Source organism: Sphingobacterium siyangense (genome assembly GCF_007830445.1).
GTDB lineage: Bacteria > Bacteroidota > Bacteroidia > Sphingobacteriales > Sphingobacteriaceae > Sphingobacterium > Sphingobacterium siyangense.
The window spans coordinates 57,672-115,342 of sequence record NZ_VLKR01000013.1; the positions used below are offsets into that span (position 1 = coordinate 57,672).

Below are 57,671 nucleotides of genomic sequence, written 5' to 3' on the forward strand. Positions count from 1 at the left end.
TATCCGATTGATAAGCTTTACGACGTTGCGGGGAATTTGGTTGATGTTTATCGATACAGTCAACAGATAGTCCGTGGAACTCAAATAACGGTGCATTCCACTCCGAGTCACGACGAGCAAGGTAATCATTCACCGTTACGATGTGTACTCCTTGACCAGAAAGAGCATTTAGATAGGTCGGTAATGTTCCTACCAACGTTTTACCCTCACCTGTTGCCATCTCGGCAATTTTACCGCTGTGCAATACAATACCACCGATTAACTGGACATCATAGTGTACCATGTTCCAAGTGACCTCAGTACCTGCAGCCATCCATTTGTTTTTCCAAATCGCCTTATCACCATTGATGATAACGTTTGATTTGTAAACAGCCAATTCTCTGTCAAAATCGTTGGCAGTAACTTCTAATTCTTCGTTTTCTGTCAAACGTCTTGAAGTCTCTTTTACCACGGCAAATGCCTCCGGTAAAATATCCTTCAATACCTCTTCCAACTTCTTGTCACGGTCTTTGGACAATTTGTCCACTTGCTCGTAAATAGAAGTTTTCTTTGCCATATCGTCCTCGTCTTGATCCGCTTCTTTTTTAAGCGTATCAATTTCTTGGTCAATATCTGCTAGGTAATTTTTAATTCTTTCTTTGAAATCAACGGTCTTGGCACGTAACTCGTCATTGGTTAGATTTGAAAGCTTCTCATATTCAGCTTTGATTTGGTCTACCACAGGCTGAATTCCCTTGATATCTCTCTCGGATTTACTTCCAAATAATTTACTTAAAAACTTTAACATAATTTTTTTTCTATCTCAACTTAAGATTTTGTACAATAATGACTCCAAAGTAAAATTGCAGACAATTTGACACTAATCGGGCAAATTTAGTTATTAGATATGATATCTAACAGCTTACATCCATTTTTTTTACGTTATTTTTATTGAAAATGTCAGTTCCTCTCAGCCAGCAAGAATCCTATATATATTTATCCCCTATTACGCTATCTTTACGTGAAGTTTTTCTGTTTAATATATGCTTCTAAACCGTCAGCTGATTATGATAAAAACAACTTTTGGTCTGATTGCGGAATGAATCCCAGTTCCTGAGCCTTTTCAAACATCTTCGTAATCGCATCACGTCCTTCAAGCCCCAGCTCTACTGAATATTTATTGACATAAAGTTCAATATGCTTGTACATCACCTCTTCACTCATTTCCTGTGCATGCGCACGAATAAATTCAAGTCCAGATTTCGGATTGGCAAATGCGAATTCTACACTTTCCTTTAAAATTGTATTCAACGTATCCTTCACCTCTTGTGGCAAACTACGTTTTACGACAATTCCGCCAAGAGGAATCGGAAATTTTGTCGTCTTCTCCCAGTACTCGCCCAGATCCACGACTTTATGCAGTCCTTTTTCAGCATAAGTGAACCTATTTTCATGAATAATCAATCCCAAATCAATGGGTCCATCAAGTAAGGCTCCCTCAATATCCGAAAAAACAAGTTCCACTTTATTTTTTAATTCGGGGAATGCCAAGCTTAATAAAAAGTTAGCGGTTGTATACTTTCCTGGATACCCCACTTTCAATTGATCGAATCCCTCCAGGCTCTCAGCTCTTTCTAATTTTTGCTGAAGTAATTTCGCTAATTTCGGATCCTTCGTAATCAGCATAGGCCCTACACCAAATCCTAAAGCACTACCTGCATCGAGCAGTTCATAATCTTCAACCGCGTAGGCAAAGGCATGATAGCTCAGCTTGGTGATGTCAAGATCGCCTTGAAAAGCTTTCAAGTTCAAGGTCTCCACATCTTGATATTCCACCTCAAAATCCAGTCCTTTGGTATCTATCTTATGATGAATCAATGCATCAAAAATAAATGTATCGTTTGGACATGGAGAAAATCCTAATGTTAATTTCATGTTGTACAAAATTTTTCCCATCCGTCAGATGGGATTTATGAATTTTAATCAAACCGTAATTCTATGCGTTATCAGGTAAAGTATCATTGCCAAGAAAGTACTGGCAATAATTCCTTTTCCGAGATGATCGTTCCCCGATCGATACGCAAAACGTAAAAGCACTAAATTAACCAATACGGCTATGGTATAGATAGCCATGGGTTTCTCGGGTAAAAAATGAAGTTCAAGATCCGTAAAACGTACTAAAATATGAGCCAATACTGGAGATACAGTACCGATACCCAATCCTATCCAGAGATTATTTTTCACGTTTATCGTCTCCCTTTGTATTTCCCAGATGATCAAAGCTCCATGAGTTCAATTCTGGGATAGCGTGATGTGCCGTCATATCGAACTGTGTCGGAACGACAGATACATAACCATTGGCCAATGCAAAACTATCGGTATCTTCCCCCCTGTCCTGCAAGACAAATTTACCCGTTGTCCAATAATAATCGCGATTGTGCGGATCAATGCGTTCATCAAATTCTTCTACCCAATGTCCGCCTGCCTGTCTACAAATTTTAATACCTTTAAAACCTGCTGTTTGCGGAAAATTAACATTCAGCAATGTATTTTTAGGAAGACCATTCGCCAGCACCTGCTCGGCAATAGAAATCACGTAAGGTCTGCAATAGCTAAAATCCGCATCATGGGAAAAGTTATCGAGCGAAAAACCAACAGAAGGAATCCCTTCAATAGCCCCTTCTACCGCAGCAGACATCGTACCGGAATACAAAACATTGATTGAATTGTTGAGCCCATGATTGATTCCCGAGACGCATATATCTGGTTTTTGTCCTTTAAAAACTTTATTCACCGCAAGTTTCACACAATCTACCGGTGTTCCTGAACACTGATACATTTCAACCCCTTCATATAAATTGATTTTATCCAAACGTAGCGGTCTACCAAGTGTAATGGCGTGCCCCATTCCAGATTGCGCCGAATCAGGAGCAACGACAACTACATTTCCGATTTTCTGCATCTCCTCCAATAGCACCTTAATCCCCGGCGCTGTGATACCGTCGTCATTAACAACTAAAATATTGGGTTTCATATGTAAATAATTTCTTTTTTAAAGGTCATCAGGAATCCCCAGTTCAATCCATCTGTGTTTATGCTTTTAGAATATGAGGATTTCCTCTTTACCATATACGAAGTTAGTAAATCTGAAACCGAGATGTAAATAATATTGACACAACAGGCAATTATTATCTGTAAAGGTCGCTCATTAGGACATGGCAAACAGCATAAGCGACTGTCGAAACAGGGGGCAAACGAACACAGGGAAGCTGCAAGAGAGCGATGAGTTTAGGTGCAGCAAACGAAGATGAGATGGTAACCAAGTTATATGTTTTAACAGTGCTTATTCAGTGCTCGTTCAGTGCTTGTTCAGTGCTTGCTCAGTAACGACTGACTAAATACTGATTAATCACTGTCTAAACATTGGTTAAATATTGTTATTCGGTACAATTTGGTAGGGGTGTGATTTACCACCGATTACTACGACATCGTTTGCGTAAGATTGTGTCGTTATTGACAAATATTAGCCCTAAATTTAGCATTCAAACAGACAAACAAAGATAATAATTCAGTTATGAGCATTAATTTTGAATCCCGTTACGCAATAGGGCCAAAGGAATACAAAACTTTAGATACACAAGGGTTAAGGGAAAATTTTCTAATTGAAACAGTTTTTGAAGCAGACAGAATTAATTTTGTCTATACCCACTATGATCGCTATATGGCTGGTGGAGCAATGCCTGTAAGCTCAAAAATCAAATTAGATACCATTCCCGCATTATTAAAAGAACCTTACTTCCTTTCTAGAAGAGAGTTGGGTATTATCAATGTCGGTGGGAACGGTCAAGTTGAAGTTGACGGCATTACCTATGATCTCAATACCAAAGAAGCCCTTTATATCGGCCAGGGTGCTCAAGAGGTTTATTTTTCAAGCAAGGACGCCGCACAGCCCGCAAAATTCTATTTAAACTCTACACCTGCACATTGCAGCTACCCAACTAAAAAGGTAACGAAAGAAGATGCAAATAAAATAGAATTGGGTTCATTGGAAACAGCTAACCACCGTACGATAAACCAGATGTTATTGAACAAAGTGGTACAAACCTGCCAATTACAGATGGGAATGACCGAGTTAAAACCGGGCTCAGTATGGAATACAATGCCATCCCATACCCACGATCGTCGTATGGAAGTCTATTTCTATTTTGAATTACCAGAGGGACAGGCGGTATCACATTTTATGGGACCCATCGATGAGACCCGCCATATTTGGATGCACAACGATCAGGCTGTAATTTCTCCACCATGGTCAATTCACTCCGGAGCTGGAACTTCCAATTATACCTTTATATGGGGAATGGCGGGTGAAAATTTAGATTATGACGATATGGACAAATGTGCCATCACAGAATTGAAGTAATATGAAAAAAACACTCGTATTGAGTTTAGCGCTAGGACTTTCAACACTTGCTTTTGCGCAGAACAACAAAACCATTACTGTAAACAACTCTTCCGCTAGCGCAAGAACAGAGTTGATCAGCATCCCTTATACAACATTCGAGAAACACTTCGACCTGAAAAACAGTGTATTTACGATTGTGGATAAGGACAAAAAGGAACTCGCCTATCAACTTGAAAAACTAGGAAAACCGACGGCACAAAATATTTTAATCCAAATAACCGTTGCTCCTAAAAGTTCAACAACCTTCGGGGTAAATGGGAATAAACCCACAACTATTGCTTCCAAGACCTATGCAAGATACGTCCCTGAACGCAAAGATGACTTTGCATGGGAAAACGATATTGCAGCGTTTAGAGCCTATGGAAAGGCTTTAGAAGGTAGCTCTGAGGACGCACAGGGTTTTGACTTCTGGGCAAAACGTAGCAATGACCTTGTTGTTGACGAATGGTATAAAACCGGGGATTATCATGCCGATCATGGCAAAGGATTAGATTATTATTCCGTCGGACAAACCTTAGGTGTTGGTGATGCAACCCCCTTTATTGACGAACAGGTTGTTTACCATAAGCATTATCGCCAATACGAGGTATTGGACAACGGTCCGCTGCGCTCCACATTCAAACTTATCTATGAACCGGAGAATGTAAAAGGTCAGCAGCTACAGGTTGAAAAGACCATTTCCTTAGATGCTGGGAGTCAATTGAACAAAATAAGCTATTCCATCAAAAACGCAACCTCTGCCGCTACACCAATTGTTGTGGGGATCGCTAAAAGAAAAGAGGAAAAACCTCAGATTCTAAATGATGTAGAGAATGGCATTTTAGCGTATTGGGAACCTGCAGAAGGAGATAAAATTACTGGAACTGCGGTTATCCTACCAAAAGTAAAATATGTATTCAAAGATAGTCCAAAACAATTTTTACTGGCAACCACCGTCAAAAATGATAAACCACTGGTTTATTTTGCGGGGGCTGCATTCAATAAAGCGGGTAAAATAGGTAGTTTTGAGCAATGGCAGTCTTATTTAAAAACATTTAAAAATAATTTAGATCAACCGTTAACAATAAAATATTCAAAATAATGTCCATACTGCAATCTTTTGACTTAAGTGGGAAAGTAGCCTTGGTAACAGGCTGCAAAAGAGGAATTGGCAAGGCAATTGCCGAAGCATTGGCTGAAGCCGGAGCAGATATTATCGGCGTTTCAGCGTCATTGGAAACTGAAGGCTCTGCAGTAGAAAAATCCGTAAAAGCATTAGGCAAAAATTTCTATGCCTATCAGTGTGATTTCTCTAAACGTACAGAACTTTACAAATTTATCGAAAAAGTAAAATCAGCGCATCCGACGATTGACATCCTGTTTAACAATGCTGGAAATATCCTTCGTAAACCTGCTGCCGAGCATCCAGATGAATATTGGGATGAAATTATCGAGATCAATCAAAATGCGCAATTTATATTAACACGTGAAATTGGAAAGGACATGATTTCACGTGGAACTGGAAAGATCGTATTTACAGCATCCTTGTTAACTTTCCAAGGTGGCATCAATGTTCCGGGATATGCCGCTTCAAAAGGTGCTGTAGGATCTTTAGTAAAGGCTTTTGCGAATGAGTGGGCTTCCAAAGGTGTCAACGTAAACGGATTTGCTCCAGGATATATTGCAACGGATAATACCGAGGCCCTTAGAGACGACCCTGAACGCTCTAAGTCCATTTTGGACCGTATACCTGCAGGTCGCTGGGGAACCCCAGAAGATTTTAAGGGGCCAGCTGTATTCCTCGCTTCAAAAGCGTCTGACTATGTACATGGAACCATCCTTACAGTGGATGGTGGCTGGATGGGAAGATAACAATCAACCTTTACGATGAATTTGTTTTAAGAGTCTTTATCCGAAGGGGTAAAGACTTTTTTTACAATTCTAAATCCCAGATTACTAAAAGATGCATTGGGACTAACTGAACCTATATAGACTGTATTAAAAGCAGCACAGCTATTTTTACTACACCACCAGGAGCCTCCTCGGGCATGGGCAATAGAGCGATCACCATCTCTTTCAAGCTTTCCGGTACAAAATTCAAAGACATTTCCAAAGATGTCATAAAGCCCCCATGGATTGGGTTTGAATTTTCCGACAGGAGAAGTATACAGATAGCCATCGGAATAATCCGCTTTCAAATGATCTCTTCCATGCCATACATTTGCATATTCACCCATATTCTCCTTACTGAAACCTTCAAAATAATAACCTTCGCTACCCGCTCTTGCCGCCACCTCCCATTCGTCAAAAGAGGGCAATCTACAGTTTGCCCATGTACAATATGCTAGCACATCCTTATAGGAAATGCAGGTAACAGGATGATCCATCTTAGCCTCAATGCCGCCACGACTTACGCCATTCGGAAAGCGCCAATAGGCTGTACTATCCTGTAGCCAACGAAACTCCGCCAAGCCAGGCTCAAAGACCATGGCGTTGTGATAGCGTTCTGCTAATGTTTTATAGCCTGTTGCTTGAACAAATTTCTCAAATTCAGCATTTGTCAGCTCAAACTTAGCGATCCAAAACGATTCAACTTTTACAACTCTTTTGGGATTGTCTAGGCTACCTGTATCACCCAAATGATAGTCTCCGGCCGGAATTTGGATATAGTTTCCAGCTTGGGCTTCACATTGGAGATGTAAAACAATCAATCCCATCAAATAGAGTAATTTCCTCATTCTCCTTGCCGTTTGTTATAATACAAATTTGAAGTTTCGAATACTAAAAATCCAACTGCACTACTTGCTTTTTTCTCATCGTAATATTTAAGTGCCCGACTAAAGATCAGCGCCTCATTTTCTTTATTGTAATTTAGATAGGAGTAATAATTGCTATTTTCTCCATATAACTTTTTAAAAGACGTAGACTTTATAAATTCACTATATTCACCTCGTTTCATCAGCAACATCAATAAGGTCAGGGCATCTTTGTCTTTCGGTGTTTTCTTGGCATAATCAATAATAAAAGGAATCATTTGCCAACCGTTTAGTTCCACTAGGGCATGCTTATAATTTACCCCCATCCGTTTGCTTCGGATAACAGATTCCTGGATAAGTTTGATTACTGAATCCCTATTCTCCTGCAAAAAATCGGTCTGTCTTTGCGACCAGGACGACTCATTAAAACCGTCCAATAAGGTACCGAAGATTTTTTTGTCGATCTGCGTTTGGTATTCAGGTATAGCGCAATTCTGTGCATATAGTTCTGCGTGAATCATGGTATAGGTAAACTTTTCGCGCAGGGATAGCTTTTTAAAATCAGTAGCCGAAATTGCATTTGTTCCAGCATCGGTCGTTTCTTTATCTTCTTCGGGGATTATTTTTGCGATTAACGCCTTTACTTTGTCCAAACCATAGGGCGGGATGGTCATTTTGTTCCGCACTTCGATAGCGGCAGTATCCATAAAAAGACTCTCGTCATCCTCCGGATTTGTTTGTGCAAAAACACCTGCCCAACACAGGAAAGAAATAAAAAATAAAAGTCCCCTTTTCATATCGTATGATTTAATATCTTTTAAAAATAAAGAAATTACTGCTACAAAAATTATTCCTCTTTATTATATAGAACTTCCTTTCGCCACGATCTGCCTTTTCCTAATTGCAATGATTTCTAAATACAATAATTCCTTTTTGTAATGAATACCCTCTGCTCCTAACAAAAATCCCCGGATTTAATAAAACCCAGGGATACTATATTTCTTTTACTTTTGTCTATATCAAGAATATAAACCTTTCTTATCGATAAACTCTATCACCTTTTGCGGTACAAAAAATTGAATATTTTTATTTTCCTTGATTGCCTTTCGCAAAAAGGTAGAAGACAATTCCATCAATGGTGTAGCTGTGATGGTGATTGAAGGATGATCCTTAAGCTTTCCACCATCATATCCAGGACGTGGATAGACATAAATCTGGTAGTCGCGTAAGATAATATCCGCATTTTTCCATTTTTCCAAAGATTCCAAACTATCTTCTCCCATAAGGAGCACAAATTCACGATTGGGATATTTTGCTTTTAAATGGGTGAGTGTATCTATCGTATATGACGGTATTGGTAAATGGAATTCAATATCTGTTACCCGCAGGTGTTCAGCACCCTCCAAAGCCAGATTTAACATCTCCAGACGATCATAGGGATCTGCCAATGTAGATTTCTTCTTAAATGGATTTTGAGGAGAGACCACAAACCAAACTTCATCCAATTCAGTGAAACTGGCCATATAATTGGCGATGATCAGGTGCCCTATGTGCACCGGATTAAAAGAACCAAAATACAGACCAATTTTTCGCATGGACTTATTTATTGATAAATCCCATAACAATTTCTTCAGCTTCGGCACATGCGGTAGCTAAATCAAAGTTATTCAATATGACATCAAATTTATTAGCATAGGTAAGTTCCAGTTCAGCTTTGGCAAAACGTTCCTTCAATTTTTCTTCTGAATCCGTTCCACGTCCTGTCAAACGCTCCTTAAGCACTTCCAATGAAGGTGGCTGTACGAAAATAGAAATTGCCTGTTCTGGAAATTTTGATTTCAAACGTAGTCCACCAACCACATCGATATCAAAAATAACATGTTTACCTTCTTTCCAAATACGTTCAATTTCTGAACGCAAAGTACCATAGAAAGTCCCTGAATATACTTCTTCAAACTCGATGAACTCCTGTTTAGCGACCTTATGTAGGAACTCCTCCTTTGACATAAAATAATAATCTTTTCCGTCTACTTCCTGTCCTCTGGGGTCACGGGTACTCGCAGAAATGGAAAACTCTATTTTATCGCCATGTTTACTTAAAAGATCTCTTACTATTGTTGTTTTACCCGCTCCTGATGGGGCCGAGAATATAATTAATTTACCGCTCATCCTTATAATACGTTGAGCAATTGCTCTTTTATTTTTTCTAATTCTTCTTTCATTCTAACCACAATCTGTTGGATTCCGGCATGATTGGCTTTAGAACCAAGGGTATTGATTTCTCTACCCATTTCTTGTGAAATAAAACCTAATTTTTTACCATTTGAATCGGCTGAATCAAACGCTTTTAAAAAGTAGTTGCAATGGGCGCGCAATCTCACTTTCTCCTCAGTCACATCCAATTTGTCGATGTAATAAACCAGTTCCTGCTCAAATCGATTTTGATCGACATTTTCTTTACCTACCGTATCATTCAAAAATTGCTCGATACGCTGTCTGATCAAAGGTATACGTTCTACTTCCAAAGCCTCTACCTCAGCAAGGTAAACTAAAATAAGCTCAGCCCGCTTTTTTAAGTCTCCAGCAAGTACATTTCCCTCATCTTCACGAAATGTATTAAAACGTTTGACGGCATCATAAAAAGCATCCATCAATACCTTAGACTCCTCGTCATCAACCGAATCATCATTGTTCGTGATTACCTCAGGCATATTTAATGCGAGTTCAAACAGGTTGACATTCGTATCGTTGAGCTCTACAGCAATCTGCTGCAATTGACTATAATATTTTTTGAGTAAATCAGCATTAATGGAAGACGCCTTCGCAGTTTGATCCGTGTATTCAACCGTTACATTCATGTTAACTTTACCACGTTCAATAAGTTTGCTACTTTCAGTACGCAGGGTTAATTCTTTGTCCGAAACAACTTTGGGCAAACGAAGATTTAATTCAAGGAATTTTGAATTTAAGGACTTTATTTCGACACTATATTTAACTTTACCGTTATCAGCGGAAGCTGTGCCATATCCTGTCATGGATTTTATCATATGCAAAGGTATGACTTTTCAGTAAAAATTAAATACACTGTATCGATTAATTGCTGATACTCGCCAAATTACCTTTCTTTTTATTTTACCAATCGTGTTTAGCGATGATAACTACTAAGTAACTTTCATAAGGTTTGGCACCTTTGCATTCAACATAACCAATCCCAATATCATATAGCGAAGCGTTCCACTGATCCATGCCCAATAAATGGGTACGATGATGATAACCCGGAGCTTCCTTTCCAATAATTAAGGCCTTAATGCCAGCGGTAGCACCGGATCGGTTGGCCGCAATGGACTCAAAATTGTTTGCATTTCGTTTTGACAGCCATGCCGGATTAAGCTGATATCCTGCCTCGTCAATGAAATAATTAGGTCCATAGCCCTCAGGTGAGACATGGTCAAAATAAGAACGTTTAGCCATATCTTTTGCACGATAAACCGCAACCTCGGCCAATTGTTTATTCCAATTGAGTTTGGTTCGTTTAATCTTCTGCAGATTAAAAAGCTTAAGTTCCTTCTTATACTTTTCGGGATTTGTACGAATTTTGTTCAAAAGCTCATAGGCCTCGATGGCTTGACCATGATCGACAACCACACGTTGGGCAAAAATAGACTGTGTAAAAAGCAGGGTAAATGCTAAAACCAAATAGTTCATACGTAAATAATCTCTTCTTCAATGACCTTACGAAATATCCAGATGATATTGCCAGCTTAACTTAATTTTATCGCGTCCAAAATACATTTGGGCACAGTACCTGTACTTTTTCAATAGGAATATTTCGTATCAATCCTTTAACCCTAAAAGACCATATTTAGTATGCAACGTTTAATCTTTTTTTGATTTATTTGTAGTCAGAAATTGTATAAGCATGGGTATTAGGCTAATAAAGATAACGACCAAAATAACAAGGGAGAAATTATGCTTAAAGAATGGCAGCTGTCCAAAAAAATAACCTGCAAGCATAAACAATGAAACCCATAATATACCGCCAACTAAATTATATGTTCCAAAGATCCTGTACGGCATTTTACCAATACCGGCTACAAATGGCGCAAAAGTCCTAACAATGGGCACAAATCGCGCGTAAATAATGGTCCTCGTTCCATGTTTCGCATAAAAATCCTGTGTTTTTTGCAGGTAAGTCGGCTTAAATATCCTTGATCCTGGCTTAAAAACACGTATTCCAACATATTTACCAATTTCATAATTCACGAAATCCCCAGAAATAGCGGCGAAAACTAAGATGACCATAAATAGTGGTAAAGAAAGCGGACAATCGGGGCGGGCAATTATCGCACCCAGGGCAAATAAAACTGAATCACCAGGAAGAAATGGGGTAAAAACAAGTCCTGTCTCCGCAAAGATGATTAAAAACAAAATCAGATAAGTCCAGTTTTCATAACTATTGATCAGTTGCAAAAGATGCTGGTCGATATGCACTATAAAATCAATAAACTGTGAAATGATTTCCATTTTTTTGATCTATAAAAAAAGGGAATCTTATTGGATTCCCTTTTTAGTTTTTATCTTTTCTTTAATAAGCTCGAAGATTATTGGCAATATCGATATAAAAATAATGATCAATACGACCTTCGAGAAATTATCTCTGATAATCGGAATATTTCCTAAAAAGTATCCTGCGAGGGTTATACCACCCACCCACAAGACAGCCCCTACGACATTATACGTAATGAAGGTGCCATAATTCATCTTTCCAATCCCCCCAACGAAAGGCGCCAAGGTACGTACGATAGGTACAAATCGAGCGATAACGATTGTTTTACTGCCATATTTCTCATAAAAAGAATGAGTCTTGGCAATTTGCTCATCTTTGACTACCTGCTTACCAAAGAGCTTAAATTTCGTTAGGCGCATACCAAAATTCTTACCAATAGCATAGTTTAAGGAATCCCCAGAAACCGCGGCTACCAATAAAATGAGAATCATCAACCATACGTTAAGATCATTTGGTTGTGCGGCTAGCATGCCCGCTGCGAACAATAAAGAATCTCCTGGTAAAAAAGGCATCACAACCACTCCGGTTTCTACAAAAATAATAAGAAACAGAATAAGGTATGTCCAAGTCTGATAATCATTGACTATTTCAACCAAATGTTTATCAATATGGAGAATAAAGTCTATAAGATGCGTAATTAGTTCCAAACCCTGACGAAGATTAAGCGTTGTTTAACATAACAGGCATCACCAACATCAAAATATCTTCATGATCTTCAGATACGGCCGGAATCAATAAACCGGCACGATTTGGCGTACTCATCTCCAAAACAACTTCTTCACTCTCTAAGTTATTTAACATCTCCACGAGGAATTTGGCGTTAAAACCGATTTCCATATCATCCCCTTCAAATTGACAGGACAAGCGTTCATGCGCTTCATTAGAGAAATCTAAATCTTCTGCAGAGATATGCAATTCACTTCCTGAGATCTTCAGACGAACCTGATGGGTTGTTTTATTAGCAAAAATCACCACACGTCTCAAGGTATTTAAAAACAATAATCGATCTACAGTTAACTTGTTAGGGTTGACTTGAGGGATTACAGCAGCATAATCTGGGTAACGTTCATCAATCAAACGACAGATCAAATTAATATTGCCAAAGCTAAAGAACGCATTGGTTTGATTATATTCTATCGATACTGTAATATCATCGGATGGTAGCGACGATTTGAGCAATGAAAGTGCCTTTTTCGGCAAAATAAGGGATGCTGGTTTTTCAGCACCAATATCAGTTCTCGAATAACGCACCAACTTGTGCGCATCGGTAGAGACAAAAGTCACATTCTTTTCAGCTAATTGCACCAAAACACCAGACATCGCCGGTCTCAATTCGTCGTTACTGACAGCAAAGATCGTTTTACTGATCGCTTCTGACAAAATAGGAGCTGGCATCTGAATAACTGACCCGTTATCGATTGAAGGAATTTTAGGGAAATCGTCGGCATTTTCTCCACTCAACTTATATTTTCCATCACCTGCACTGATCTCAATCGCCAAGGTATTCATATCTACTGAAAATGCTACTGGCTGATCTGGTAAGGTTTTTAACGTCTCGATCAAAATCTTCGAAGGCATGGCTACTCTTCCCTCTTCTTTTGCTTCGATCTGTAAAGAAGTAACCATACTTGTTTGCAGATCCGTAGCAGAAATAGTCAAGTTATTGTCTTTTATTTCAAAAAGAAAGTTTTCCAAGATAGGCAAAACAGTACTTGTACTGGATGCGCCATTGATAGCTTGTAACTGCTTTAATAAAATTGATGTTGATACAATGAATCTCATTTCCTGAATACTAATTATTATGTGCAATAATACACAAATTAATCAATATTTTTCAGTTTTACAGGCCGCTTTCTTTCCACATAAAGAGATTTCGATCGCTCAAATAAGCAATTGTATTTCAATTAATAAGCACAGCGCCAAAAGTATAGAAAGCAAATTCGGCCCGATAAATCACAATATTTATTACATTTGTATAATAGCAGTAGTGTATGCAGTTTAAAGAGATCATTGGGCACAAAGACATCAAAGAACATTTAGTTCGCACGGTTCATGAAAATCGTGTGAGTCATGCGCAATTATTTCTTGGTCCAGAGGGCTGTGGTAGCCTTGCATTAGCCTATGCTTATGCACAGTTTTTGAATTGTGAAAACCGACAGTCAACCGATAGTTGTGGCGAATGCCCATCCTGTCGAAAATATAATAAGCTGATCCATCCCGATCTCCACATGTCCTATCCTTTCATAGCCAAACATAAGGAAGATACGGCATCCGATTATGCGGACAGCTGGCGAAAATCTTTTTTATCCAATCCGTACATGGGATTGGAGTATTGGCGCAATCAATTGGATGCGGACAACAAACAGGTCAATATCAATATTGCCGAGGCGCATGGGATCATCAAAAAACTAAGCCTCAAATCCTTCGAAGCTGAATATAAGGTTTTAATTATGTGGCTGCCCGAATACCTGGACACACAAGGCAATGCGCTGTTAAAGTTAATCGAAGAACCACCCGAAAAAACGCTCTTTATTCTGGTTGCAGAAAATCAGGACAAAATATTAAATACGATCATATCGCGTACGCAATTGGTCAAAATAAAGAAACTGGATCATAGTGAGGTAACACAATACTTAAAAACGGTACATCAACTTTCGGATCAAGAGGCGTCAGAGATTGCTTTTATTGCAGATGGAAATCTCCAGGAAGCAACCAATCTATTGCACGCGCAAACAAATAATCATTTTGGCATTTTGGTAAACTGGCTGCGCTTCATCGTTTCGGACGCAGGGACCAATATGATTTCCCTGGTAGAAGAAGAGCTCTCAAAAATGGGGCGAGAAAACCAAAAAAGCTTTCTTTTTTATGCAATTAATATGATGCGTCAGATTATATTAATCAAAGAAGGGCTTTCCAGTCTCGTATTCTTACCGGCCAAAGAATTGGATTTTGTCCAAAAATTTGCCGTACACTATACCGTTGAACAAATTGAAGCAACAATAAATCTATTTGAGGAAACACATTATTTTGTAGAAAGAAATGCAAATCCCAAAATATTATTTTTAGATTTATCTTTGCAGTTAACATTAATATACAAGTACAAAACGTTTCCGAAAGGAACTCAATATATAATATAGAAAACTATGGGATGTGGCAGTTGCTCATCCGGCGGAGGTTGCGGTACTACCACGACAAATGGTACACCAGCAGGATGTCAGAACAATGGCTCTTGCATGACTAGCGGATGTAATAAATTAGATGTATATGACTGGCTTTCCGATATGGATATGCCTTCAAACTATAAACCATTTAATATCGTCGAAGTACGATTCAAGGGATCACGAAAAGATTTCTTTATTAATGTAGACAATACCTACCTTGAAATGGGGGAAATGGTCGTTGTAGAACCTTCTACTGGTGGCTATGATATCGGACATGTCTCCTTAACGGGTGAATTGGTTAGACTACAATTAAAAAAGAACAATGTTACTCCAGAAACGGTAACTAAGAAAATCTATCGGAAGCCCAATGAAATGGATGTAGAGAAGTATAATGCAGCAAAAGATCTCGAATGGGAAACTATGCACAAAGCACGTAAACTGGCTTTGGACCTGGGTTTGTCCATGAAGATTTCTGATGTTGACTACCAGGGCGATAAAACCAAAGCTACCTTCTACTACACTGCTGAGGGCCGCGTGGATTTCCGTGAGCTTATCAAAAAAATGGCTGAAGCTTTCAGAATACGCATTGAAATGCGCCAGATAGGTATGCGACAAGAAGCTAGCCGTCTCGGTGGAATCGGCTCCTGTGGTCGCGAACTCTGCTGTTCAACCTGGCTAACGGATTTCAAAACAGTATCCACGTCGGCAGCACGTTATCAAAATCTTTCTTTGAATACGTTAAAGCTAGCGGGACAATGCGGAAAATTAAAATGCTGTCTCAATTATGAATTAGATAGTTACATGGATGCTTTAAAAGACATCCCGAATAATATCGACCGCATCGAAACGCTAAAAGGAGTTGCTTATCTTCAAAAGACCGATATTTTCAAGAAAATGATGTGGTTCTCTTTTCCTGGAGCTGAAAATTGGATCGCCATTCCCGTTCAACAAGTCAAAGAGTTTGTCGAAATGAATAAGCAGGGGATCAAACCGGAAGCAATTTCGAGTGCAGTAGATAACGATGAAGTCAGAGAAGAGAAAAATATCAATTACGATTACGAAAATGTAGTCGGACAAGATAGCTTAACTCGACTTGATGACCGGAATAAAAGAAAGAAAAAAAGAAAATCCAAAAGCAATACTGTCAAACCTGAAAGTAAGGCTGGACAAAAAACTGAGAAGTCCGAACAAAGTACACCTAGACAAAGTGCTAAACCTCAGATTTCGACCGATGCTGGAGCTCCAAGCGCGAATAAAGAGAATAAAGAAGGATCTAACAACAGACCCAAAAAGCGTTTTAATCGCCATCGGAATAAAAACAAAGGTAATAACAACAATGCTGCACCGAAAGCAGAATAAAAAAATATGCCTAATTTTAACCCATTAGGCATATTCTTTTTATAAATAAACATGAAACTCAAAAGCTCTCCCTTCCTTATTGGTTTGTTATGTATTGGCATAGGGTGTTCTTGTGACCAAACTTTTGTCATAAATGAAAATAAACCCATTGATAATAAAGCTTGGCTGAATACATCACCGCCTAGTTTTCAATTTCATATCGGCGACAAAACCAAACGATATGATGTATTGATGGATGTCCGTCATACAACAGAATATGCTTTTTCCAATCTTTTTGTACTTATTTACCAACGAGGCCCAGATAAAAAACAATATACTTATCGTAAAGAAATAAAAATGGCCAGACCGGATGGAAAATGGCTTGGAAAATCCTCTGGCAGCTTGTATAACAATCAATCCATCATCCATAAAGATTACCTATTTCCGGATACAGGAATTTATACGATTTCCATCGAACAGAACATGAAAGAAAATCCGTTGAAAGAAATCACAGACGTAGGGTTAACCATTGTTCCAAAATGATACGCTTATTACGATATCTATTATTTCCTTTTACCATCATCTATGCCCTTGTGGTGTGGATAAGAAATCGATTATATGATCTTAAGCTGCTTCCATCGCGGTCTTTTGACATTCCAACCGTAGTTATAGGAAATCTTGCCGTTGGTGGGACAGGAAAAAGCCCAATGACTGAATTTGTGGTATCCAGCCTTAAAGGTCACTTTAAAACAGCAATACTCAGTCGGGGGTATGGACGCAGCACCAAGGGGTTTTATCTGGTACAAACGGATTCATCAGCTATGGATGTCGGTGATGAGCCCTTACAGTTCAAAAATAAATTTCCGGCTGTCACTGTTGCAGTTTGTGAGGATCGTTGTACTGGAGTTGAAAAACTTCAGTCAACTCATCAACTTATTATTCTGGACGACGCTTATCAACACCGAAAATTATCGCCTCTTTTCAATATATTATTATTTGATTTTTTATCATTTTCTCACCCTATGTTCGTATTTCCCACAGGAAACTTTAGGGATCTCCTTATGGAGGCTAAACGCGCACAGATCATAACGATTACGAAATGTCCTATTGATCTTTCTAATGAGCAAAAAAAACGGATAGAAAACAAAATCAGGTATTATAACAAAGAAGCTTTAATAGTATTTAGCTATATCGACTATCTTGAACCCATCAATAGTAAAGGAAATCTAATCGATGTCAAAGGCAAAGATATTATTTTGGTTACGGGTATTGCTAAACCTCAACCCTTAGTAGATTATCTCCAAAACAAAACCAATTCAATCCAACACATTTCCTTTAAAGATCATCATTCTTTTACTGAATCGGATATCAATCAAATTGCAAAATCTTACCACGATCTGGCGAGCAGCAACAAGATCGTATTGACAACTGAAAAGGACTTTCAGCGACTAAAAACTTTTAAACAGCAATTTACTGCAATTGATTTGGCTTATCTGCCGATCGGTCTTCAATTTCACGACCCTATCCAACAGGAAATATTCCATGAAAGGCTATATAATGCAGTGGCTCAAAGTGTTAATCAACCTTAAATTTTGTTAAGATCAGATGCTATACTAAACTTTTTCATCAAATTTATATTCTATATGTAAACAGAGAATCTCAAAAGTTTTCGCTCTGTCTATAATGAACAAATTGAGTGTATACCCGATATTCGGCACTCATGATATAAACTATACAAAGATGAAAAAGAAAATTTTAATGGCAGTAGCTTGTCTATTTTTAAGTGCTACAGGAGTTTTTGCCCAACAACGTCAGCAACGTAGTCCTGAAGAACAAGCTAAAATGCGCGTAGAGCATTTAGACAAATTATTAAGCCTAAATCAAACGCAAAAAGATTCGATCTATAACCTTACATTAAGTCAGGCTCAACAACGGGCTGCTCTTCGAAATGATGGTGGAGATCGAAAAGCGAGTATGGAAAAATTTAAGCAGCTTCAGGAAATACAAACAACCAAAATCAAATCATGGCTTACTCCAGACCAAGCTAAGCTATTTGACGAACAACAAGAAAAAATGAAAGAAAGAATGTCTAAACGTTCCGACAATTAATAAAGCTATCTTAGAAAAGGCCTTGTTTTTTGACAAGGCCTTTTTTATTTCACGTTCAGTTTTATTCTGACGTTATCATCACAATTAAGTTCGTCTAACTTTATCGATCCTGTTAACTGTGCAATAACAGCGATATCATCAATTTTTGCATTTCACACCATATATAAAAATCCATATTACAATGAATTACAATTAGTTAATGTTAAAACTTTGTTAAAGTAACATAGTTGATACAATATAAATACCCCTTTCCGAGTTTTTATAGCAAGATCGTTTAATTGTAACTTTTTAAATACAATAGATATGAAAAAGCTAATTTTAACAGGAATAGGATTCATTCTAGCGATGGGCCTAACGTTTGCACAACAGGGTAGTCCCGAAGATGCAGCTGCTAAAGCAACGACTGAACTTGTACAGAAACTGCATCTGAATGATGAGCAAAAAACTGCAGTATCAACTATTCTATTGGATCAGGTAAAAGCAGAACAGACAATAGTAAAAGATACTGGGTCTTCTGCTCAAGCGAAAAGCGAAGCGCTTAATAAGCTACAGACTGAAGTAGATACCAAAGTCAGTCAATTACTTACCGAAGATCAGAAATCGCTTTATCAAAAAGTCATAACTGAAAGACCAGCTAAAGCTGTGCCGACCGCAGCTGAGCCTACGAAAACTGAATCTGGTCAATAATCGAAAACAAAGTAAAATTAGGTAGCAGAAAAACATTGAATAATTTCATCTAAAATTGAACATCATGAAAAAGTTATTTTTAGCAGGCATAGGTTTCTTCCTAGCGATGGGCCTAACATTTGCACAACAAGCACAAACAACACCGGAAGAAAATGCAACAAAGGTAGTGACTGAATTAGTCACAAAGCTGACATTAAATGACGAGCAGAAAACTGCGGTATCAACAATCGTATTGGATCAAGAAAAAGCTATAGCGGCTGTCATTCAGGACTCCACGACTAAGGTTGACGTCAAAAAGGAGAATATTGCCAAAATACAGGGTGAATCAGATACTAAAATAGCACAGTTGCTAACAGATGAACAAAAAGTTGCTTATCAGAAATATGTAACTGAGCGACCTCCGGTAAACATTCCCGCAACGCAAGAAACAACAGAACAAAAAGAATCCGGTAACGGACAGAGCAATCAACAACAACAATAACCATTCGAGAACGAATGAAAATCCTCTGGGTATGTAATGCATATCCAGAGGATTTTTTATGCCTTACAAGGCCTTAAATACATTAAAAAAGGGCTGTCCAAGTAATATGGACAGCCCTTCTAGTGTTTTGCTTACGATAATTGACATTAAGATTTTAATTTTTTCATAATGTCACTTACATAAGTTTTAAATTTCTTGTCAGTTTCAATTAAATCCTCTACGGTTTGACAGGCATAAATGACTGTCGAGTGGTCTCTTCCTCCGAAGAATGCTCCAATCGATTTTAGTGAAGATTTGGTATGTGCTTTTGCTAAGTACATCGAAATTTGCCTGGCCTGCACGATTTCACGCTTTCTAACTTTCGACTTTACCATATCCACAGGAACTTCAAAATATTCACAGACTAATTTTTGAATAAAGTCCATTGAAATTTCCTTATGGGTATTCTTCACAAAATTCTTCAACATGGATTTTGCTAAGCCCAAATCGATCTCTTTTTTGTTCAAAGTAGACTGAGCCAATAATGAAACCATGGCTCCTTCCAATTCACGAACGCTGTTATCGATCTGTGTTGCGACGTACTCCACTACATTTTCAGGTAAGTCAATACCATCGGAATACATCTTCTTCTTCAAAATTGCCATTCTCGTCTCAAGATCAGGAATCTGAATATCTGCAGATAATCCCCATTTAAAACGACTAAGCAAACGTTCCTCCAAACCAGCTAAATCCTTAGGTGCTTTGTCTGAAGTCAAAATAATTTGCTTTCCAGATTGATGCAAATGATTAAAAATATGGAAGAAAATATCCTGTGTTTTTTCTTTACCGGCAAAGTTATGTACATCATCCATAATGATGACATCCATTGCTTGATAAAAGTTAACGAAATCATTGATTGTATTATTTTTCAATGAATCCACAAACTGCTGACAGAATTTCTCACAAGACACATAAATGACCAGTTTATCGGGAAGATTTCTCTTGATTTCATTTCCGATTGCTTGGGCAAGGTGTGTCTTTCCCAAACCAACATCACCATAAATCATCAAAGGGTTGAATGAAGTACCACCTGGCTTATTCGCTACAGCGTAACCTGCAGAGCGAGCAAGACGATTACATTCACCTTCGATAAAATTTTCGAATGTGTAGTTTTGATTCAATTGCGGATCAACCTGCAATTTTTTCAATCCAGGAATAACAAATGGATTTTTGATATCTCTATTTAAAGATACCGGTACAGGGATAGATTGTCTTTTCCCTTCTGCTCCATTGCCGTTCGATGGAAGATTAGTCGTATAGGGATGAGAAGCTGAAGACTTCTCCACTACAATATTGTATTCCAATCTACCTTGTTCTCCTAAAAATTTCTTTACGGTCTTACGAAGAATTCCTACATAGTGTTCTTCCAGCCACTCATAAAAAAATAAGCTAGGCACTTGAATAGTCAAAACGTCACCCTCCAAACGGACTGCTTTCACAGGTTCAAACCAGGTCTTGAAACTTTGCGCTGGTATATTATCTTTGATAATCGAAAGACAATTATTCCAGACACTTGAATACGTTTTTTCCATTCTAAAATTGTTAATAAGTTGATTTACAATACGCGACAAAAAATATGTTGATAACTTTCTCTGAGAACGAAGATGACAAAAAAATATCAGCTAAAAAACTAAAATATAAAATAATTAATAAACCTTTATATATCAGATATTTACTATGTAAAATTGTGGAAAACTAGCGCTAAAATTGATCTCTAAAAATAATTATTAACATTCCAAATTTATTTAAAAAAAAGAACAAAAAAAGTAGCAAACTAACTACGTCTCAGTCCTTAAGGTCTAAATCTAAATTAACCAAAATAATAGCTAATTACAATCTTTAGTTCATATATTTTTAATATTAAATTTATAAGAATTTAAAGCCAACTTAACATCATTGCTAATGGACGATTCAACTTATTTATGTCCAACTGTTAAACAAAAATCTATATAATCTATCCGGAAGAAAAAAACACATTGCAACATATGAGATTAATTGTGAGCTCCAAAAAGGCTATACTATAGAAACAAAAAAGGAGGTCCATATGGATCTCCTTCTTTGTTTCTATAGTGTATAACTTTTATCCGACCATTGAACTGGTCAATTTTCCATTACAAAGTTTTTTAGCTTCTGCTATGATCGCATTTGCATCGTAGTGCGCATTCTTCCACTGTGCATTTTGTTCAGCATGCTCAATGATCTTATCCGGAATACCTAAACGAACCACTTGACTATGATATCCATGATCTGCCATAAACTCCAATACAGCCGAACCTATGCCCCCTTGTAAACTTCCATCTTCAACCGTGATAATCTTATCAAACTTTTTAAAGACCTGATGGAGTAAGACTTCATCTAATGGTTTAGCAAATCGAAGATCATAATGTGCTGGGTGTATCCCTAATTCATTCAACTGCTGTACCGCTTTAACGGCTTCATTTCCTATAGCGCCAAAGCTCAATATAGCAAGCTCTTCCCCTTCTGTTATAAGACGTCCTTTTCCAATTTCTATTTCCGTAAATGGGCGACGCCAGTCTGGCATAACACCATTTCCTCTAGGATATCTAATAACAAATGGACCTTTATTGGGTAACTGAGCTGTATACATTAAATTTCGTAACTCTTCCTCATTCATCGGCGCAGAAACCGTCATATTTGGAACACAGCGCATAAATGCGATATCATAAGCTCCATGGTGTGTCGCACCATCCGCTCCTACCACGCCCGCACGGTCTAAACAGAAAACGACGTTCAGATTTTGCAATGCAACATCATGGATTACCTGATCATAGGCCCGTTGCATAAACGATGAATAAATATTACAAAATGGCAATAGTCCCTGAGTTGCAAGTCCAGCACTGAAAGTAACAGCATGCTGTTCGGCAATACCGACGTCAAATGCACGCTCAGGCATAGCTTTCATCATAATATTCATGGAAGAACCGGATGGCATTGCAGGTGTTATACCCACAATCTTATCATTCTCTTCTGCAAGCTCCACCAAGGTATGTCCAAAGACATCCTGAAATTTGGGAGCTACCGGTTTATCATTCGAAGACTTCTTGATCTCACCGGTAATTTTATCAAATAAACCTGGAGCGTGCCACTTCGTCTGGTCTTTCTCCGCCAACGCGAAGCCCTTTCCTTTGATAGTGACAGCATGTAATAATTTGGGACCTGGTATGTGTTTAAGATCTTCTAGCGTTTTAGCCAATTTTTTAACATCATGCCCGTCAACTGGCCCAAAGTATCTAAAATTTAAAGATTCAAATAAATTAGCATTTTTCAGCAAAGTTCCCTTTATGCTTTTTTCAAGCTTTTTGGCAATGCCAAGTGCATTGGGACCAACTTCTGAAATCTTTGTCAATACTGCTGCTATATCGTCTCTAAATCTATTGTATCGCTTAGAGGTGGTAATGCTTGTCAAATACTCCTTTAATGCACCAACATTCGGATCTATCGACATGCAGTTATCATTTAAGATCACCAAAAGATTTGATTTAGAAATTCCAGCATGATTCAATGCTTCAAATGCCATTCCTCCCGTCAAGGCACCATCACCGATTACAGCAATATGCTGACGGTCTTTCTCACCTTTTATCTGAGAGGCAACAGCCATACCCAGCGCAGCAGAAATAGATGTTGACGAGTGACCAACACCAAATGCATCGTATTTAGATTCAAAACGGTTCGGAAAGCCCGAAATTCCGTTCTCAATTCGATTTGTATGAAATATATCGCGACGCCCCGTTAGGATTTTATGTCCATAAGCCTGATGACCTACATCCCAGATCAATTGATCGTACGGGGTATTCATTACGTAATGTAACGCCACCGTTAACTCGACGACTCCCAAACTTGCTGCAAAGTGACCACCATTAACCGAAACCTGATCAATAATAAATTGACGTAATTCCTGACTTAACTGTTCTAATTGGTCTTCCTTTAGCTTTTTAAGATCAGAGGGATCGTTTATTTTACTTAATAGTTCTCCAGCCTCAAACTGCATAGTACTGCTATTTACATGATATGTTCGTACAAAGTAACGACAATTTTATTTAATCTTTAAAATTAAATCGCATTTACATATTGAGGTACAACAAATAAAATAATGAATAGTTTGTATCGAAGTTATTCCAAAAGATTTTATATGTAAATTTGTATAAGATATGCAAGTAGAAGAAGGCTACGAAATCAAGCTTCCTCAATTTGAGGGACCTTTTGATTTATTATTATTTTTTATCGAACGGGATGAATTAAATATCCACGATATACCGATTTCAAAGATTACAGATGATTTTTTATCGTATGTGAGCCAAATGCAAGCGCTCAATATGGAAATGGCAAGCGAGTTTATCTTTGTTGCTTCGACACTGATGCGTATTAAAGCTAAAATGCTCTTGCCTCGTCTAGACCTAGATGAAAATGAGAATGAAATCGATCTTAGAGAAGATCTTGTTCAAAAACTTATTCTCTATAAGCAATTTAAAGAGACCTGTGACGATTTGAGAGTCTTGGAGGAGGATCGTCTCAAACTATACAATCGAGGCAACATACGCTATGATATCCAACAAAGACTAAAATTAGATTCTACCGGAGAAAATTTGGATAGCTTCGACCTTTATAGTCTAATGATGATTTACGAGCAAATGATGTATCAATTCCGTAATCGTCCCCCAGAAGTAACACATACAGTTGTCAAATATCCATACACTATTGAACAACAGAAGAAAGCAATAGCCGAACTAATTGAAATCAATAAAAAATTGGATTTTCAAGAAATTCTTAAAAACTCAGAAAATAAAATACAGTTTGTCTATAACTTTTTAGCAATTCTTGAAATGCTGCAACAGAGATTATTACAGATCGAAGTGGGCTTAGGCTATAACAATTTCAATGTAGGTGAAAGAGATCCAAATGAGGTAGAGGAACTCCGGCTTGAGGAGCAAGAAGCATAAAAAAAGACCTGTTTTGAACAGGTCTTTTTCGTATTAGTCTTTTTTCTTAAAAGCATTCCACCCCTGGGCTGTTATCGGATAAAGATTCCCTGATTTGGAAATCATTTCACAGCCTTCAGTACTTGGCGTCATATAACCAATAATGCTAATATCCGGTAAGTTTTTGATTTTATCATGATCGGCCTGAGCTATTGTGAACAGTAGTTCATAATCTTCACCGCCATTAAGTGCGGCTACGGTTGGATCAATGCCAAATTCCCGCCCCGTATCATAAGTCATCTGATCCAATGGAATTTTTTCCTCATATAATCTGCAACCTTTGTCAGATTGTCTGCAAATATGTAGAATTTCTGATGCAAGCCCGTCTGAAATATCCATCATCGCTGTTGGCTTGATCCCTAGCTTGGCAAATAATTCAACAATGTCTTTCCGGGCTTCAGGTTTCAATTGACGTTCAACGATATAATCCTTTCCCTCTAAATCAGGCTGTACATTGGGATTTTCTAAATAGATATCCTTTTCACGCTCCAAGAGCTGTAAGCCCATATAAGCTGCCCCTAGATCACCAGACACACACAAGAGATCACCTTCCTGCGCACCACTACGATAAACGATCTGATCTGTATCAGCATAACCTATGCTTGTCACAGAAATAACCAAGCCTTGGGCTGAAGCGGAAGTGTCTCCGCCAATTAAGTCGACATTATATTTCTTACAGGCAATCAATGCTCCCTGATAAATCTCTTCTACAGCTTCCAATGGAAATTTTGAGGACAGACCTATTGAAAAGGTAATTTGTGAAGCTATTCCGTTCATCGCGTAAATATCGCTCAAATTGACCTGAACAGCTTTGTAACCTAGATGTTTTAACGGAACATATCTAAGATCAAAATGAATCCCTTCCAACAGTAGATCAGTAGATATCAAGGTTTTTTTACCTCCAAAATCTAGAACAGCAGCATCATCGCCAATCCCTTTAATTGTGGATTTTTCTGTTAATTCTACAGCTTTTTTTATATAATCAATCAAGCCGAACTCACCCATTTCTTCCAAATTGGTTCGCTCGGTGTTATCAAAATCAAACATGCTAAAAAGTTTAAAAGTTTAATATAGATAATGCCTGCTGATAATCATCTCCCAGAGAGATATCCGGATGGCATTACAAAATAAGTTTTACTATAAGACCAATGCCCCCCTGCTTATACATTGGACTCTTTTCGTTGAACTGCATATAAACAGCTCAACGAAATTATTATTGACCATTGAAAACCAATCAGTTATTATCTTGGTATGATCAAAAATTATGCAGATTTCTATAAGCCTAAACTTGCCGATATTTCCAACATACGTTCAATAGGACGCTGGGCTCGGAGAATAACATCCTCGGGAAGAAGGATTTCAGGCGATTCATACTTCAGACAGTTATATAGCTTCTCAAGCGTATTAAGCTTCATATGCGGGCAATCATTACATGCACAGGCATTATTAGGAGGTGCAGGGATAAAAGTCTTATGTGGACTTGCTTTTTGCATTTGGTAGAGAATACCTGATTCTGTAGCAACAATATAAGCCTGGGCCGTATCTGTCTGGGTAAATTTAAGCATGCCGGCAGTCGATCCCACATAATCGGCTATCGCCAGTATATGATCTTCACACTCCGGATGGGCAATAAACTTAGCATCAGGGTGCTCGCTTTTCAAACGATCAATTTTATCTTGAGAAAAAATTTCATGGACCATACATGCACCATTCCAAAGCACAAGATCTCGTCCAGTTTTCTTTTTAACGTATGCTCCGAGATTACGATCCGGGCCAAAAATGATTTTCTGATCCGCTGGCAGGCTCTCTACGATCTGAACAGCGTTACTAGAGGTACATACGATATCGGAAAGCGCTTTCAATTCCGCTGTACAGTTTACATAAGTGATGACCAAATGATCAGGATATTGTTCCTTAAATTTAGCGAAAAGATGCGGTGGGCAAGAATCTGATAGCGAACAACCTGCTTTGGCATCTGGCAGAAGAACCTTTTTCGTCGGTGAAAGTATTTTAGCCGTCTCAGCCATGAAATGTACTCCAGCAAAAACAATTACATCTGCATCAGTTTTCGCAGCTTCCTGGGATAAACCAAGGCTATCTCCTATATAATCCGCTATATCTTGAATTTCAGACTCTTGATAATAGTGAGCCAAGATGACAGCGTTCTTTTCTTTCTTTAACCGTTGGATCTCTTTAATCAAATCCAGTGAGGGATCAATCGGAGCATCGATATAACCTTTTGCTTGAAGCTCATAATTTACAATTTCCATGCGAGTAGTTTCAACTTTTATGAACAGCAAAAATAAGCATTGTTAGATATATAAAAGTCAATTAAAAGCAAATTAATCAGGTCGTGGTAATATACCGCTCGCTTGAATGTGATGCATTATTAGATAATAACAGATAAAACACTGATATAAAACCTCTTATTAATCAATAATAGATTACAACGGATCTACCGAGCCTAGCTTATTGGATAATGTCAGTTTTCAAATTTGATCGAACAACTACAACTGTTGCCCAATTACATGATCTTGCAGAACTGACAGTGAAATACCTATTAAAAAAATACAAATTAAACGTTTACAAAAATTAATAGTTAAATTAATTTATATAAAGTTTAATTAAACAATATTACGCCCATATAAACTCTTTTAGACTTGAATATTTAGGAAACTATTCGAACTCTTCATTTATACCAAAAGCTGAAAGGGTTTATTTCACATTATTTCGATCTTCGAAAATCAGTTTCATCCGCATCCAACCTTCATAGCCTAAGGAACGTTTTTAGGCATATTACAAAACAATGAAAAATATAGCAGAAAAGGAAGCTTTATTTATTAACATTTCAGATTAAAAAACGTTTTTGAGCTCGTATAGGCAAGATTAATGGATTCTGGATTGATCAATAATTTTATATCAAATTCTCAGCGGGTTTATTTTGTAAATTTGGAGTAAACTGTATATGCCTGCAGCATTGAAAGCGTACAAAATAGCTTCGAAAATAAAATAAACGCCCTCAGAATCGTCTATAGTATATTGTATCATCATCTTCCCTAAATATGCCATTCTAATCGCAAATATTTGAAGTTTATATATTTTCCATTTACCAACCACATACAGCAACGGAGGCCAGAATTGGGCGAAAATCAATTTTCATCAATAAAAATACGTCATAGACAATCAATACAAAACAATAATCTCTGGAATAAGTGCTTTTACATTTACATATAAAGATACTAACAGCTTATAGAAATGAATATAGGAATGTAGCGATGTAAATTTATGCCAATTCAGGGTCGATAGCGTTGAATGAAATAGTTCAAATAAACCCTATAAGAATTGGATATTTATAAGAAAATCTAAAAGAGTCAAGTAGAAGCGAATCTAGAAGAGAGTATTTCTCGGAAAATAAAATATATGACTAAATGATGCATACAGCATCCAAAATAAAGCGGATAAGAATTAAATATTGGCTACTATAATATAAGATAGTGAATTTATTTAATTCTAAGAGGCTTTAATGAAATTTTCACAATTCAATTTTACAAAATTCAAGAATAAATGATGGATCCCACCAAAATAGAATAAATTATACCGAGTATCAGATAAGAATCCAGTAAATAACTCCCTCAAAAGCTCAATATAACAGAATCCGAGCGTATATCCGGCTAGACCAAGCATCTAGCGATAATTATAGTATAAACCGCAAAAAATCCAACAAATATAACTTAAAAAATACTAATAAATATAATAACGAAATATAAACTTGTTAAAAAATATAAATTTTCATATTTATATTAAATTTAGTGAATTAAACCGCTTGATAGTCAAATATATAGATAATATTAAAAGATAACACTAAATATGCGACTGACAACGCATTTTCAAAGCAACTTAGTCGCTTAGAATTAAATATTCGAAACAAATAGCGAATCAAGTCAATATATTCAATCCATAAGGGCTTTATTTTAGAAAAATACGCTCTGAGAATGATATAAAAAGATACTCCATAACAATAATCCAGAATATTCGAATCTCACTGATCTAAATTTGGATAATTCCTCCATCTAAGGGATGTTGGGCTGCAAATATAGTAAGATTGTTTGTTCTACAATAAATTATTTGAAGAAATTATTTGCAATCCAAAATTATAAACAAGCTAATTTTAAAATTTCACTTAGATCGCAAAAAATTCACTATTTAAACGCATAGAATGCAATAAAAAGCACTGAAAACAAATTTTGTATAAATATCCAATTTTAACCGGGTTTATTTTTAAACAATAGGCTTGAGATTCTGTTTAAAATTCAATTCCGCCAAAACCAAACCGATATTATAGCCAATCCGAATACGATAAACCGATCCAGGAATAAAAAATTCCAATAACCATTAAGGTTCAATTTTCATTTTGAAAAATTTGCTGATAAAATTATAAAATTTCGTACTCCAATTTAAACTCGTTGAGAAGGCCATATTCTAATATTTTTAAAAAAAATAAGCAAATAAGCAATCCTAAAACGACTTAAAATCCAAATAGCAAAATCAAGTAAATTACCTTTTTAAAGAAATTTCAAAGCAAAGATTAGTAGCTATTAGAATTCAATAAAAGAATTTATCTGGTTGAAAACCAAAAATATTGAAATCTCATAGCACCAAAATGAGAATTAAACCATTCCTTCATCAATTTCTATCAGTTACAATCCAATAAAATTGAAATAAGATCCAATAAGGGAAAATATCCAAATATAAACCGGTTTAAAACTAAATTTTTCCTAAAAAAAATATAAATAACGCACTGAAACTACTTTAAATTCATATACAAAAAAAAATAAAATAAATATCCAATCCTAAAGCGCTTCAAAAGCCAATAGGAAATTAAAAAAATAATATAAACTCAATTAGAATTAAATATTTCAATAGGGGACTTTATAATTCCCAGATATCGAAATCTAACCGCCTCTAATCGAACTTGACAAAACTAAACAAAGATTTTCGAACGTATTCCACAATCTTTTTTTTCAATAAATACTAATTATTTAAAATAGAAAATCTCTTATTGTTTATTATGGTGTGGAAAAGTGGTATAAATTAGGTTATTTCAATTTTGATTTTAGGTTTTTAATGAGTTTTCAACAATTTTTCAACAGGATTTATCTATTAAAGAGCTGATTTTTAAAATTCTAATTTATCGTATTTTTTATTTTCCATATATTTTTGTTGAATAGTTTTTGTTTAGAAAATGTGGAAATCTATGGATTTTTGTGCGGAAAAATTTTAGAAATAAGGCTTCGAAATAGGGGATTTGTGAATTGTTAAATACTTTTCATTTTTATTTAACCTTTTATTTACACGTTTTCCACATTTTTCGTTAATTTGAATCGTCACTTTTGGGGATAGTTTGTGAATTTTAATTTATATGGCAGATAGAAAGGTAGATTTTTTGGTCATTGGATCAGGTATTGCTGGATTGAGCTTTGCTTTAAAGGCATCGAAATTCGGTAAAGTATTGATAGTCACTAAGTCCAATGAGGATGAGTCTAATACAAAATATGCGCAAGGGGGAGTGGCTGCCGTTGTGGATAAGTCAGATAGCTTTGAAAAGCATATCATTGATACTCAGATTGCTGGGGATGGTTTATGCGATGTTGAAATTGTGGAAAACGTAGTAAGAGAAGCACCGGAACGGATAGCAGAACTTATTTCATATGGGACATCATTTGACAAGGAGGAATCGGGCTTGTATGACCTGGCAAAAGAGGGGGGACATTCAGCTCATCGTATTTTACATTATAAAGATATAACTGGTTACGAAATAGAGCGTGCATTATTGGCTCAAGCACATAGTGATCCCAATATTGAAATTGTAACACATTACTTTGCCATTGATTTGATTACACAGCATCATCTGGGTGAGTACGTGGATAAAAATAGGGAAGACATTACCTGTTATGGAATTTACGCTTTTAATACCTCATCACATTTAGTAGATCAGATTTTGAGTAAGGTCACCGTGATGGCCTCTGGCGGAGCCGGTCATGTTTATTCAAGTACAACAAATCCAACTATCGCGACTGGAGATGGTATAGCGATGGTGTATCGGGCAAAAGGTAAGGTACGTAATATGGAGTTTATGCAATTTCACCCTACTTCTTTATATAATCCAAAGGATTCGCCTGCATTTTTGGTATCCGAAGCTGTACGTGGATTTGGGGGAATTTTAAGGAGGATCAATGGTGAATCTTTTATGGAGGAGTACGATGAACGTGCTTCCTTGGCACCAAGAGACATCGTTGCTAGAGCTATTGATGCCGAGATGAAGAAATCAGGTATAGATTATGTTTACCTCGATATTACGCATCGGGATAAACAGGATATTATCAAGCATTTTCCAAACATTTATGAAAAGTGCCTTTCGATCGGGCTGGATATGGCGAAGGATTTTATACCAGTTACACCGGCTGCGCATTACCTCTGCGGGGGTATCTATGTCGATGATTTTGGACGCAGTAGCCTTGTTAATTTATATGCTTGCGGTGAATGTTCTTCTACTGGACTACATGGTGCAAACAGATTGGCTTCTAATTCGCTTCTTGAAGCACTTGTTTATGCGCATCGTATTTTCTTAGACGCCACAAAGTCGATAGGATTGATTAACCATATTGTTGACGTTCCGGAATGGGATGATTCTAAAACTTCACTTTCAAATGAGGATATTTTAGTAAGTCATAATTTGCGCGAATGCCAAAAGATTATGAGTGACTATGTTGGTATTGTTCGTTCCGATTTTAGGCTGGAAAGAGCCCTTAAACGATTACATCTGTTATATGAGGAGACTGAAGAATTTTATCGAAATACCAGGCTTTCTGTTAAATTGTGTGAATTGCGTAATGTTATCCAAGTAGCTTATATTGTGACAAAATCAGCTATGTTGAGGAAAGAAAGTAGGGGATTGCATTATACAACTGACTACCCTAAACATTCGGAAGTACTACAGGACACAATTTTTTAAGGAATATGGCACTTATTTTACCTGTTTTGGATAAATCTCCATTGATAGCCGAAGAATGCTTCTTAGCACCTAATTCAACGATTGTAGGCGATGTAGAGATTGGGCATCACTGTTCGGTATGGTTTAACGCTGTAATACGTGGAGATGTCAATTATATTCGTATTGGTAATTATACGAATATTCAAGATGGTGCTGTTATACATTGTACCTATAAGAAATGCGGTACAACGATTGGAAATTATGTAAGTATAGGCCACCAGGCTATGGTACATGGATGTATTTTGGAAGACCATGTACTCATTGGTATGGGAGCTATCGTTATGGATAATGCTATTGTTGAATCGAATGTTATTGTAGCAGCTGGAGCAGTGGTGTTAGAAAACAGCCGCTGTGAATCGGGATTTCTATATGCTGGGGTACCTGCGAAAAAGATAAAGGCACTTACTGAAGAGCAGAAAGATCTATTGCAGCAGCTACCACATAATTATGTTCTATACAGTTCTTGGTTTTAGCTTAATCGAATTAGCAGTGTTTTAAATTATTATTTTAGAATGGCCTCAGTTATTCTTTTTTGAGGCCATTCAATGAAAAACTATCTTTTTGTTCCCAATTAGCACGTATCGTAAATACTTTATTTAGATATATAACAGGTTCCGGAAAGGTTTTCTTTTCGACATCTCCGGTATCCCAGATTCCATTATCATTGTCGTCGCGAATTACACGTATGCTATACTTTCCTCCTGGATACTGTTTGTATACGACGGTCGGATTGTTCATGTTTATTTTGTCGACGCGGTAGACTTTATCTTTTTTCTCATTGATTAACTCTACCAGATATGTTATATTGCTATCTAGATCTGTAAAATCAAATGTCAGATCCCCATAGTTTTCACTATCGTCATAAGTCAAATCCAGCTTTTTCTCTTTATTCTGCTCGCCAAAATAGCCTGTTATGGCGCCTTCTGTAAACTCAATTTGGTACTTTTTATCTTTTCTCCAATTATATCGAATATGGTAGATATTGCTATTCGCTGTATCAACGGCAAGTTGGTAATTGGTTCGGACCAATGAGTCTTCTTTGAATTTCAACTTGGTTTTATCTATATTCTTGATCGGTGTGAATGCAGATACCTGAAGGTGTGTAATCCGATCTACTCGCCCATTATTCGGGGTAAAAATAGGATCAATTGTCTGCTCTATTTTTACATTCCCTTTTCTAATTAGAATGGTGTCCAATGGCCTTTCATTTTCTGTCAGAACCAGCTTTAGGGAGTCTATTTTTAAATTTGGAATAAACAAAGTAGCGGAGTCTGATGTATTTGAAAAGCGTACTATTTTATCCTTGTTGTTTACTTCATCATTTAGGATATTGAGTTTGGGTTTGTCCACTCGCCTGTTAAAAATAAGAAGTATACTTCCATTTTTTTCAAATTTCTTCTCTTGCGTTCTAAACTTTTTTGGGGTTCCTTTGAATATCTCCAAATTGATATTGTTTAAGTCTCGCGCTAGCACGATAGAGTCTTTTAGGAAACCTATTTCTTCATCAGCGCCATTATAGATCCTATCATTGTTCTTTTCTTGAAGTGCGTAAATGCGATAGGTTCCTTCTCTCAAATTGTTTAGTTTGTAATTGCCTGCAGTGTCTGTTGTCGTAAATATATTCGCTTTCTTCTTCCCGAAAATGGAATCTTGGCTAGTGGGGATCAATAAGACTTTAACATCTTTTTGGACCTCTTTGGTCACTGCGCTTTTTACATTACCGGATATACTGAGCGAATCTATTTTGTCTCCTGTTGCGAATACATAAGCATAATTGACCAGTGCATTTCCTGCGTTATAATCGACTAGTCCTTTACCGAAATATATGCTGTAAGTAGTATTTTTTTCGAGAGAATCAGGTAAGGTAATTTCTAGATTTTTTTTCTTGACCTTGAATTCTGGGTTACTCCCCATGTCTGGCGTAATACTGAATTCTTTTTGCTGATTTGCCAGTTTGATATACTCGTCGAAAGTGATAACTATTTTTTTTGCTGTAAAATTCTTCGAAAAATTCGTAGGACTTTCCAGTAGTATTTTCGGGGGAATGGAATCTTTTGGCCCCCCCGTAGGCTGTTGTATGCTCGCACATTGTATGGACAAGCCAATAAGTATAACAAACATGCTTAAAATAAGTAATCTTGTTTTTAAGCTACTTTTTAGCCTTTTTGAACCACTTTTATTTTCTTTTAAAGAAGTTGTCATAAAAAATAGAATATTGTCTTAAATCGCTTATTTTAAGCTATGTAATATTTTATATATAAGTATTTGTATATCAGTTGTTTAACTCATATGTACCATCAATACAGTGATATCGGAAGGTGAAACACCCGAGATTCTTGAGGCTTGTCCCAGTGTACGTGGTTTTACCTTTGATAGCTTTTGTCTTGCCTCAATGGATAATGACGTTAGCAAGCTGTAGTCGAAATCAGGGTTTATTTCTCTATCTTCCATCTTCTTCATACGATTAACTATTTCCATTTCTTTATCGAAATAGCTTTCATATTTGAGATTGATCTCTGCTTGTTCGATGGTGTCGTTATCAAATTGGGATACATAATTTGCAAAGCCTTCATCTCCTTTCAGAATATCGTGGATACCAACTTGTGGTCTCGCAAGTACATTACTCAACCTTGTTTTCTGAGGAAGAGCGCTCGAGCCAACTTCTGCTAATACTGCATTCATCTTTTCGACATTGGTTGAATTTTGTTTTAGATACTCAATTATTTTAGTTGAGTTATCAATTTTGTCTTGCACTTTTTTGAGTCTTTCTTCTCCTACTAATTCCAATTTATAAGCTAATGGGGTTAGGCGAATATCAGCATTGTCCTGGCGCAAAAGTAGACGATGTTCTGCTCTTGATGTAAACATACGGTATGGCTCTTCAGTTCCTTTTGTTACGAGATCATCGACCAATACACCTATATAAGATTCGGATCGTTTTAGAATAAGTTCCTTATCATCGTTGATGCGTTGATGCGCATTTATCCCGGCTAGGAAACCTTGAGCGGCGGCCTCTTCATAACCAGTAGTCCCATTGATTTGTCCTGCAAAAAATAGATGTTTCACCAATTGGGTTTCTAGGGTTAGATCCAATTGCATTGGTGGAAAGTAGTCGTATTCTATGGCATAACCTGGTCGGTACATCTTTGCATTTTCAAAACCAGGGATTAATTGCAAAGCTTTTAATTGTACATCTTCCGGCAATGAAGTCGAGAATCCATTGACATAGATTTCTACTGTTTTAAAACCTTCGGGCTCCACGAATATCTGATGTCTTTCACGCTCGGCAAAGCGATTTATTTTATCTTCTATAGAAGGGCAATAACGCGGACCCAATCCTTTGATGCGTCCCGTAAACATGGGTGATTTTTCAAACCCAGTACGAAGCATTTCGTGAACTTTATCGTTTGTGTAGGTAATCCAACAACAGCGTTGCTCAGTAGGTATTTCTACATCTGTATAAGAAAACCGCCCTCTTTTTTCGTCGCCCCACTGTTCTTCCATTAATGCATAGTTGAGGCTTCTCCCATCTATGCGTGGTGGAGTTCCTGTCTTCATTCTTCCTGATTCGAAACCAAGGGAAACAAGTTGTTCGGTTAAACCTGTGGCTGCCTTCTCTCCTGTTCTACCGCCTCCAAATTTCTTATCGCCAATGTGAATTACACCATTTAGAAAAGTTCCATTGGTCAGTACCACAGCGTCCGATTCTATTTCTATTCCCATCGAAGTGATGACACCGCAAGCTTTTCCATTTTTGACGATAACTTCTTTTACGGTATCTTGCCACATATCTAAATTTGGAAGAGACTCCAATTGTAACCTCCATTCTTCAGCAAAACGCATTCGGTCATTTTGTGTACGTGGACTCCACATAGCTGGACCTTTCGAAAGATTGAGCATTCGGAATTGAATGGTTGATTTATCTGCTATGATACCAGTATATCCGCCCATAGCATCAATTTCTCTTACAATTTGTCCTTTTGCTACACCACCGATAGCGGGGTTACAACTCATTTGGGCTATTACTCCCATATTCATTGTGATGAGTAAAGTGGACGAACCTAAGTTAGCTGCTGCCGCCGCTGCCTCACATCCGGCATGCCCCGCACCAACGACAATTACATTATATTTTTTAAACATTTTTCTATTCTTGTTCCACGTGAAACGTGGTATTTTTATTTCTTTGTAAATTTACGTTTTCTTTGTGTTCCACGTGAAACCTCTGGTGAAATTTTACATAAAATCAGCAAGATATAACCATCTTTCGGATTTATCGTCTATCTGTTTTTGGATAGATTGAATTTCTTCCGCTAAGGAAGAAAGTTTTAGATGATCTGTTACCTGGTTTAGTTCCTCCGTTTTTAATGCTACTTGTGTTTCCAGTTTCTCGATTTCTTCTTCTAGTTTGTTATATTCCAATTGTTCCTTGTACGAGAGTTTTTTCTTTTCCTCTTTTACAATTGGCTTTACCTGTTCTTGGCTTATCCTTTTTTGTTTTTCCTTTTCTAATTTTTGAATTTCTTCCTGTTCAAGTTTAAAGTCGGCATAATTTCCATTGTATATCTGCACGATCCCCTTTCCTTCAAAAATGAAAAGTTGATCCGTCAATTTATCTAATAGATACCTGTCGTGTGATACTAATATGAGTACTCCTTTGTAGTTGTCAAGAAAATCTTCCAGCACGTTTAATGTATCAATGTCCAAATCATTGGATGGTTCATCCAGGATTAAGAAATTTGGATTCTTCATTAAAACACGCATTAATTGAAGTCTTTTTTTCTCCCCTCCACTTAATTTGTTAACGAAACCAAATTGTTTTTCAGGAGGAAATAAAAAGTGGGTTAGCAGCTGTGAAGCTGTGATTACTTCCCCATTTGCCATTTCAATATAGTCTGCTATATTTTTTACAACATCTAATACTCGATCGTTTTCATTTACTTCCAAACCTCCCTGTTTATAGTAGCCATATACTGTGGTTTCCCCTACTGCTATAGACCCTGTATCAGGTTTTTCTTCTCCCGTGATTAAATTAAGAAAGGTTGATTTTCCAGTACCATTTTTTCCAGCTAGACCAATACGATCACCTTTTTTAAAGGTGTATGAAAAATCATGTATGATTTCCTTTGCTCCATAACGTTTGGCAACATGTTCTAGTTCGAGTATTTTTGAACCCTGTCTGCTTACTTTTACACTGAGTTGTACCGAGTCGTTTCCTTTAATTGCTTTAGATTTTTCTTCCAAGTCATAGTATGCTTCAATACGTGATTTGGATTTGGTACCACGTGCCTGTGGTTGACGACGCATCCACTCCAATTCACGGCGAAGTAGATTTCTGCTTTTCTCAACCATAACCGCATCAATAGTTTCGCGTTCGGACTTCTTTTCTAGAAAATAAGAATAGTTACCTTTATAGGTAAAGAGATTGCCCCTATCCAGCTCTCGAATCTCAGTACAGATATTATCCAAGAAGTAGCGATCGTGCGTTACTAAAAGAACGGTTTTGCTACCTGTTGTTAGTAGTTTTTCTAGCCATTCAATAGTCTCTATATCCAAATGGTTGGTGGGTTCATCTAATATATAAATATCCGGATCGTCTATCAAAAGCTTGGCTAGCGCAAGGCGTTTTCGTTGGCCTCCTGATAAACTTTTGATATCTTGATGGAAATCCATAATGTTTAAACGATTAAGAATCGTCTTAATATTATGTTCATACTCCCAGGCATTCAATGAACTTATTTTTTCTGTAAGATCTTCTAATTTTTTCTGATCGATATCAGTTTCCAATAACAGCTCCTCGTACTCACGGATAAGACGTTGTTGATCGTTGTCTGTACTATAAATAAAATCGTTGATTGATTTTAATCCTGTGAAATCAGGATCCTGTTCTAAGAAACCAATTTTTATACCTTTTTCTTTTACAACTTTTCCTGAGGTTGGTAAGATTCGCTCTGCTAAAATAGCGAGTAAGGTTGATTTACCTGTGCCATTGATTCCGACCAAGGCCACACGTTCTCCCTTCTGGAGACCGAAATGTAAATCTTTAAAAAGCCATCGATCATGGAAGGAATGGCTTACTTGTTCTGTAGCTAAAATACTCACGTTATATCACCCTAAATTATATTCAGTCAATTTACACGCCAAAACACTACCAGGAGGTTTCTTCTCTAGGTAGTTTATATCGTGTTGATAATCAATACTTTATTTATATATCTATTGATTATCAGTTATTTATATATTGAATCAATAATCGTTTTGATTGTTGACTAATTTAATCTATCGGGTGGCATACGATCAAATGCTAGCATTTACCATCGGGTAAAATTAGTATATCCCGAGGTTGGCATGTTCATTTGGAATGCTCGCAAAAATAAAGAAATAGTTTCTTATTCGATGCGAAAAAAGCATCGTTATTTGATTAATTGGCAATAATGATACTGCCTTGATAAAATTAATTCAATGCGTAATCAGCTATCAGATTGAAACGTGGTATTTCAACTTGAAAGCTGCCGTTGTCCAGTGTTCGGATCATATTGTAATATCCTTCCATGAATCCGAATTCGCTATTGAGATTGCAACCTGAGGTATACTGATGAGTCTGGCCAGGTTCTATAATAGGTTGTTCGCCTACTACCCCTTCTCCAGATACCTCCCTATAGTCTCCTTTTGCGTCAAAGATTTTCCAATAGCGACTTATCAATTGAACCGTGTAATCGCTGAGATTTTCTATGCTGATATGATAAGCAAACATGAAATGTTCACGGTCCGGATTCGAATACTCTGATTGATAGATGGTTTCAACCGAGATTTTTACGCCTTCTGTAATTTGTGTGATCATTTGAATGATGTTTATTGTTGCAATGAATATTTACGCTAAAATACTAATAATGAGTTTAAAAATCGAAATTATAATCATTTTAAAAGGTTAAATAATGCTAAGTTTAAAATTAGTATAGCCAAATGGACCTTAATTAGTAGGTTTGTATTATGGCAAATGGTATCTTATATTTAATTCCTGTTCCATTGAGTGATGACGCAGCTTTCCAATCGTTTACTGCATATTTAGTGGAAACAATCAATTCATTGGACGAGTATATTGTAGAAAATGAAAAAACGGCTCGTAAGTTTTTAAAACTTGCAGGTTTAAAGATTCCGCAGAGCGAACTAAAAATTCATGATTATGGAAAACATGCGCGGGATAAGGGAAATATAAACGACTTTTTGGGAGGCTTGAAACAGGGCAAAAATGTTGGTTTAATGTCTGAGGCAGGATGTCCTGGTGTTGCTGACCCTGGAGCTTCTATTGTAGCACGGGCACATCAATTGGGTATTAAAGTAGTTCCTCTTGTTGGACCAAGCTCTATTTTACTAGCGCTTATGGCTTCTGGATTTAGCGGTCAGAAATTTGCTTTTCATGGGTATTTACCTATCGATAAAATTGATCGAGCTAAGGAAATTAAAGATCTCGAACAACAATCAGCACGCGAAAAGCAGACTCAGATTTTTATTGAAACTCCATTTAGAAATAATCAGCTTTTGGCTGATCTACTAAAAATATGTAAACCTTCCAGCTTACTCTGTGTTGCATCAAATGTAACTGCAGCCGATGAAAATATCCAAAGTTTGACGATTGGTGAGTGGAGAAAACGATCGTATGATTATCATAAAAAGCCTACTATTTTTTTACTTTATGCATGATGTTTTTATAGCTCCCCCCTACCCTATCTTCCTTGATGAAGTTTAGTTGAGAAGCTAAAAGCTGTTTTTATTCGATTGAATCATGTTTTATTAAAGTGAGTGAGTAGTCACATCTAATTTTTAAATAAAAATGTAAACTGGCTTATCTATACAGTTTCTGAACAGATTTTGTGAAGTGTCGAGGATGTTTTAATATATAACACAATGAATTACTGTAAATTACTGTTTATTATATTTTTCTTTTCATTAGTTGGATTCGGTAAAGATGTTTCTGCGCAGTCTTCTACGTATGTGATCGTCCATGGAGCTTGGGGTGGTGCTTGGCAGTTTAAAAATACTGCAGTTGAGTTAGCGAAGAAAGGAAATGCGGTTTACCGCCCTACACTAACAGGCTTGGGCGAGCGTTATCATTTAGCAGATACCTCTATTCGATTGCAAACTCACGTTAATGATGTTGTGAATACGATCCTGTTTGAGGATCTTCATGATATTATACTGGTGGGACATAGTTATGGTGGTATGGTAATTACGGCTGTGGCCGACAGTCTTCCGGATAGAATACGTAAATTGGTTTACTTGGATGCTATACTTCCGGAGGATCAACAATCTGTAATAAACTTAATGGGGAAATCTACTGCAGCAAATGGACTGCTAAGATTAGAAAAGGATGGTTATATTTTTCCTTTCTGGGTGAAGGACGTTAAGAGGTTTCCTAGAGATGTCCCCCACCCGCTAAAAACAATGACAGATAAGATTAATTTAAAAAATCCGAAACGACTTAAGATCCCAAGTACATACATTTTGACTTATATGGATGATACAGCAATTGAAGAAGATGATTTTTACCCGTTTTATAAGAAGGCTAAAACCATGGGTTTTAAAACAATTGAATTTGTTGGAGATCATAATCCACAAATAAAAAAGTTGAAAGAATTAGTAGATTTGTTGGAACAGGAATAATAAATAAGCAATAAATAGTTCAATGACGCAAGAGGAATTAATAAAAGAGTTAAGTAAGCCTGAAGTAATTTATACCGCTATGGGTATTGTGGCTATACGTATTATTGTATGGCTTTTATTTGCAAATACAATTCGAAAGACCTTAAAATTGGTAGCCAAAGAAAATAGATTAATGACGCCTAATCAATCTTGGTTAGTTGCCATTCCGCTGGTTAATATTTATTGGAATTTTCAGGTTGCGTCGCGTCTAAGGGATTCTTTGATCAATGAATTTTATGATCGAAAAATAGCTGTGGAAGAAAATCCTACGTTTAAGAAAGGATCGCTATATGCATGGATTTACTTGGCCACAAATATTCCACTCCCGCTTTCCATTTCCGGTGTACTGATCATTATGCATTTTGTGACATTGGCTAATTATTGGTTTGACATTAACGCGAATAGAAGAATTTTAGAAGAACATAATAAATTTAGAGAAAAGGAGGTAATTGTAGACCATGAAAATTAAAGAAGTCATTGATTATTTGGAGCAATTGGCTCCTTTAGATTTGCAGGAGTCTTATGATAATGCTGGGCTTATTGTGGGCGATGCCAATAGAGAGATTACAAAAGTGCTCATTTCTTTGGACTGCACTGAAGCTGTTGTAAAAGAGGCCATTGATAAAGGATGTAATTTAATTATTTCGCATCATCCTATTGTGTTCAAGGGCCTAAAAAAATTTAATGGAAAAAATTATGTGGAGCGTACGGTTATTAAAGCAATTGAACATAAAGTTGCATTATATGCCATTCATACAAATCTCGACAATGTTACCGGTGGAGTGAATACGAAAATTGCCGATAAATTGGGATTAGAAAATCAGGCTATACTGGAATCTAAAACAGATGTATTGCGAAAAATGGTCGCTTTTGTACCAAGGAGTCACGTTGAAGATGTCCGACAGGCATTGTTTGATGCGGGTGCAGGTAAAATCGGAAAGCACTATGATCAATGTAGTTTTAATACGGCAGGTTATGGTAGTTTTAGACCTTTAAAAGGGGCCGATCCTACCATTGGAGAGATTGATGTTCAAGAGCGTGTAGAGGAAACACGAATTGAGGTTATCTACCTGAAATCTAATGAAAGGAAGTTACTTTTAGCACTCTATGAAGCTCATCCCTATGAGGAAGTAGCTTATGATTTGTTTGATATTCAAAATACGGCCACTGAAATTGGTGCTGGAATGATTGGAAATTTGGCTGAACCAATGGCTGAATTGGAATTTTTAGCTTATCTTAAGGACAAACTGAGGTTGAATGTCATTCGTCATACAGCCTTATTAGATAAAAAAGTTAGTCGTGTAGCTGTCTGTGGTGGCTCGGGTGGATTTTTACTTGGTGCAGCCAAACGTTCTGGCGCTGATTTTTTTGTTACAGCAGACTATAAATATCATGAATTTTTTGATGCTGAAGGTGAAATAGTGATTGCAGATACGGGACATTTTGAGAGCGAACAATTTACGCAAGAATTATTGTACGACATTATTACGAAAAAATTTCCTAACTTTGCAACCTTAACAACAGAAATAGATACAAATCCTATAAAATACTACAGTTGATGGAACAAACCGTAGAACAAAAATTGAAAGCATTATGGCTTTTACAAGCCATACATACTAAAATAGACAAAATTCGCCAAGTTCGTGGTGAATTGCCTATGGAAGTTGCAGATCTTGAAGATGAGATTGCGGGTTTAGAAACTCGTATTGAGAAGATCAGAATAGACTTAGACGATTTAGAAGATTCGATCGTTAAGCGTAAAAACATGATTAAGGATGCCCAAGCTGCTATCAAAAAATATGAGTCGCAGTTAAATGAGGTAAAAAATAATCGTGAATACGACGCTATTTCGAAAGAAATCGAAATTCAAGGTCTTGAGATTCAGGTTTGTGAAAAAAGAATTAAAGAAGCAGAATTCGAAATTCGCAACAAGACAGAAAACTACGATACTACTGTAGGTAATCTTGAGTATAGCAAAAACGAGCTTGAGGGAAAAAAGAAAGAATTGGAAACAATTACTTCTGAAACTCAAAAGGAAGAAGATGCATTATTGGCTAAAGCTGCTGAGGCCGAGGCTAATATCGAAGAACGCTTAGTAAAGGTATATTACCGTTTACGTAACTCGTTCAAAAACGGACTTGCTGTTGTTTCGATTGATCGCGATAGCTGTTCAGGATGTCATAATAAGATTCCTGCTCAAATGCAATCAGAAATACGTCAACGTAAGAAAATCATCATTTGTGAGCACTGTGGTCGCGTTTTGGTCGATGAAGGAATTGTGTTAGAAATCGAACAAGAATACGGTTTCTAATCTTCAATAGCTAAAGAAAAGTCCTGCTGAAAGCGGGACTTTTTTTTTGTCATATTTTTTATGCAACTTTGTGGATATACTAACTAGGTCCACTTTACAAAAGTGTAGTTTTGTGTGTGGTAAATTTAACCTTTAAACGTTTATGAATAAAACTCATTTCAAGCTATTTGCTGCCTTTTTGCTCGGGACATCCTTTCTGCAAACAAAAGCGCAAGAAACCCTATTACTTCGAAACCCAAGTATCAGCGCCAACAATATCGCTTTTGTGTATGGTGGAGATATTTGGATTGCCGACAAAAACGGAGCTAATCCGAGACGCCTTACAACAAATCCAGGGGTGGAACAGAATCCAATGTTTTCTCCAGACGGCAAGAAAGTAGCATTCACAGGAAATTATGATGGAAATACAGACGTATATGTAATCCCTGTAACGGGTGGAGAGCCAAAACGTATCACTTATCATCCCTCTTCGGACGTATTGCGCGGATGGCTCAATAATGATGAAGTATATTATACTACATCTCGTGATTTCACCTATGCTTTAAGTCCACGATTATACAGTTCCAATATTCAAATGTCGGGAATGGACAAGGCGCTCATTATGCCTGAGGCTACTCAGGGAAGCCCTTCTGCCGATGGTCGTTATTGGGCTTACATCAAGAATACTGACCCTACTGAAAGAGATCGAGTAGCCTTTAAGCGTTACCGGGGTGGTGGTATGCCAACCATTTGGATCTTTGATACCAAAACAAAAGAAATCGAGACTATTCCGAATGTTAAAAGTAATGATGTTAAGCCATTATGGTTGGGAACGAAGGTTTATTTCCTATCTGACCGCGATAAAATTGTCAATATTTTTAGCTACGACACCAAAACTAAAAAGGTTGAAAAACTAACAGATTTCAAAGATTATGATGTACGTTCCTTGAATGGGAATGGTAACGACTTGATTTTTGAATATGCTGGAGTATTGAATACACTGAATCTAAACGGAAATAAAATTACTCCTTTGCACATCACTGTGAATACAGATGTCATGTACAAAAGACCTTATTATAAAGATATCAAGGACGATATACGTTATGCTACATTATCTCCTACGGGGCAGCGAGCGTTATTTGAAGCACGTGGGGAGATCTTTACGGTACCAAAGGAAAAAGGAGAAGCTCGAAATTTATCTAATTCACCAGGTTCGCATGAACGTTTTCCAGATTGGTCTCCTAATGGTAAATGGGTTTCATATATCTCAGATAAAAATGGATCCTATCAGTTGGTACTGATGGATCAGTTCGGAAAAGATCAGCCCTTATACTTTAATTTAGGGGAAACCAATTTCTATTTTGAACCTACTTGGTCACCAGATTCAAAGAAGCTTTTTTACAATGATGCGCATCTTAATCTGTATTATATTGATATTGCTTCCAAGACTGTTGTCAAAGTTGCCGACGACAAATTAAGTGGTCAAACCGGGCGTGTATCCAATCATTTCCAACCAAGTTGGTCTCCAGATTCAAAATGGATATCCTTTATACGTACACTGGAAAACGGTGCACCTGCTGTGTTCATGTATAACTTAGATACAAAGAAAACTCAGCAAATTACGGATGGTATGAGCTCTGCCCGCAGTACTGCATTTTCGCAAGATGGTAAATATTTATTTTTTACGGCGAGTACAAATACAGGTTTAACAAATTCTGGTTTACATATGTCCGCTGTACAGCGTAACGTAGATTATGCAGTCTATGCTTTTATCCTGTCGAGCAAAACACCATCATTCTTTAAAAACGATAGTGATGATGAGCAAATCCGTGAAGATAAAGCTGATAAAAAGGAAGAGGGAGAGAATAATAAAAAAGAACGTGTAAAAGAGAATGATAAAAAAGCTCCGAAAAAGGATAAGAAGGAAGAGTCAGTTGCAAGCAAGCCGGTTGACAAATCTATTCAGGTGGACTTTGATCGTATAGAGAATCGAATTGTTGCCCTCCCTTTGCCAGCCGGTCCTTACTGGAATTTAAATGGTTTGGTTCCGAATCAATTGACTTATCAACGTGGAGGAACAATCGGTGCATATGATTTTAAGGATCTTGAAAATAAAACTTTAGTGGAGAATGCACGTAGTTTTGTTATTAGTGCTGATGGTAAAAAAATGTTATATCAAACGGGAAATGGGTTCAATATTGTAACAGCTGGGCAAAAAGTAGCCTCTCCTACTGCAGGAGAAGTCAAGTTAGGTGGAATTCAGCAATTGGTGGATCCCGCAGCCGAATGGAAACAGGTATTCAATGAAGTTTGGTCAATGCAAAAAGACTATTTCTATGTAGAAAATATGCATGGTGCTGACTGGAAAGCGATGAAAACCAAATATGAAAAATTCTTACCTTTTGTAAACCATCGTTCTGATCTTGGTTATTTATTGAACGAAATGATGGGAGAAATGGTCGTGGGACACAATTATATCTATCCAGGAGATCAACCTTCCACGCCATCAGTTTCAGTTGGTGTGTTGGGAGCAGATTATACGCTAAAGAATGGTTATTATCAGATCGCCAAATTGTTTACGCGTCTTGAATGGAATCCATCGTTCAAAGCCCCATTGGCTGAACCGGGATTAAACATAAAAGAAGGAGATTATATTGTTGCAGTTAATGGTACTGAATTGACTGAAGATAAGGATATTTATAGTCTATTCGACAACACTGTTGGTAAACAAGTTACGTTGAAGGTCAATTCAAAACCTTCTTTGGTAGGCGCACGAGAAGTAATCGTTAAACCGATCTCGTTTAGTGATGAAATGAACTTGCGTAACATGGAATGGGTCGAAAGGAACCGTAAAAAAGTAAATGAATTGAGCAATGGGCAAATAGCTTATGTGTACATGCCGAATACCGGTCCTGAAGGGTATACCTATTTCAATCGGTATTACTTCGCTCAGATGGATAAAAAGGCTCTTCTAATGGACGAAAGGAACAACGGTGGTGGTTGGGTTGCCGATTACGTGATTGATCTCTTATCTCGCGAGTTAATCGCTGGCTGGGGAATTCGTGATGGAAAAGGATTTACGACTCCAGGAAATGGCATTTATGGACCAAAAGCCATGATTATTAATGAAAATGCAGGCTCAGGTGGGGATATGATGCCTTATATGTTCCGTTTTAAAGGACTTGGCAAATTGGTGGGTCGTACAACAATGGGGATTTTGGTTGGCATAAGCGGTTACCCTCCTTTGTTGGATGGAGGCCGTATTACTTCACCAAACTTCGGTGTTTATGACCTAAAAGGAAATTGGATTATCGAAAATGAAGGGGTCGCTCCTGATGTATTTATCGAACAATTACCAAAAGATCTTTTGGAAGGCCGAGATCCACAGCTTGAAAGAACGGTGAAAATATTGTTGGAAGAAATGAAAACATATCCGTATAAAAATCTGCAGAAACCTGCAGACCCAATTCGAGTGAATTAGGATAATCTATATTAAAAAAAGGCTTTGGATTTTTCCAAAGCCTTTTTTTTGATCATATATGCTGTGTCAAATGTATTCATATTCGGGATGATCGAATACCTCTGTTGGAGTTTTTACTGTATTTGGATGATATCGCCTTTTGCCATTCGGCTAGTACAAACGATACGGCAGAATTTAAATGAATGCGACAATTTTAATAAATCTTGCTTTTATTGCTATCTTTAACTGATATTTAATAGCTATGTTTCCTGAACAAACACCCCATCCGTTTCAATCTTTGTTACGATTGATCTTAATGGTTATCGGTTTTACCATTCTTTCGCAGATTATTGCTATTCTGATTATTGCAAGCTATTATACATACACCAGGCAGGTCTTCTCGTTGGAGTTATTAATGAATGGATCGGCCAATGAGATGCGCTTTATGTTGTTAATGAGCAGTTTGGGATCTTTTGTTGTGCCGGCGTATCTGATGAATACACGCGAAGGACATGGCGTTACTTATTTTAAACTGAAAAAATGGCCTAGTGGAATGCAGTTTGGTTATATATTTTTGGCAATGCTTTCTTTTATGCCTTTGATGAGTATTATCGGTCACTGGAATGAATCCTTACAATTGCCCGACAGTATGCAATCGTTGCAGCATTGGATGGAGCGCAGTGAAAAGGAATCGGGTGATTTAATTAAGGGCATCATTATGGAGTCGAGTATAGCCGGCTTTTTGTACAATATTGTTGTACTAGCTTTGATTCCGGCCATAGGTGAAGAATTGTTATTTCGTGGTATTTTGCAAAAAATAATAGGCAGATGGTTGAGCAATCAGCATGTGGTTATATGGCTCGTTGCTATTATCTTCAGTGCGATACACCTGCAATTTTTTGGTTTTGTTCCCCGCATGTTATTGGGGGCTTTTTTTGGCTATCTTTATGTATGGAGCAAGAACATCATATTGCCCATCTTTGGGCACTTTGTCAATAATGCCGGAGCCACAATTGGAGCATTTTATTACGTAAGACAGGGAAAGAGTTATGATGAACTCAATGCATTTGAGTTACAATCTTGGTGGATATATCTTGTAGCCTTCATTTTTACTCTTATTTTTGTATTCTTATTTTATCGATCAACGCAAAAAGAAAACAATGGAGAACGATTGGAAAAAAATTAAAACATATACAAATGCCATTCAAGCCGAGATAGTCAAACAAATGTTGGAAGAGAATGGAATTCCCGCTGTCGCGTTGAATAAACAAGATTCTTCTTATCTGTTTGGGAAAATTGAACTTTATGTCAGCGAAGGATCTATCGAAGCAGCCGAAAGGTTAATTGAGGAATCGGAAGGGGATTTTAGTTTATGAAAACAAGAGCAATAACCGGAGTAATCTTTGTGGCTGTTATGATAGCGGCTACTCTTTTGGGAGCTTATGTTTATTCCATCTTTTTTACCTTGCTAAGTACATGGTGTCTTTATGAATTCTATGGAATAGTTTCATCCGAAGAACGCGCTCCAAATAAAGTGATTGGTATCGCCCTGGCCTTGGTACTGTTTGTTTTGGGATCCTTAATTTCGATGGATCTGCTTGCGGTAAAATTTTTAGCACTGATTATTCCGTTTATAAGTGCGACTTATATTATTTCACTTTTTCAGAAGAGAGCTTTTCCTTTTAATGATATTGCCTATACTTTTTTGGGAATAGCTTATGTTACATTACCTTTTTTCCTATTTTCCAAATTAGGGTTTATGCAAGGTACTTTTAACCATGTGCTGCCCTTAGGTTTTTTGATCTTATTGTGGACAAACGATACAGGGGCATATCTCGCTGGACGAAGCTTCGGGAAACGTAAACTATTCGAACGAATCTCACCAAAGAAAACATGGGAAGGTTTTTTCGGTGGATTGATTTTGGCAATTGTTGCTGCAGTGAATCTAGAGAAGTATTTTGGTTATCTACCGCTCTGGCAATGGGTAAGTATAGCGGCTATTATCAGTATTGTTGGAACATTGGGAGACTTAGTTGAGTCGATGTTAAAGCGTAGCTTGCACGTAAAAGATTCCGGAAATATATTGCCCGGACATGGTGGTTTTTTAGATAGATTTGATGGGTTGTTATTAGCGGCACCTATGGTCTATGTTTTCTTAATTTTAATCAATTGATTGTATTATGAGTCACATTCAAAAATCTACATTTGATTTTTTAACGGAATTGAAAGCCAATAATTCTCGGGAATGGTTTGCCGATAACAGAGCTAAATATGAAGCGGCATTGGCTGATGTGAGAAGTTTTTTGACAGATTTAATTGCCGCTTTGAGCGAGTTTGACCCTAAGATCAATACTTCCATACAGGCAAGTAAATGTTTGTTTCGGATTTACCGTGATACACGCTTTTCAAATGATAAAACACCTTATAAAAGTTGGTTTGGGGCAGGAATTTCAGTTGATGGAAGAAAGTTGCAGGGACCAGAGTACTATATTCATATTGGAGCAGAAAATTCATTTATTGCCTGTGGGTATTGGCGTCCAGAAAAGCAACATTTAGAGGCAATAAGACAAGAAATTGATTACAGCGGTAATAAATTGGATGAAATTTTAAAAACAGTATTGACAGGCGGTAATATTGCACTTTTCAAAGAAGATTTACTGAAGCGTGCCCCTGCGGGCTATAGTGAGGATAATCCTTTTATTGACTTTATCAAATTGAAAAGTTTTGTGTTGGATAGATCTTTAACTATTAAGGATTTATCTGCAAAAAATGCGTTAGATAATATCGTGGCTTCCTATAAAAGTATGCTTCCTTTTAAAGAGTTTTTACAAGAAGCCATCGATACGGACTAATTATTCCGGTAAGCTGATTTTGCCCATGCAGACAGCGGGCGAATCTTTAATTTGCGCTACATTGGATTTGTTGCCTACCAAAGTTTCATTTGCTAACAAAGCAAATAGGACGGCCTCTTTTGCATCTGGATTGATACCTAATGTTGCAAAGCTTTCAACTTTACAGGTAGGTAAGCTCCTTTTGATGTAATCAAACAGCAATGGATTGTGCAGTCCACCACCACTTATATATACAGCCACATCAGATAGTCCTTCTGACTGCTTTCGGATGCCGTTGACCATCGCAAGAGCCGCAAAGCGATTGAGGGTTGCCATGACGTTTTCATGTGGAATATGAGTTGTTTTCGAACGCTCTTGCGCCTTTTCGAGATAAGCGAGATTAAATAGTTCTGGCCCGGTGGTTTTTGGAAAGGGCAGTGTTAGAAATTCTTCGGTTAATAATTGATTCAATAGCGCATCATTTACTTGTCCCTTTTTGGCCATATAGGCATCTCTATCCATCTCCTGATTAAAATTAGCCTTCATGTATTGGTTCATCATTGTATTGCCTGGACCGAGATCTGTTGCATAGGCTTTCAATTTTGTTTGATGGCTTGGGATAAATGTGAAATTAGAAATACCGCCAATATTCAGTAAGAATCGATTCTCTGTTGCATGCGAGAAAAGTAGATAGTCGCCATACGCCGCCAAAGGTGCCCCTTCCCCTCCCGCAGCAACATGTTTCTGTCTAAAGTCAGAGAGGGTTATGATGCCGGTATTTACGGCAATATGATCTCCATCGCCGATCTGTAAGGTACTATTGGGCCAATTACGGTCTTTGGTCAATGATTGGGGAGCATGGTATACGGTTTGCCCATGGCTGGCTATACAATCAATCTCGCTGCTTGGTATATTCCACTGTTGTAATGCTGTATTGATTAATTTGGCATGTGTGACTCCAATATAAGCATTGAGTCCCGAAAATAATTGTTGGTCGATATTTCGTTTTGCAAAGACTTCACGGACTCGTGCTCTAAAATCATCCTCATAATCCATTGTAGCAAAATTCTCTAGCTGTATTTTTGTTGTTTTACCTGCATTTTCTATGCGGCATACTGCGATATCAAGACCATCCAGGGACGTTCCGGACATCAGGCCAATAATACGACGTTCTTTCTTTTGTGAAATTTGGTAAAGTCTTTCGATTTGAGGATTCATAGCTTAAAAATAAACACAAAAATGTTATGATGAATATCATTTTTGACAATTAAAGATATTTTGTAACTTCACGGCATTAAAAATCAAAAAATTAAATACAATGAATTTTCCAGCAGAATTGAAATACACCAAAGATCACGAATGGATTCGTGTTGAAGGTGATGAAGCAGTTGTAGGGATTACCGATTTCGCTCAACGTGAATTGGGTGACATCGTTTTTGTTGACATAAACACTGTAGGTGAGGAAGTTGCCGCTAATGAAGTTTTCGGTACAATTGAAGCTGTAAAAACAGTTTCTGATCTATTTTTACCTGTATCAGCTACGATTTTATCGGTTAATGAAGCTATTGATGCATCTCCTGAATTGGTCAATTCTGATCCTTATGGTGAAGGTTGGATTGTTCGTATTAAATTGAACAATGTTGCTGATGTAGATGCTTTGTTATCTGCTGATCAATACAAAGAAGAGATCAACGCATAAATTTGATATATAACAAAAAAATAGGGGCCTATTGGCCCCTATTTTTTTTGCTATAGTCGTTTATTGACTTTTTAATGTGGTCTTTATTTTTGCTTCAGGCATATCCACGGCACTTGTCATTTCTGTTATCTTGGTAAGGCAGGTGTTTTTATCCAGGACATAGAACCCCTGTACGTTGCCTACCTGATTTGCATCCGGGCCGAACATTTTTCCTTCAACATTTACTTTATAGCCTAGCTCATTTGCTTCTATTAAAGTCATTGTGCTCTCCACCGAAATGCCTGAATCATCAGATTCCGTTTTGGATGTCCATGAGTCACCGATTTTAACAGGCTGTTCAGGTAATACTGTACTTATATTTTCGAACATACTTTTATCAAACGGCATGTTAATACCCTCAGGTAACTTGATGTCAGAAGATTTGCCAAGTTGATCAACATTAAAGCTAATGCTATTTTCTAGCAATTTGCCTAAGGTAGCATGCATCTGTTTGGAAAACTCATTGGCTTCGGGGTTTTTCGAGTCGTAGGACATGTCCATTCCCGCCATATTCATTTTCATGTTTATTCCGGTATATTTAAGGTCAAACGCGAAGATATTGTCTTTTTTCGTTGTATTGGTGATATCAAAGCCCATATTAAGGTCTGTAACCATTTTTTGGCCAGCAGCGTCAATATCCATTGTCATCACAAGGTTTTGCGATATTTTTTTCCCCGAATCGGGATTTACACGTAGTGTGTATTTCTTTTGTGCGGAAGCAGATATCACTAGAAATACAAATACGGCCATCAAAGAGGCAATTCTTAATTTTTTCATATATGGAATTTTAATTTTTTTAATAAGCAACAATCGGCCAGCTTAAATATAAAAAAAAATCCCTTTTACAGGGTAAAAGGGATTTTAATTTTTTAAGAATGTAATTCGTATTACTTCTTGATATAAGATACTTCTTTCACAGCTTTAACAACTTTCTCAACGCTAGGTAAAGCAGCTTCGATCAATGTTGGAGCATAAGGAAGAGGTACATCTGCACAATTTACGCGGATAACAGGGGCATCTAAATAATCAAATGCGTTACGTTGTACATTGAATGCTAAATCCGTCGAAATAGACGCCAATGGCCATGCTTCTTCCACGATTACCAAACGGTTTGTTTTCTTAACAGACGCGATGATTGTAGGGTAATCAATAGGACGTACCGAACGCAAGTCAATTAATTCAACGCTGATACCTTCTTTCTTCAATTCTTCAACTGCAGGAATGACAACGCGAGGAAGCATTTTACCAAAAGACACAACAGTTACATCTGTACCTTCTTGGATAATATTAGCTTTTCCGATTTCCAAGTAATATTCTTCTTCAGGAACTTGTCCTTTATCACCATACATTACCTCAGATTCCATGAAGATAACAGGATCTGGATCGATAATAGCTGATTTCAATAAACCTTTAGCTTCATATGGGTTCGAAGGAACCACAACTTTTAAACCTGGTGTATTTGCAAACCAGTTCTCAAAGTTTTGAGAGTGTTGTGCTGCAAGCTGACCCGCATTTCCTGTAGGACCACGGAAGACCATCGGAATAGAGAACTGTCCACCACTCATCGAGTGAATTTTAGCTGCCGCATTGATTACTTGGTCAATTGCAACAAGTGAGAAGTTGAATGTCATGAATTCAACAATTGGCTTCAAACCATTCATTGCAGCACCAACAGCAATACCAGCAAAACCAAGTTCCGCAATAGGTGTATCAATGATACGCTTTGCACCGAATTCATCAAGCATACCCTGACTTACTTTGTAAGCTCCGTTATACTCAGCAACTTCTTCTCCTAATAAAAATATTTTGTCGTCTTTACGCATTTCTTCGTTCATTGCTTCACGAAGTGCTTCTCTGAATTGTATTTCTCTCATCAGTTGTAAAATAGTGTCAATTTTTAGATTACAAATCTACTATTTAAAATTGATATTTTGAAGATTTGAACCCGCTAATTCTATAGTTTTATGTCATTTTTTAATAAGTAAATGACTTTTGTATTAAATTTTTGAATATAAGTTGTTCAGATATTCCAATGTTTTTATAAGTGCCTTATTACTATTCATTATCGCTAACGGAATGTTCCACGTGGCACGGTTCCTTCTTTCCACGTAATTTGAAATACCGCGAATCTCAATCACGGGAATTGTCATTTTATCGGCGGCATAGAAAACGGCAGCTCCTTCCATACTTTCAACAAGACTATTGGGATGCAGTTTTTTAATTTTTTCGATACTTTCTGTGCTACCATGGACTTTGTTTACGGTAATTCCTTCCCCCTGTTGTAGAAAAGGAAGCCTAAGCTCCTTGTCATTCAGTAAACACGAGGTAAATGTAGACCTCCCATAGCCCAATTGATCTATTGGAATAAAATTATGACCGTCTTCCGCACCTAGTTCAACAAATGACTCTGAAACGACCTGAATAACCGAGCCTATTTCAATCGTACGATCCAAACATCCTCCTATCCCGACATTAATAAGGAGATCATATTTTTTTTCGTGTAGCATTCTTCCCAGCTCAAATGCTGTGGCAACCATGCCTACACCAGTTACTAGGGTATCGCATTGATCGTAATTTGATACCACTTCCAGAAAAGGCTGTAATTCAAATGAAGTAGCCGCAATAATTAATATTTGCATGACAAGCTCGTTTTGGATTGAAAATTACAAATTATCTTGCAAGCAGAACTCTTTTTAGTATAAAAACATCGTTCTTGCAATGCGTCCTGCTTAGAAACGCGAGCTTGATGTTAATAAGGCCAACTCCTTTTTTGCTACGATCTCCACTTTTATAAAGCTGTACGAACTGTTTAGTTTTTGTCCTGATGTTATTGGAAACAATGCTAATCGATCGATATAATCGCTTGAATTAGTTTAGATTTTATATACTCTTAGTTTAGGGTTTAGTTAGGGGTACTTTAGGTAAAAGCTATATAAAACCTAAACTAACCCTAACTAAACCCTAAGTAAACCCTAACTAAAGGTAGAAGAAAATTGGCCTTAAAAATCAGCATTCGTTGTCGTTCTTTTTAAACAGGGAGTATTTACACTCTGCTACAAAATTTTATATCAAATCATTCTTGAAAGCGGGTTATGAATAAGGATAAAGTGCTTAGATTTTTGTCTGTTTGTTCAACAAAAGAGAAAGCACTTCATTATATTACTATATTCTGACGGCATTCCTTAAATTGAGATGTTTTAATTGCACTTAAAGCCTTATCTTTGTATTATTATGGTATTTATAACTCGTCGTGAACGTTTCTGTGCTGCGCACAAGCTCTATCGTGAAGACTGGAGTAAGGAGCAGAATGAGCAGGTATTTGGTCTTTGCTCCAATCCAAATTGGCATGGACATAATTATGATCTTTATGTAACAGTTAAAGGAAAAGTCAACCCGGAGACTGGTTTTTTGATCGATTTAAAGATCATGAAAGAAATAATCAACCGTAGTATCATAGACAAAGTCGATCACCGTAATTTCAATTTAGATGTTGATTTTATGAAAGGAGTCATGGCTTCTACGGAGAATATCGCAATCGAAATATTTAAGATCTTAAAACCGCTGTTTGATGAACAGGGTGTGATCTTGCATAGTGTCCGTTTGCATGAAACAGAAAATAATTACGTCGAATATTTTGGCGATTAATCTTTAATACATTTAAATAGTAGAAACTATGAGTCAACACTCATTTGACAACGAAGAGTTGGATGGATATATTAAGATCGACAAATACAATACTGAAAAGGTAGATCGCATCGCTGCTCATTATACAGATATATTGGAATGTCTGGGGGAAGATCCAAAACGCGAAGGTTTAGTGAAAACACCAGAACGTGTTGCAAAGGCACTGCAATTTCTGACACATGGCTATGATATCGATGCTGCGGAGGTATTACGTGGTGCTATGTTTGAGGAAGACTATAGTCAAATGGTCGTCGTTAAGGATATTGAAGTATATTCTCTTTGTGAGCACCATATGTTACCTTTCTTTGGTAAAGCCCATATTGCATATATTCCAAATGGCCATATTGTAGGTTTAAGCAAGATACCACGTGTCGTTGATATTTTTGCGCGTCGTCTGCAGGTTCAGGAACGTCTCACCAATGAGATCAGAGATTGTATTCAAGAAACTTTAGGCGCTCGTGGTGTAGCTGTGGTTATGGAATGCAAGCACATGTGTATGGCGATGCGTGGAGTTCAGAAACAGAATTCCGTAACGACTACCTCTGCATTTACTGGAGCATTCCAAAATGATGTGACAAGATCCGAATTTTTACGCTTGATCACTGCTGATCTTGCTTAGTATATTTGTTGTTTAATAATAAAAAAGCCCCCCTAAAAGATGATCTTTTAGGGGGGCTTTTTTTTGATGAAATTTGGAAACAAAATAGAAAATCAAAAAATGGCAATATGGCTTTTTTATGCATCTGACGCGATTTCCGAAAAATGCTCTTTACAAAAGGATAATTGTATTTTGCTGATATTCAGCTTTTTGTAAAAAAAAGTTTTTATCATAAAAATGTTTTTTGGTACCTTTGTGGTTATGGAAATTGTTGCCGACGATTTAGAGTCCTATTTGGAACATACTACAGACGAGGAAAATTCGTTACTGAAAAGGGTAAATCGGGAGACATATTTGAAGGAAACAATGCCCCATATGTTATCTGGACACTACCAGGGAAGAGTTCTTTCTTTATTGAGTAAATTGGTTGCTCCGAAACGTATCTTGGAGATAGGAACGTTTACGGGATACGCAACGTTGTGTCTCGCAGAAGGGCTGCAGGAAGATGGGATATTACATACTATCGATATCAATGCAGAGCAACAAGAACGCGTCCAAGGTTATTTTGATGAATCGGCATTTGCTGATAAAATCAACTATCATATTGGAGATGCAGCGGTAATACTACCTACATTAGATGAAACATTTGATCTGGTATTTATCGACGCGGACAAAAAGAGAAATTTATATTATTTCGAAACGATAATAAATCAAGTTCCGTCTGGGGGACTTATTTTGATTGACAATGTCTTATGGAAAGGTAAGGTGTTAGATTCAAAACCAGACAACCAAACAAAGCAGATCATTGATTTGAATGCACGTTTAGCTCAGGACAAGCGCGTAGAAAAGGTAATATTACCGATTCGAGACGGACTTTTTGCCTTACGCAAGAAGTAATTTGTGAACTAAAACATTCTTCATGAATTTAAAACAATTAAAAAGCTTTGTACTGTTACTAGCTTTGGGAACTTTTGGATTAACAAAAGTTTCAGCTCAAAGTAATGCGGCATATGTCGATAAGTACAGTCCAATAGCAAAAGAAATGATGGAGGAACACGGTGTTCCAGCATCGGTTATCTTAGCCATCGCTATGCATGAAAGCGGAAATGGTGGTAGCAGGGTAGCAAAAAATTTGAATAACCATTTTGGTGTCAAAGGAAAAAACAACAGTACCGTTATTCGGTCAGCTTACAAAGGTTATCGGTCTGTAATGGACTCGTATGATGATTTTGTAGGAATAGTAAAAAGAAAAAAGACTACTCAGAGTCTTTTTGAAAAACATCCTGGTGAAAAATACGAAGCTTGGGTAAAAGCGATTGCTCGTTCGGGTTACTCGACGAGTAAAGGTTGGACAGCAAAAGTACTCGCTACTATTAGACAATATCATTTGGATATGTTTGATAATGATGCTAAGCAAAATAGATTCTCGTCAACAAAAAAATAAGCGCGATAGTATTGCATGAAGAAGTTTTTTTATGGCATGTTTGTATTCATGATGTTGATTACATCATGTTCAAGCCGGAGAGGCACAATATCCTCCTCTAAATCTGGCTCCAATTCAAAAACTTCTTCATCCTCTTCTGTGGGACGACCGACCATGGCTGGCAACGACTATATTGCTCATTACAAAGATGTGGCCGTTGCAGAAATGAATAAATATGGTATTCCTGCGAGTATTAAACTTGCTCAGGCTTTACTGGAATCCGGTAATGGTAACAGTTATCTTGCGCGTGAGGCTAATAATCATTTCGGTATTAAATGTGGCGGAGTTTGGAAAGGAAAATCCGTGACTCGTCCCGATGATAATATCAATGACTGCTTTCGTGTTTATGAAAATCCCGAACAATCTTTTCGGGATCACTCAGAGTTTCTGTTACGACCGCGATATGCGGCACTCTTTAAGTTGAATAAGAACGACTATAAAGGCTGGGCCAAAGGCTTGAAAGCGGCTGGATACGCCACCAATCCGCGTTATCCTGAATTGCTGATCGAAATGATCGAAAGATATCATCTTGATCAATACGATCGCGGTGAATCGCCACGTGAAAAGGTTGTACGTGAAGAGACTGTTCAGGTCGAGATCGTGCAGAATGTACAAGAAACCCCTCCTACCGTCGTAAAGACAGAAGAAATCAAGAGCCCGGTAGCTATGCGTATTCATGAGGTTAAAGCGCAGGATACGTTATATTCGCTCAGTAAGCTGTACAATGTATCCGTTGATCAGATCAAATCCCTAAACGGTCTTACCGATGATGCGCTATCTTTAGGGCAGCTATTGGTTATATCTAAATAGTTACGCTTTAAAAGATGTTAAATATTTCGCTTTTGTACAGCGATATAGTAGTTTTACGAAAGTGATACTATTGCGATATATTTTTCTACTTATTGCCCTTGTGGGCTTTACCTCTCCACTTTTTTGCCAAGATAAAAAAGTCGAGGGTATCGTTTTTGATAAAAATACCAAACAACGTATTGGAAATGTAAGGCTGGCCAACTTACGTACTGGCGAGGTCAATTATAATACTATTAAAGGAGAATTTGTCTTTAATGCACAACTAGGAGATCATATTGTTGCGATATGTAAAGGCTATTTTTCAGATACTCTTCAGGTGGATAACCGCGGATTGTTGCTGTTTCATTTGGTACGTGAATCGTTTTATATTGATGAAGTTCAGGTTTTTGCACGCAAGACACCAGAGGAAATTCTGAAAAAAGCAAAAGAGGATTATGAGAAAGCGTATCGTCTTGCGGGTTATGGAGACGTATTTTC

55 protein-coding genes (2 of these 55 cut by a window edge) are annotated in these 57,671 nt (G+C 37.2%); 30 read left to right on the top strand and 25 right to left on the bottom strand.

From position 1 onward, the window contains the following. From secA to surE, 4 genes are all read right to left on the bottom strand, one after another. A protein-coding gene (gene secA / locus IQ31_RS12990) for a preprotein translocase subunit SecA (protein ID WP_088159758.1) crosses the window boundary here: on the bottom strand, window positions 1–787 show its 5' portion. It extends 2,501 nt beyond the left edge of the window; 787 of the gene's 3,288 nt are visible here — the first part of the coding sequence; it begins with the start codon at window positions 785–787; the stop codon falls past the left edge of the window. A gap of 257 nt (window positions 788–1,044) precedes the next feature. Further along, window positions 1,045–1,914, bottom strand: coding sequence for a menaquinone biosynthesis family protein (locus IQ31_RS12995; RefSeq protein WP_145328245.1), 870 nt, complete (start codon window positions 1,912–1,914; stop codon window positions 1,045–1,047). A 48-nt stretch (window positions 1,915–1,962) separates the two neighbouring features. After that, window positions 1,963–2,223: a hypothetical protein gene (locus tag IQ31_RS13000; protein WP_075990446.1), complete on the bottom strand. Its 261-nt coding sequence runs from the start codon at window positions 2,221–2,223 to the stop codon at window positions 1,963–1,965. After that, on the bottom strand, window positions 2,213–3,013 hold the full coding sequence (gene surE, locus IQ31_RS13005) for a 5'/3'-nucleotidase SurE (RefSeq protein WP_088159756.1): 801 nt from the start codon (window positions 3,011–3,013) through the stop codon (window positions 2,213–2,215). The genes IQ31_RS13000 and surE overlap by 11 nt, the downstream gene beginning before the upstream one ends. Window positions 3,014–3,553: 540 nt before the next feature. On the opposite strand from surE, the gene kduI reads away from it, so the two are divergent. Genes kduI through IQ31_RS13020 form a run of 3 tightly spaced genes read left to right on the top strand, consistent with a single transcriptional unit; the run spans window position 3,554 to window position 6,292 of the window. Continuing rightward, a complete protein-coding gene (kduI, locus tag IQ31_RS13010; protein WP_088159755.1) occupies window positions 3,554–4,399 on the top strand; it encodes a 5-dehydro-4-deoxy-D-glucuronate isomerase in 846 nt (281 codons plus the stop codon). 1 nt (window position 4,400) lies between these two features. After that, window positions 4,401–5,522 carry a DUF4861 family protein gene (locus IQ31_RS13015; RefSeq protein WP_088159754.1) on the top strand — a complete coding sequence of 374 codons (1,122 nt, stop codon included), beginning with the start codon at window positions 4,401–4,403 and terminating at the stop codon, window positions 5,520–5,522. A gap of 5 nt (window positions 5,523–5,527) precedes the next feature. After that, window positions 5,528–6,292, top strand: coding sequence for an SDR family oxidoreductase (locus IQ31_RS13020; protein WP_172840746.1), 765 nt, complete (start codon window positions 5,528–5,530; stop codon window positions 6,290–6,292). A gap of 26 nt (window positions 6,293–6,318) precedes the next feature. On the opposite strand, the gene IQ31_RS13025 is transcribed toward IQ31_RS13020, so the two are convergent. From IQ31_RS13025 to dnaN, 9 genes are all read right to left on the bottom strand, one after another. Beyond that, window positions 6,319–7,158 carry a formylglycine-generating enzyme family protein gene (locus IQ31_RS13025; protein ID WP_088159753.1) on the bottom strand — a complete coding sequence of 280 codons (840 nt, stop codon included), beginning with the start codon at window positions 7,156–7,158 and terminating at the stop codon, window positions 6,319–6,321. Beyond that, the gene (locus IQ31_RS13030) at window positions 7,155–7,973 is read right to left on the bottom strand and encodes a hypothetical protein (RefSeq protein WP_088159752.1); all 819 of its coding nucleotides are present in this window, start codon (window positions 7,971–7,973) and stop codon (window positions 7,155–7,157) included. Before IQ31_RS13030 ends, IQ31_RS13025 begins: the two co-directional genes overlap by 4 nt. Before the next feature lie 222 nt (window positions 7,974–8,195). Beyond that, the gene (gene nadD, locus IQ31_RS13035; RefSeq protein WP_075990440.1) at window positions 8,196–8,771 is read right to left on the bottom strand and encodes a nicotinate (nicotinamide) nucleotide adenylyltransferase; all 576 of its coding nucleotides are present in this window, start codon (window positions 8,769–8,771) and stop codon (window positions 8,196–8,198) included. 4 nt (window positions 8,772–8,775) lie between these two features. Next, window positions 8,776–9,345 carry a guanylate kinase gene (gene gmk, locus IQ31_RS13040; RefSeq protein WP_075990439.1) on the bottom strand — a complete coding sequence of 190 codons (570 nt, stop codon included), beginning with the start codon at window positions 9,343–9,345 and terminating at the stop codon, window positions 8,776–8,778. Window positions 9,346–9,347: 2 nt separating this feature from the next. Then, on the bottom strand, window positions 9,348–10,223 hold the full coding sequence (locus IQ31_RS13045) for a YicC/YloC family endoribonuclease (protein ID WP_083663423.1): 876 nt from the start codon (window positions 10,221–10,223) through the stop codon (window positions 9,348–9,350). A gap of 85 nt (window positions 10,224–10,308) precedes the next feature. Then, window positions 10,309–10,881, bottom strand: coding sequence for a CAP domain-containing protein (locus tag IQ31_RS13050; RefSeq protein ID WP_088159751.1), 573 nt, complete (start codon window positions 10,879–10,881; stop codon window positions 10,309–10,311). A gap of 171 nt (window positions 10,882–11,052) precedes the next feature. Further along, the gene (locus IQ31_RS13055) at window positions 11,053–11,700 is read right to left on the bottom strand and encodes a DedA family protein (RefSeq protein WP_088159750.1); all 648 of its coding nucleotides are present in this window, start codon (window positions 11,698–11,700) and stop codon (window positions 11,053–11,055) included. Between the two features lie 27 nt (window positions 11,701–11,727). Then, complete coding sequence (locus tag IQ31_RS13060) at window positions 11,728–12,390, bottom strand: DedA family protein (protein WP_075990435.1); 663 nt, start codon at window positions 12,388–12,390, stop codon at window positions 11,728–11,730. A gap of 13 nt (window positions 12,391–12,403) precedes the next feature. Continuing rightward, on the bottom strand, window positions 12,404–13,525 hold the full coding sequence (dnaN, locus tag IQ31_RS13065; protein WP_046672565.1) for a DNA polymerase III subunit beta: 1,122 nt from the start codon (window positions 13,523–13,525) through the stop codon (window positions 12,404–12,406). Between the two features lie 209 nt (window positions 13,526–13,734). Between dnaN and IQ31_RS13070 the strand changes: the two genes are divergently transcribed. The 7 genes from IQ31_RS13070 (at window position 13,735) to IQ31_RS13100 (ending at window position 19,519) form a co-directional block, all read left to right on the top strand. Continuing rightward, entirely contained in the window at window positions 13,735–14,880 is a 1,146-nt protein-coding gene (locus IQ31_RS13070; protein ID WP_145328246.1) for a DNA polymerase III subunit, read from the top strand. Between the two features lie 6 nt (window positions 14,881–14,886). Beyond that, entirely contained in the window at window positions 14,887–16,263 is a 1,377-nt protein-coding gene (locus IQ31_RS13075; RefSeq protein WP_208734247.1) for a PSP1 domain-containing protein, read from the top strand. 51 nt (window positions 16,264–16,314) lie between these two features. Further along, window positions 16,315–16,785: a gliding motility lipoprotein GldH gene (locus IQ31_RS13080; RefSeq protein ID WP_145328248.1), complete on the top strand. Its 471-nt coding sequence runs from the start codon at window positions 16,315–16,317 to the stop codon at window positions 16,783–16,785. Then, on the top strand, window positions 16,782–17,831 hold the full coding sequence (gene lpxK, locus IQ31_RS13085; RefSeq protein ID WP_145328249.1) for a tetraacyldisaccharide 4'-kinase: 1,050 nt from the start codon (window positions 16,782–16,784) through the stop codon (window positions 17,829–17,831). Before IQ31_RS13080 ends, lpxK begins: the two co-directional genes overlap by 4 nt. Before the next feature lie 151 nt (window positions 17,832–17,982). Continuing rightward, window positions 17,983–18,351 carry a hypothetical protein gene (locus IQ31_RS13090; RefSeq protein WP_145328250.1) on the top strand — a complete coding sequence of 123 codons (369 nt, stop codon included), beginning with the start codon at window positions 17,983–17,985 and terminating at the stop codon, window positions 18,349–18,351. 303 nt (window positions 18,352–18,654) lie between these two features. Then, window positions 18,655–19,038 (top strand): hypothetical protein, encoded by a 384-nt coding sequence (locus IQ31_RS13095; RefSeq protein WP_088159744.1) that lies wholly within the window; start codon window positions 18,655–18,657, stop codon window positions 19,036–19,038. 64 nt (window positions 19,039–19,102) lie between these two features. Next, the gene (locus IQ31_RS13100) at window positions 19,103–19,519 is read left to right on the top strand and encodes a hypothetical protein (RefSeq protein ID WP_088159743.1); all 417 of its coding nucleotides are present in this window, start codon (window positions 19,103–19,105) and stop codon (window positions 19,517–19,519) included. Window positions 19,520–19,665: 146 nt separating this feature from the next. On the opposite strand, the gene dnaA is transcribed toward IQ31_RS13100, so the two are convergent. Both dnaA and dxs read right to left on the bottom strand, forming a co-directional pair. Continuing rightward, on the bottom strand, window positions 19,666–21,090 hold the full coding sequence (gene dnaA, locus IQ31_RS13105; RefSeq protein ID WP_046672557.1) for a chromosomal replication initiator protein DnaA: 1,425 nt from the start codon (window positions 21,088–21,090) through the stop codon (window positions 19,666–19,668). Window positions 21,091–21,638: 548 nt separating this feature from the next. Further along, complete coding sequence (gene dxs / locus IQ31_RS13110; RefSeq protein WP_088163404.1) at window positions 21,639–23,567, bottom strand: 1-deoxy-D-xylulose-5-phosphate synthase; 1,929 nt, start codon at window positions 23,565–23,567, stop codon at window positions 21,639–21,641. Between the two features lie 160 nt (window positions 23,568–23,727). Between dxs and IQ31_RS13115 the strand changes: the two genes are divergently transcribed. Beyond that, the gene (locus IQ31_RS13115) at window positions 23,728–24,516 is read left to right on the top strand and encodes a segregation and condensation protein A (protein WP_120335635.1); all 789 of its coding nucleotides are present in this window, start codon (window positions 23,728–23,730) and stop codon (window positions 24,514–24,516) included. A 33-nt stretch (window positions 24,517–24,549) separates the two neighbouring features. Here the strand turns inward: IQ31_RS13115 and thiL are convergent, their stop codons facing one another. After that, the gene (thiL, locus tag IQ31_RS13120; protein ID WP_145328251.1) at window positions 24,550–25,602 is read right to left on the bottom strand and encodes a thiamine-phosphate kinase; all 1,053 of its coding nucleotides are present in this window, start codon (window positions 25,600–25,602) and stop codon (window positions 24,550–24,552) included. Between the two features lie 227 nt (window positions 25,603–25,829). Continuing rightward, window positions 25,830–26,825 (bottom strand): quinolinate synthase NadA, encoded by a 996-nt coding sequence (gene nadA, locus IQ31_RS13125; protein ID WP_088163401.1) that lies wholly within the window; start codon window positions 26,823–26,825, stop codon window positions 25,830–25,832. Between the two features lie 3,149 nt (window positions 26,826–29,974). Here nadA and nadB point away from each other — a divergent pair. Continuing rightward, a complete protein-coding gene (gene nadB / locus IQ31_RS13130) occupies window positions 29,975–31,567 on the top strand; it encodes an L-aspartate oxidase (protein WP_088163399.1) in 1,593 nt (530 codons plus the stop codon). Between the two features lie 5 nt (window positions 31,568–31,572). Then, on the top strand, window positions 31,573–32,079 hold the full coding sequence (locus IQ31_RS13135; protein WP_088163398.1) for a gamma carbonic anhydrase family protein: 507 nt from the start codon (window positions 31,573–31,575) through the stop codon (window positions 32,077–32,079). Window positions 32,080–32,128: 49 nt separating this feature from the next. On the opposite strand, the gene IQ31_RS13140 is transcribed toward IQ31_RS13135, so the two are convergent. The 4 genes from IQ31_RS13140 to apaG all read right to left on the bottom strand — a co-directional run bounded on the left by IQ31_RS13140 (window position 32,129) and on the right by apaG (window position 38,441). Then, window positions 32,129–33,727, bottom strand: coding sequence for an Ig-like domain-containing protein (locus tag IQ31_RS13140; RefSeq protein WP_244294478.1), 1,599 nt, complete (start codon window positions 33,725–33,727; stop codon window positions 32,129–32,131). Window positions 33,728–33,886: 159 nt separating this feature from the next. Further along, a complete protein-coding gene (gene mnmG, locus IQ31_RS13145) occupies window positions 33,887–35,746 on the bottom strand; it encodes a tRNA uridine-5-carboxymethylaminomethyl(34) synthesis enzyme MnmG (RefSeq protein WP_145328253.1) in 1,860 nt (619 codons plus the stop codon). A gap of 93 nt (window positions 35,747–35,839) precedes the next feature. Beyond that, window positions 35,840–37,705 carry an ABC-F family ATP-binding cassette domain-containing protein gene (locus IQ31_RS13150; RefSeq protein WP_145328254.1) on the bottom strand — a complete coding sequence of 622 codons (1,866 nt, stop codon included), beginning with the start codon at window positions 37,703–37,705 and terminating at the stop codon, window positions 35,840–35,842. A gap of 349 nt (window positions 37,706–38,054) precedes the next feature. Beyond that, window positions 38,055–38,441: a Co2+/Mg2+ efflux protein ApaG gene (apaG, locus tag IQ31_RS13155; protein ID WP_046673176.1), complete on the bottom strand. Its 387-nt coding sequence runs from the start codon at window positions 38,439–38,441 to the stop codon at window positions 38,055–38,057. Between the two features lie 149 nt (window positions 38,442–38,590). Between apaG and IQ31_RS13160 the strand changes: the two genes are divergently transcribed. The 10 genes from IQ31_RS13160 (at window position 38,591) to IQ31_RS13205 (ending at window position 48,902) form a co-directional block, all read left to right on the top strand. After that, window positions 38,591–39,301, top strand: a complete 711-nt coding sequence (locus IQ31_RS13160) for an SAM-dependent methyltransferase (protein ID WP_145328255.1) — start codon at window positions 38,591–38,593, stop codon at window positions 39,299–39,301. A gap of 204 nt (window positions 39,302–39,505) precedes the next feature. Beyond that, the gene (locus tag IQ31_RS13165; RefSeq protein ID WP_145328256.1) at window positions 39,506–40,261 is read left to right on the top strand and encodes an alpha/beta hydrolase; all 756 of its coding nucleotides are present in this window, start codon (window positions 39,506–39,508) and stop codon (window positions 40,259–40,261) included. 22 nt (window positions 40,262–40,283) lie between these two features. Beyond that, window positions 40,284–40,769, top strand: coding sequence for a hypothetical protein (locus IQ31_RS13170; RefSeq protein ID WP_145328257.1), 486 nt, complete (start codon window positions 40,284–40,286; stop codon window positions 40,767–40,769). Further along, window positions 40,759–41,859: a Nif3-like dinuclear metal center hexameric protein gene (locus IQ31_RS13175; protein WP_145328258.1), complete on the top strand. Its 1,101-nt coding sequence runs from the start codon at window positions 40,759–40,761 to the stop codon at window positions 41,857–41,859. The genes IQ31_RS13170 and IQ31_RS13175 overlap by 11 nt, the downstream gene beginning before the upstream one ends. After that, complete coding sequence (locus IQ31_RS13180) at window positions 41,859–42,611, top strand: zinc ribbon domain-containing protein (RefSeq protein WP_046673181.1); 753 nt, start codon at window positions 41,859–41,861, stop codon at window positions 42,609–42,611. Before IQ31_RS13175 ends, IQ31_RS13180 begins: the two co-directional genes overlap by 1 nt. A gap of 142 nt (window positions 42,612–42,753) precedes the next feature. After that, window positions 42,754–46,071, top strand: coding sequence for a S41 family peptidase (locus IQ31_RS13185; RefSeq protein WP_088163390.1), 3,318 nt, complete (start codon window positions 42,754–42,756; stop codon window positions 46,069–46,071). 241 nt (window positions 46,072–46,312) lie between these two features. After that, window positions 46,313–47,236, top strand: coding sequence for a CPBP family intramembrane glutamic endopeptidase (locus IQ31_RS13190; RefSeq protein ID WP_145328259.1), 924 nt, complete (start codon window positions 46,313–46,315; stop codon window positions 47,234–47,236). Further along, window positions 47,211–47,426, top strand: coding sequence for a putative signal transducing protein (locus IQ31_RS13195; protein ID WP_083663420.1), 216 nt, complete (start codon window positions 47,211–47,213; stop codon window positions 47,424–47,426). The genes IQ31_RS13190 and IQ31_RS13195 overlap by 26 nt, the downstream gene beginning before the upstream one ends. Next, the gene (locus IQ31_RS13200; RefSeq protein ID WP_145328260.1) at window positions 47,423–48,223 is read left to right on the top strand and encodes a phosphatidate cytidylyltransferase; all 801 of its coding nucleotides are present in this window, start codon (window positions 47,423–47,425) and stop codon (window positions 48,221–48,223) included. The genes IQ31_RS13195 and IQ31_RS13200 overlap by 4 nt, the downstream gene beginning before the upstream one ends. A gap of 7 nt (window positions 48,224–48,230) precedes the next feature. Continuing rightward, the gene (locus IQ31_RS13205) at window positions 48,231–48,902 is read left to right on the top strand and encodes a DUF2461 domain-containing protein (protein WP_145328261.1); all 672 of its coding nucleotides are present in this window, start codon (window positions 48,231–48,233) and stop codon (window positions 48,900–48,902) included. Here the strand turns inward: IQ31_RS13205 and IQ31_RS13210 are convergent, their stop codons facing one another. Continuing rightward, a complete protein-coding gene (locus IQ31_RS13210) occupies window positions 48,903–50,099 on the bottom strand; it encodes an anhydro-N-acetylmuramic acid kinase (protein ID WP_145328262.1) in 1,197 nt (398 codons plus the stop codon). It abuts the gene before it with no gap. A gap of 100 nt (window positions 50,100–50,199) precedes the next feature. Between IQ31_RS13210 and gcvH the strand changes: the two genes are divergently transcribed. Beyond that, on the top strand, window positions 50,200–50,580 hold the full coding sequence (gcvH, locus tag IQ31_RS13215) for a glycine cleavage system protein GcvH (protein WP_075990412.1): 381 nt from the start codon (window positions 50,200–50,202) through the stop codon (window positions 50,578–50,580). A 60-nt stretch (window positions 50,581–50,640) separates the two neighbouring features. On the opposite strand, the gene IQ31_RS13220 is transcribed toward gcvH, so the two are convergent. The 3 genes from IQ31_RS13220 to mqnB form a co-directional block, all read right to left on the bottom strand. After that, on the bottom strand, window positions 50,641–51,396 hold the full coding sequence (locus tag IQ31_RS13220; RefSeq protein ID WP_088163385.1) for a DUF6263 family protein: 756 nt from the start codon (window positions 51,394–51,396) through the stop codon (window positions 50,641–50,643). Window positions 51,397–51,506: 110 nt separating this feature from the next. After that, complete coding sequence (locus tag IQ31_RS13225) at window positions 51,507–52,493, bottom strand: pyruvate dehydrogenase complex E1 component subunit beta (RefSeq protein WP_046673190.1); 987 nt, start codon at window positions 52,491–52,493, stop codon at window positions 51,507–51,509. Between the two features lie 123 nt (window positions 52,494–52,616). Beyond that, the gene (gene mqnB / locus IQ31_RS13230) at window positions 52,617–53,258 is read right to left on the bottom strand and encodes a futalosine hydrolase (RefSeq protein ID WP_145328263.1); all 642 of its coding nucleotides are present in this window, start codon (window positions 53,256–53,258) and stop codon (window positions 52,617–52,619) included. Between the two features lie 592 nt (window positions 53,259–53,850). Between mqnB and IQ31_RS13235 the strand changes: the two genes are divergently transcribed. From IQ31_RS13235 to IQ31_RS13260, 6 genes are all read left to right on the top strand, one after another. Next, the gene (locus tag IQ31_RS13235; protein ID WP_070562714.1) at window positions 53,851–54,264 is read left to right on the top strand and encodes a 6-pyruvoyl trahydropterin synthase family protein; all 414 of its coding nucleotides are present in this window, start codon (window positions 53,851–53,853) and stop codon (window positions 54,262–54,264) included. A 28-nt stretch (window positions 54,265–54,292) separates the two neighbouring features. Then, window positions 54,293–54,922, top strand: a complete 630-nt coding sequence (folE, locus tag IQ31_RS13240) for a GTP cyclohydrolase I FolE (protein ID WP_046673193.1) — start codon at window positions 54,293–54,295, stop codon at window positions 54,920–54,922. A gap of 240 nt (window positions 54,923–55,162) precedes the next feature. Next, window positions 55,163–55,798 carry an O-methyltransferase gene (locus IQ31_RS13245; protein ID WP_075994564.1) on the top strand — a complete coding sequence of 212 codons (636 nt, stop codon included), beginning with the start codon at window positions 55,163–55,165 and terminating at the stop codon, window positions 55,796–55,798. A gap of 22 nt (window positions 55,799–55,820) precedes the next feature. After that, on the top strand, window positions 55,821–56,345 hold the full coding sequence (locus IQ31_RS13250) for a glucosaminidase domain-containing protein (protein WP_046673195.1): 525 nt from the start codon (window positions 55,821–55,823) through the stop codon (window positions 56,343–56,345). 15 nt (window positions 56,346–56,360) lie between these two features. Continuing rightward, window positions 56,361–57,194 (top strand): glucosaminidase domain-containing protein, encoded by an 834-nt coding sequence (locus IQ31_RS13255; RefSeq protein WP_088163383.1) that lies wholly within the window; start codon window positions 56,361–56,363, stop codon window positions 57,192–57,194. Window positions 57,195–57,264: 70 nt separating this feature from the next. Continuing rightward, window positions 57,265–57,671 carry the 5' portion of a hypothetical protein gene (locus IQ31_RS13260; protein ID WP_244294480.1) on the top strand. The gene runs 346 nt beyond the window's last position, so the window shows 407 of its 753 coding nt (coding positions 1–407); the start codon lies at window positions 57,265–57,267; the stop codon falls past the right edge of the window.

Excerpts from the sequence above, each read along its gene's own strand:
- IQ31_RS12995 (WP_145328245.1), bottom strand. The coding sequence starts at position 1,914 with ATGAAATTAACATTAGGATTTTCTCCATGTCCAAACGATACATTTATT.
- surE (WP_088159756.1), bottom strand. The coding sequence starts at position 3,013 with ATGAAACCCAATATTTTAGTTGTTAATGACGACGGTATCACAGCGCCG.
- kduI (WP_088159755.1), top strand. The coding sequence starts at position 3,554 with ATGAGCATTAATTTTGAATCCCGTTACGCAATAGGGCCAAAGGAATAC.
- IQ31_RS13015 (WP_088159754.1), top strand. The coding sequence starts at position 4,401 with ATGAAAAAAACACTCGTATTGAGTTTAGCGCTAGGACTTTCAACACTT.
- IQ31_RS13025 (WP_088159753.1), bottom strand. The coding sequence starts at position 7,158 with ATGAGGAAATTACTCTATTTGATGGGATTGATTGTTTTACATCTCCAA.
- IQ31_RS13030 (WP_088159752.1), bottom strand. The coding sequence starts at position 7,973 with ATGAAAAGGGGACTTTTATTTTTTATTTCTTTCCTGTGTTGGGCAGGT.
- nadD (WP_075990440.1), bottom strand. The coding sequence starts at position 8,771 with ATGCGAAAAATTGGTCTGTATTTTGGTTCTTTTAATCCGGTGCACATA.
- gmk (WP_075990439.1), bottom strand. The coding sequence starts at position 9,345 with ATGAGCGGTAAATTAATTATATTCTCGGCCCCATCAGGAGCGGGTAAA.
- IQ31_RS13045 (WP_083663423.1), bottom strand. The coding sequence starts at position 10,223 with ATGATAAAATCCATGACAGGATATGGCACAGCTTCCGCTGATAACGGT.
- IQ31_RS13050 (WP_088159751.1), bottom strand. The coding sequence starts at position 10,881 with ATGAACTATTTGGTTTTAGCATTTACCCTGCTTTTTACACAGTCTATT.
- IQ31_RS13055 (WP_088159750.1), bottom strand. The coding sequence starts at position 11,700 with ATGGAAATCATTTCACAGTTTATTGATTTTATAGTGCATATCGACCAG.
- dnaN (WP_046672565.1), bottom strand. The coding sequence starts at position 13,525 with ATGAGATTCATTGTATCAACATCAATTTTATTAAAGCAGTTACAAGCT.
- IQ31_RS13070 (WP_145328246.1), top strand. The coding sequence starts at position 13,735 with ATGCAGTTTAAAGAGATCATTGGGCACAAAGACATCAAAGAACATTTA.
- IQ31_RS13075 (WP_208734247.1), top strand. The coding sequence starts at position 14,887 with ATGGGATGTGGCAGTTGCTCATCCGGCGGAGGTTGCGGTACTACCACG.
- IQ31_RS13080 (WP_145328248.1), top strand. The coding sequence starts at position 16,315 with ATGAAACTCAAAAGCTCTCCCTTCCTTATTGGTTTGTTATGTATTGGC.
- lpxK (WP_145328249.1), top strand. The coding sequence starts at position 16,782 with ATGATACGCTTATTACGATATCTATTATTTCCTTTTACCATCATCTAT.
- IQ31_RS13090 (WP_145328250.1), top strand. The coding sequence starts at position 17,983 with ATGAAAAAGAAAATTTTAATGGCAGTAGCTTGTCTATTTTTAAGTGCT.
- IQ31_RS13095 (WP_088159744.1), top strand. The coding sequence starts at position 18,655 with ATGAAAAAGCTAATTTTAACAGGAATAGGATTCATTCTAGCGATGGGC.
- IQ31_RS13100 (WP_088159743.1), top strand. The coding sequence starts at position 19,103 with ATGAAAAAGTTATTTTTAGCAGGCATAGGTTTCTTCCTAGCGATGGGC.
- dnaA (WP_046672557.1), bottom strand. The coding sequence starts at position 21,090 with ATGGAAAAAACGTATTCAAGTGTCTGGAATAATTGTCTTTCGATTATC.
- dxs (WP_088163404.1), bottom strand. The coding sequence starts at position 23,567 with ATGCAGTTTGAGGCTGGAGAACTATTAAGTAAAATAAACGATCCCTCT.
- IQ31_RS13115 (WP_120335635.1), top strand. The coding sequence starts at position 23,728 with ATGCAAGTAGAAGAAGGCTACGAAATCAAGCTTCCTCAATTTGAGGGA.
- thiL (WP_145328251.1), bottom strand. The coding sequence starts at position 25,602 with ATGTTTGATTTTGATAACACCGAGCGAACCAATTTGGAAGAAATGGGT.
- nadA (WP_088163401.1), bottom strand. The coding sequence starts at position 26,825 with ATGGAAATTGTAAATTATGAGCTTCAAGCAAAAGGTTATATCGATGCT.
- nadB (WP_088163399.1), top strand. The coding sequence starts at position 29,975 with ATGGCAGATAGAAAGGTAGATTTTTTGGTCATTGGATCAGGTATTGCT.
- IQ31_RS13135 (WP_088163398.1), top strand. The coding sequence starts at position 31,573 with ATGGCACTTATTTTACCTGTTTTGGATAAATCTCCATTGATAGCCGAA.
- IQ31_RS13140 (WP_244294478.1), bottom strand. The coding sequence starts at position 33,727 with ATGTTTGTTATACTTATTGGCTTGTCCATACAATGTGCGAGCATACAA.
- mnmG (WP_145328253.1), bottom strand. The coding sequence starts at position 35,746 with ATGTTTAAAAAATATAATGTAATTGTCGTTGGTGCGGGGCATGCCGGA.
- apaG (WP_046673176.1), bottom strand. The coding sequence starts at position 38,441 with ATGATCACACAAATTACAGAAGGCGTAAAAATCTCGGTTGAAACCATC.
- IQ31_RS13160 (WP_145328255.1), top strand. The coding sequence starts at position 38,591 with ATGGCAAATGGTATCTTATATTTAATTCCTGTTCCATTGAGTGATGAC.
- IQ31_RS13165 (WP_145328256.1), top strand. The coding sequence starts at position 39,506 with ATGAATTACTGTAAATTACTGTTTATTATATTTTTCTTTTCATTAGTT.
- IQ31_RS13170 (WP_145328257.1), top strand. The coding sequence starts at position 40,284 with ATGACGCAAGAGGAATTAATAAAAGAGTTAAGTAAGCCTGAAGTAATT.
- IQ31_RS13175 (WP_145328258.1), top strand. The coding sequence starts at position 40,759 with ATGAAAATTAAAGAAGTCATTGATTATTTGGAGCAATTGGCTCCTTTA.
- IQ31_RS13180 (WP_046673181.1), top strand. The coding sequence starts at position 41,859 with ATGGAACAAACCGTAGAACAAAAATTGAAAGCATTATGGCTTTTACAA.
- IQ31_RS13185 (WP_088163390.1), top strand. The coding sequence starts at position 42,754 with ATGAATAAAACTCATTTCAAGCTATTTGCTGCCTTTTTGCTCGGGACA.
- IQ31_RS13190 (WP_145328259.1), top strand. The coding sequence starts at position 46,313 with ATGTTTCCTGAACAAACACCCCATCCGTTTCAATCTTTGTTACGATTG.
- IQ31_RS13195 (WP_083663420.1), top strand. The coding sequence starts at position 47,211 with ATGGAGAACGATTGGAAAAAAATTAAAACATATACAAATGCCATTCAA.
- IQ31_RS13200 (WP_145328260.1), top strand. The coding sequence starts at position 47,423 with ATGAAAACAAGAGCAATAACCGGAGTAATCTTTGTGGCTGTTATGATA.
- IQ31_RS13205 (WP_145328261.1), top strand. The coding sequence starts at position 48,231 with ATGAGTCACATTCAAAAATCTACATTTGATTTTTTAACGGAATTGAAA.
- IQ31_RS13210 (WP_145328262.1), bottom strand. The coding sequence starts at position 50,099 with ATGAATCCTCAAATCGAAAGACTTTACCAAATTTCACAAAAGAAAGAA.
- gcvH (WP_075990412.1), top strand. The coding sequence starts at position 50,200 with ATGAATTTTCCAGCAGAATTGAAATACACCAAAGATCACGAATGGATT.
- IQ31_RS13220 (WP_088163385.1), bottom strand. The coding sequence starts at position 51,396 with ATGAAAAAATTAAGAATTGCCTCTTTGATGGCCGTATTTGTATTTCTA.
- IQ31_RS13225 (WP_046673190.1), bottom strand. The coding sequence starts at position 52,493 with ATGAGAGAAATACAATTCAGAGAAGCACTTCGTGAAGCAATGAACGAA.
- mqnB (WP_145328263.1), bottom strand. The coding sequence starts at position 53,258 with ATGCAAATATTAATTATTGCGGCTACTTCATTTGAATTACAGCCTTTT.
- IQ31_RS13235 (WP_070562714.1), top strand. The coding sequence starts at position 53,851 with ATGGTATTTATAACTCGTCGTGAACGTTTCTGTGCTGCGCACAAGCTC.
- folE (WP_046673193.1), top strand. The coding sequence starts at position 54,293 with ATGAGTCAACACTCATTTGACAACGAAGAGTTGGATGGATATATTAAG.
- IQ31_RS13245 (WP_075994564.1), top strand. The coding sequence starts at position 55,163 with ATGGAAATTGTTGCCGACGATTTAGAGTCCTATTTGGAACATACTACA.
- IQ31_RS13250 (WP_046673195.1), top strand. The coding sequence starts at position 55,821 with ATGAATTTAAAACAATTAAAAAGCTTTGTACTGTTACTAGCTTTGGGA.
- IQ31_RS13255 (WP_088163383.1), top strand. The coding sequence starts at position 56,361 with ATGAAGAAGTTTTTTTATGGCATGTTTGTATTCATGATGTTGATTACA.